The organism is Actinomadura sp. NAK00032, assembly GCF_013364275.1.
Lineage (GTDB): Bacteria > Actinomycetota > Actinomycetes > Streptosporangiales > Streptosporangiaceae > Spirillospora.
Genome location: NZ_CP054932.1, coordinates 1 through 57268, shown reverse-complemented (window position 1 = coordinate 57268; position 57268 = coordinate 1). Strand labels below are relative to the sequence as shown.

Annotated in this window: 51 protein-coding genes, 2 tRNA genes and 1 pseudogene; 28 read left to right on the top strand and 26 right to left on the bottom strand. The window is 70.6% G+C overall.

Annotation, left to right across the window (positions count from 1 at the left end; genetic code table 11):
• Positions 1-39: 39 nt before the first annotated feature.
• Genes HUT06_RS00260 through HUT06_RS00250 form a run of 3 tightly spaced genes read right to left on the bottom strand, consistent with a single transcriptional unit; the run spans position 40 to position 1740 of the window.
• Positions 40-246, bottom strand: a complete 207-nt coding sequence (locus tag HUT06_RS00260) for a hypothetical protein (protein WP_176193832.1) — start codon at positions 244-246, stop codon at positions 40-42.
• 8 nt (positions 247-254) lie between these two features.
• Positions 255-938 (bottom strand): class E sortase, encoded by a 684-nt coding sequence (locus tag HUT06_RS00255; RefSeq protein ID WP_254714892.1) that lies wholly within the window; start codon positions 936-938, stop codon positions 255-257.
• Between the two features lie 52 nt (positions 939-990).
• Entirely contained in the window at positions 991-1740 is a 750-nt protein-coding gene (locus HUT06_RS00250; protein WP_176193831.1) for a DUF881 domain-containing protein, read from the bottom strand.
• A 95-nt stretch (positions 1741-1835) separates the two neighbouring features.
• On the opposite strand from HUT06_RS00250, the gene HUT06_RS00245 reads away from it, so the two are divergent.
• Positions 1836-2093, top strand: a complete 258-nt coding sequence (locus HUT06_RS00245; RefSeq protein WP_176193830.1) for a cell division protein CrgA — start codon at positions 1836-1838, stop codon at positions 2091-2093.
• Between the two features lie 175 nt (positions 2094-2268).
• Here the strand turns inward: HUT06_RS00245 and HUT06_RS00240 are convergent, their stop codons facing one another.
• Complete coding sequence (locus HUT06_RS00240; RefSeq protein WP_176193829.1) at positions 2269-3165, bottom strand: rhomboid family intramembrane serine protease; 897 nt, start codon at positions 3163-3165, stop codon at positions 2269-2271.
• Between the two features lie 58 nt (positions 3166-3223).
• A complete protein-coding gene (locus HUT06_RS00235) occupies positions 3224-3748 on the bottom strand; it encodes a peptidylprolyl isomerase (protein WP_176193828.1) in 525 nt (174 codons plus the stop codon).
• Between the two features lie 144 nt (positions 3749-3892).
• Here HUT06_RS00235 and HUT06_RS00230 point away from each other — a divergent pair, with 144 nt between their 5' ends.
• Both HUT06_RS00230 and HUT06_RS00225 read left to right on the top strand, forming a co-directional pair.
• Complete coding sequence (locus HUT06_RS00230; protein WP_176193827.1) at positions 3893-4366, top strand: hypothetical protein; 474 nt, start codon at positions 3893-3895, stop codon at positions 4364-4366.
• Positions 4367-4474: 108 nt separating this feature from the next.
• Positions 4475-5299: an acyltransferase gene (locus tag HUT06_RS00225; protein WP_176193826.1), complete on the top strand. Its 825-nt coding sequence runs from the start codon at positions 4475-4477 to the stop codon at positions 5297-5299.
• 196 nt (positions 5300-5495) lie between these two features.
• On the opposite strand, the gene HUT06_RS00220 is transcribed toward HUT06_RS00225, so the two are convergent.
• Positions 5496-6941: a DEAD/DEAH box helicase gene (locus HUT06_RS00220; RefSeq protein ID WP_176193825.1), complete on the bottom strand. Its 1446-nt coding sequence runs from the start codon at positions 6939-6941 to the stop codon at positions 5496-5498.
• Between the two features lie 198 nt (positions 6942-7139).
• Positions 7140-7730, bottom strand: coding sequence for a rhodanese-like domain-containing protein (locus HUT06_RS00215; RefSeq protein WP_176193824.1), 591 nt, complete (start codon positions 7728-7730; stop codon positions 7140-7142).
• Positions 7731-7832: 102 nt separating this feature from the next.
• Between HUT06_RS00215 and HUT06_RS00210 the strand changes: the two genes are divergently transcribed.
• Complete coding sequence (locus tag HUT06_RS00210; protein WP_176193823.1) at positions 7833-8807, top strand: helix-turn-helix domain-containing protein; 975 nt, start codon at positions 7833-7835, stop codon at positions 8805-8807.
• 12 nt (positions 8808-8819) lie between these two features.
• Here HUT06_RS00210 and HUT06_RS00205 read toward each other — a convergent pair whose 3' ends face one another.
• Together HUT06_RS00205 and HUT06_RS00200 are read right to left on the bottom strand one after the other, a co-directional pair.
• Positions 8820-9344 carry a dual specificity protein phosphatase family protein gene (locus HUT06_RS00205; RefSeq protein ID WP_217711127.1) on the bottom strand — a complete coding sequence of 175 codons (525 nt, stop codon included), beginning with the start codon at positions 9342-9344 and terminating at the stop codon, positions 8820-8822.
• A gap of 161 nt (positions 9345-9505) precedes the next feature.
• On the bottom strand, positions 9506-9775 hold the full coding sequence (locus HUT06_RS00200) for a hypothetical protein (RefSeq protein WP_176193822.1): 270 nt from the start codon (positions 9773-9775) through the stop codon (positions 9506-9508).
• 257 nt (positions 9776-10032) lie between these two features.
• Between HUT06_RS00200 and HUT06_RS00195 the strand changes: the two genes are divergently transcribed.
• The 15 genes from HUT06_RS00195 (at position 10033) to HUT06_RS00130 (ending at position 29998) form a co-directional block, all read left to right on the top strand.
• Positions 10033-10881, top strand: a complete 849-nt coding sequence (locus HUT06_RS00195) for a serine protease (protein ID WP_176193821.1) — start codon at positions 10033-10035, stop codon at positions 10879-10881.
• A gap of 656 nt (positions 10882-11537) precedes the next feature.
• Positions 11538-12872, top strand: a complete 1335-nt coding sequence (locus HUT06_RS00190) for an iron-containing redox enzyme family protein (protein WP_176193820.1) — start codon at positions 11538-11540, stop codon at positions 12870-12872.
• Between the two features lie 149 nt (positions 12873-13021).
• Positions 13022-13426, top strand: coding sequence for a Rieske 2Fe-2S domain-containing protein (locus HUT06_RS00185; RefSeq protein WP_176193819.1), 405 nt, complete (start codon positions 13022-13024; stop codon positions 13424-13426).
• A 31-nt stretch (positions 13427-13457) separates the two neighbouring features.
• Positions 13458-14594 carry a 50S ribosomal protein L11 methyltransferase gene (locus HUT06_RS00180; protein WP_176193818.1) on the top strand — a complete coding sequence of 379 codons (1137 nt, stop codon included), beginning with the start codon at positions 13458-13460 and terminating at the stop codon, positions 14592-14594.
• Positions 14591-16003 (top strand): iron-containing redox enzyme family protein, encoded by a 1413-nt coding sequence (locus tag HUT06_RS00175; protein WP_176193817.1) that lies wholly within the window; start codon positions 14591-14593, stop codon positions 16001-16003. The genes HUT06_RS00180 and HUT06_RS00175 overlap by 4 nt, the downstream gene beginning before the upstream one ends.
• A complete protein-coding gene (locus HUT06_RS00170) occupies positions 15996-17108 on the top strand; it encodes an amidinotransferase (protein ID WP_176193816.1) in 1113 nt (370 codons plus the stop codon). The genes HUT06_RS00175 and HUT06_RS00170 overlap by 8 nt, the downstream gene beginning before the upstream one ends.
• Positions 17109-17140: 32 nt before the next feature.
• The gene (locus HUT06_RS00165) at positions 17141-18409 is read left to right on the top strand and encodes an ATP-grasp domain-containing protein (RefSeq protein ID WP_176193815.1); all 1269 of its coding nucleotides are present in this window, start codon (positions 17141-17143) and stop codon (positions 18407-18409) included.
• Positions 18406-19665, top strand: coding sequence for an MFS transporter (locus tag HUT06_RS00160; protein WP_176193814.1), 1260 nt, complete (start codon positions 18406-18408; stop codon positions 19663-19665). Before HUT06_RS00165 ends, HUT06_RS00160 begins: the two co-directional genes overlap by 4 nt.
• Positions 19666-19748: 83 nt before the next feature.
• Positions 19749-21017, top strand: a complete 1269-nt coding sequence (locus tag HUT06_RS00155; protein WP_176193813.1) for an ATP-grasp domain-containing protein — start codon at positions 19749-19751, stop codon at positions 21015-21017.
• Entirely contained in the window at positions 21014-22300 is a 1287-nt protein-coding gene (locus tag HUT06_RS00150; RefSeq protein WP_176193812.1) for a hypothetical protein, read from the top strand. Before HUT06_RS00155 ends, HUT06_RS00150 begins: the two co-directional genes overlap by 4 nt.
• 193 nt (positions 22301-22493) lie before the next feature.
• Positions 22494-23915 (top strand): cytochrome ubiquinol oxidase subunit I, encoded by a 1422-nt coding sequence (locus HUT06_RS00145; RefSeq protein ID WP_176193811.1) that lies wholly within the window; start codon positions 22494-22496, stop codon positions 23913-23915.
• 11 nt (positions 23916-23926) lie between these two features.
• The gene (cydB, locus tag HUT06_RS00140) at positions 23927-24946 is read left to right on the top strand and encodes a cytochrome d ubiquinol oxidase subunit II (protein WP_176193810.1); all 1020 of its coding nucleotides are present in this window, start codon (positions 23927-23929) and stop codon (positions 24944-24946) included.
• A complete protein-coding gene (gene cydD, locus HUT06_RS43625) occupies positions 24943-26592 on the top strand; it encodes a thiol reductant ABC exporter subunit CydD (RefSeq protein WP_217711126.1) in 1650 nt (549 codons plus the stop codon). The genes cydB and cydD overlap by 4 nt, the downstream gene beginning before the upstream one ends.
• A 103-nt stretch (positions 26593-26695) precedes the next feature.
• On the top strand, positions 26696-28438 hold the full coding sequence (gene cydC / locus HUT06_RS43620; protein WP_217711125.1) for a thiol reductant ABC exporter subunit CydC: 1743 nt from the start codon (positions 26696-26698) through the stop codon (positions 28436-28438).
• Positions 28439-28927: 489 nt separating this feature from the next.
• Complete coding sequence (locus HUT06_RS00130; RefSeq protein ID WP_176193809.1) at positions 28928-29998, top strand: hypothetical protein; 1071 nt, start codon at positions 28928-28930, stop codon at positions 29996-29998.
• Between the two features lie 135 nt (positions 29999-30133).
• On the opposite strand, the pseudogene HUT06_RS00125 reads toward HUT06_RS00130, so the two are convergent.
• Positions 30134-30469: pseudogene (locus tag HUT06_RS00125) on the bottom strand (recombinase family protein); the annotation flags it as partial.
• 35 nt (positions 30470-30504) lie between these two features.
• On the opposite strand from HUT06_RS00125, the gene HUT06_RS00120 reads away from it, so the two are divergent.
• The 4 genes from HUT06_RS00120 (at position 30505) to HUT06_RS00105 (ending at position 33520) form a co-directional block, all read left to right on the top strand.
• The gene (locus HUT06_RS00120) at positions 30505-31242 is read left to right on the top strand and encodes a VOC family protein (protein WP_176193808.1); all 738 of its coding nucleotides are present in this window, start codon (positions 30505-30507) and stop codon (positions 31240-31242) included.
• Positions 31243-32360: 1118 nt separating this feature from the next.
• Complete coding sequence (locus HUT06_RS00115; protein ID WP_217711123.1) at positions 32361-32795, top strand: SRPBCC domain-containing protein; 435 nt, start codon at positions 32361-32363, stop codon at positions 32793-32795.
• Positions 32782-33150, top strand: coding sequence for a helix-turn-helix transcriptional regulator (locus HUT06_RS00110; RefSeq protein WP_176193807.1), 369 nt, complete (start codon positions 32782-32784; stop codon positions 33148-33150). Before HUT06_RS00115 ends, HUT06_RS00110 begins: the two co-directional genes overlap by 14 nt.
• Positions 33137-33520 carry a VOC family protein gene (locus HUT06_RS00105; RefSeq protein ID WP_176193806.1) on the top strand — a complete coding sequence of 128 codons (384 nt, stop codon included), beginning with the start codon at positions 33137-33139 and terminating at the stop codon, positions 33518-33520. Before HUT06_RS00110 ends, HUT06_RS00105 begins: the two co-directional genes overlap by 14 nt.
• A 225-nt stretch (positions 33521-33745) precedes the next feature.
• On the opposite strand, the gene HUT06_RS00100 is transcribed toward HUT06_RS00105, so the two are convergent.
• The 3 genes from HUT06_RS00100 to HUT06_RS43615 all read right to left on the bottom strand — a co-directional run bounded on the left by HUT06_RS00100 (position 33746) and on the right by HUT06_RS43615 (position 34696).
• Positions 33746-33818 (bottom strand) — tRNA-Ala (locus HUT06_RS00100).
• Between the two features lie 18 nt (positions 33819-33836).
• A complete protein-coding gene (locus tag HUT06_RS45475) occupies positions 33837-34415 on the bottom strand; it encodes an HAD family hydrolase (RefSeq protein ID WP_368406939.1) in 579 nt (192 codons plus the stop codon).
• A 161-nt stretch (positions 34416-34576) separates the two neighbouring features.
• A complete protein-coding gene (locus tag HUT06_RS43615) occupies positions 34577-34696 on the bottom strand; it encodes a DLW-39 family protein (protein WP_217711122.1) in 120 nt (39 codons plus the stop codon).
• A 208-nt stretch (positions 34697-34904) separates the two neighbouring features.
• On the opposite strand from HUT06_RS43615, the gene HUT06_RS00090 reads away from it, so the two are divergent.
• From HUT06_RS00090 to HUT06_RS00080, 3 genes are all read left to right on the top strand, one after another.
• Entirely contained in the window at positions 34905-35114 is a 210-nt protein-coding gene (locus tag HUT06_RS00090) for a hypothetical protein (RefSeq protein WP_176193805.1), read from the top strand.
• Positions 35115-35131: 17 nt separating this feature from the next.
• The gene (locus tag HUT06_RS00085; protein WP_176193804.1) at positions 35132-35923 is read left to right on the top strand and encodes an SDR family oxidoreductase; all 792 of its coding nucleotides are present in this window, start codon (positions 35132-35134) and stop codon (positions 35921-35923) included.
• A 122-nt stretch (positions 35924-36045) separates the two neighbouring features.
• Complete coding sequence (locus HUT06_RS00080) at positions 36046-37836, top strand: M64 family metallopeptidase (protein ID WP_176193803.1); 1791 nt, start codon at positions 36046-36048, stop codon at positions 37834-37836.
• Between the two features lie 84 nt (positions 37837-37920).
• On the opposite strand, the gene HUT06_RS00075 is transcribed toward HUT06_RS00080, so the two are convergent.
• The 4 genes from HUT06_RS00075 to HUT06_RS00060 all read right to left on the bottom strand — a co-directional run bounded on the left by HUT06_RS00075 (position 37921) and on the right by HUT06_RS00060 (position 42104).
• Entirely contained in the window at positions 37921-38853 is a 933-nt protein-coding gene (locus tag HUT06_RS00075; RefSeq protein ID WP_176193802.1) for a DMT family transporter, read from the bottom strand.
• Positions 38854-39318: 465 nt separating this feature from the next.
• Positions 39319-40167: an AraC family transcriptional regulator gene (locus tag HUT06_RS00070; protein WP_302931875.1), complete on the bottom strand. Its 849-nt coding sequence runs from the start codon at positions 40165-40167 to the stop codon at positions 39319-39321.
• 274 nt (positions 40168-40441) lie between these two features.
• Positions 40442-40675, bottom strand: a complete 234-nt coding sequence (locus HUT06_RS00065; protein ID WP_176193800.1) for a hypothetical protein — start codon at positions 40673-40675, stop codon at positions 40442-40444.
• 721 nt (positions 40676-41396) lie between these two features.
• Positions 41397-42104, bottom strand: coding sequence for a VOC family protein (locus HUT06_RS00060; protein WP_176193799.1), 708 nt, complete (start codon positions 42102-42104; stop codon positions 41397-41399).
• A 455-nt stretch (positions 42105-42559) separates the two neighbouring features.
• On the opposite strand from HUT06_RS00060, the gene HUT06_RS00055 reads away from it, so the two are divergent.
• Both HUT06_RS00055 and HUT06_RS00050 read left to right on the top strand, forming a co-directional pair.
• On the top strand, positions 42560-42919 hold the full coding sequence (locus tag HUT06_RS00055; protein ID WP_176193798.1) for a hypothetical protein: 360 nt from the start codon (positions 42560-42562) through the stop codon (positions 42917-42919).
• Between the two features lie 260 nt (positions 42920-43179).
• Entirely contained in the window at positions 43180-43422 is a 243-nt protein-coding gene (locus HUT06_RS00050) for a hypothetical protein (protein WP_176193797.1), read from the top strand.
• 378 nt (positions 43423-43800) lie between these two features.
• On the opposite strand, the gene HUT06_RS00045 is transcribed toward HUT06_RS00050, so the two are convergent.
• The 9 genes from HUT06_RS00045 to dnaA form a co-directional block, all read right to left on the bottom strand.
• Positions 43801-43877, bottom strand: a tRNA-Ile gene (locus tag HUT06_RS00045).
• Between the two features lie 92 nt (positions 43878-43969).
• The gene (locus HUT06_RS44240) at positions 43970-44965 is read right to left on the bottom strand and encodes a DUF3566 domain-containing protein (protein WP_254714888.1); all 996 of its coding nucleotides are present in this window, start codon (positions 44963-44965) and stop codon (positions 43970-43972) included.
• A 42-nt stretch (positions 44966-45007) separates the two neighbouring features.
• A complete protein-coding gene (gene gyrA, locus HUT06_RS00035; RefSeq protein ID WP_176193796.1) occupies positions 45008-47521 on the bottom strand; it encodes a DNA gyrase subunit A in 2514 nt (837 codons plus the stop codon).
• Positions 47522-47652: 131 nt separating this feature from the next.
• Positions 47653-49590, bottom strand: a complete 1938-nt coding sequence (gyrB, locus tag HUT06_RS00030) for a DNA topoisomerase (ATP-hydrolyzing) subunit B (RefSeq protein WP_176193795.1) — start codon at positions 49588-49590, stop codon at positions 47653-47655.
• Positions 49591-50151: 561 nt separating this feature from the next.
• Complete coding sequence (locus HUT06_RS00025; RefSeq protein WP_254714887.1) at positions 50152-50688, bottom strand: DUF721 domain-containing protein; 537 nt, start codon at positions 50686-50688, stop codon at positions 50152-50154.
• 211 nt (positions 50689-50899) lie between these two features.
• On the bottom strand, positions 50900-52024 hold the full coding sequence (recF, locus tag HUT06_RS00020) for a DNA replication/repair protein RecF (protein ID WP_176193794.1): 1125 nt from the start codon (positions 52022-52024) through the stop codon (positions 50900-50902).
• Positions 52025-52216: 192 nt separating this feature from the next.
• Positions 52217-53287, bottom strand: a complete 1071-nt coding sequence (gnd, locus tag HUT06_RS00015) for a phosphogluconate dehydrogenase (NAD(+)-dependent, decarboxylating) (RefSeq protein ID WP_302931874.1) — start codon at positions 53285-53287, stop codon at positions 52217-52219.
• Between the two features lie 3 nt (positions 53288-53290).
• Entirely contained in the window at positions 53291-54433 is a 1143-nt protein-coding gene (dnaN, locus tag HUT06_RS00010; protein ID WP_176193792.1) for a DNA polymerase III subunit beta, read from the bottom strand.
• Positions 54434-55096: 663 nt separating this feature from the next.
• Positions 55097-57268: a chromosomal replication initiator protein DnaA gene (dnaA, locus tag HUT06_RS00005; RefSeq protein ID WP_176193791.1), complete on the bottom strand. Its 2172-nt coding sequence runs from the start codon at positions 57266-57268 to the stop codon at positions 55097-55099.

The window sequence follows — 57268 nt, the reverse complement described above, 5'->3', positions numbered from 1 at the left end:
GACCTCGCGGCATCTGCGCAGGTCAGGGCGGTGCGTCCGTCAGCCGGGGGTCGCGGAGCCGGACGGCGCCGGGTTCTGGACGACGCCCGAGTCCTGGACGACGCCGTGGTCGAACTGGAGCTTCGCCTCCACCTTGGGGAAGGCCACGTACCAGAGGACGGCGGCGACCGCGAGCACGATGCCGAGCGCGGTGGCGGTCTTGACGGGCCACTCGCCGGGGAGCCGGCGCCAGATCCAGGCGTACACGGGACCTCCTACCCGCCGGCGGGGGCGGCCGCGCCGGCCCCGCCGGTTCCGGTGCCGGCCGGCACGCGGGGCAGCGTCCGGGCCAGCTCACCAAAGATGATCATTCGTTCGGCGGCGGAGTACTTCGGATGGCAGGTGGTGAGCGTGAGGAGCCGCTCGGTCGGCCGCCGCTTCGGATGGAACGGGACGGGCGCGGTCACCTCCACCGCCGACGGCTTGACGATCTTCCGGTCGGTGACCGTGTAGACGTACTGCCGGTCGCGGGTGTCGATGAGGATCTCGTCGCCCCTGTCGAGCTCGCCGAGCCGGTTGAAGGGGGCGGAGTACGTCGTCCGGTGCCCGGAGACCACGAAGTTGCCGACCTGGCCCGGCAGCGCCGTGCCCGGGTAGTGGCCCGGCCCCTTGCGGAGGTCGGCGCGGGTGACGCCCTCCACCACGACGAAGCGGTAGTCGTCGCCGAAGCGCGGGATGCGGATCACGGCGAGGCCCTTGCCGAGCTTCACCTTCTCGGTGGTGACCTTGCCCGCCGCGGACGGGGCGGCGCGCCAGCTGTGCATCATCTCGTCCTGCAGCCGGTCTTGCTGGCCCTGGGTGTAGCGGCCGGTTCCCCACAGCTCGTAGGTGACGAACAGCATGACGATCAGGCCGGCGGTGATGCACAGCTCGCCCATGCCCCGGATGACCGTCCGCACCGCATGCCCTCCTCGTTCCGCCCGGCTCGTCAGCTCGGCTCGTCAGCTCGGCTCAGCCGCCCGGCTTCGCCGGAACCGTAGCGTGCTTCAAGGTCACGTTGCCGGTGAAGGGCGGCAGCGTGGCCCGTCCCACGGTCCGCACCGCGTAGCCGAGCCCGTACGCGCGGACGTACTTGCGGTAGACGGCGATCTCGGCGGACGCGCCGAGCGCCGCGCGGAGCCGGTCCGGGTCGCCGACGGCGGTGATCCGGAACGGCGGGGAGTACACGACGCCCTGGAGGATCAGCGTGTTGCCGACGCACCGGACGGCGCTCGTCGCGATGATCCGCTGGTCCATGATCTGCATGCCGCGGGCGCCGCCCGCCCAGAGCGCGTTGACGACGGCCTGGACGTCGGCCTGGTGGACGACGAGGTCGTCCGGGCCGACACCGTGCGGCAGGGCGCCCGACTCCGGCAGCGGCGCGTCGTCCAGCGTGACGCGGACGGCGGACCCGGTGAGCGGGGTGAACCCGGCTCCCGCCGCGCGCCGCTCGGCCTCCGCCCGGGCGTCGCGTACGCGGGCGTCGTGACGTCCGGCCTCCTGGGAGATACGGTCTACCTGGTCGCGCAGCCGCCGGTACTCGGCGCGCTCCGCGCGGCCGCGACGCTGTTCGGCGGTGATGAGCTCGGTGATCCGGGTGCGGCCCTGCTCGCGCAGGCTCGTACCGCGGGCCGTGCTCGCGCTCGCCGCGAACAAGGTGCCCGCGAGGAGCGTGAGAGCTGGGATGATGCTTCCCCACGCGGAACGCCGTACATTGCTCATCAGACAGTGGTCACCAGCGACTACGCTAACCGACAAAACACCCATGCGCGGTCCGGCGCTCCGGCCGCCGGACGCCCGAGGAGAACGATCCCACCGTGGCCAAGTCGAAAGTGCGTAAGAAGGCCGTCTACACCCCGCCCCAGAAGTCGAAGGCGCCCGAGGTCAGCCCCCGCTGGCTGGTGCCCACGATGGTCGGGCTGTGGCTCGTCGGCCTGATCTGGATCGCCGTCTTCTACGTGACGGCCAGCACCGGCACCGACGTGCCGTTCATGACCGACCTGCACAACTGGAACCTGGGCATCGGCTTCGCGGCGATCATCCTCGGCGTGGTCCTGTCGACCCGCTGGCGCTGACGGCGAGTTATCCACAGGTCGGGGATCTCCCACCCCGGCTTTCCCCAGGTTTTCCACAGAAACTTTCCACAGGCCCGGTCCTACGGTTCGGCTGCGCGGACGCCGCCGCGGGTGGACGGCGTCCGCGCCGCCAAGCCGGGTCTGCCGGTCGGCCGCATGGCGGGGTTCAGCCCGGCTACATGGCCGGGTTCAGCTCGGCCGTCCGCACCAGGACCAGTGCCGCGAGCAGCGCCAGCGCGAGCAGCGGCGCCCCGATGTGGAACAGCCTGCGCCGGGCGGCGGGAGCGTACGCGTAGGCCGCGGCGAGCGCCGCGCCCACGACGAGGCCGCCGACATGGCCCTGCCAGGAGATGCCCGGCACCGAGAACGTGATCACCAGGTTGATCACCAGCAGCACCACGATGGGCCCGACCGGCCCGCCCAGCCTGCGGCCGATCACGAAGTACGCCCCGAACAGCCCGAAGATCGCGCCGGACGCGCCGACCGCCGAGTCCTGCGGGGCACCGACCAGGTACAGCAGCACCGATCCGCCGAGGCCGGACAGCAGGTAGAGCGCCAGGTAGCGCCAGCGTCCGAGCACCTGCTCCAGCGCGGGGCCGACCGCGTACAGCGCCCACATGTTGAACAGGATGTGGGTGATGCCGAACGACCCGCCGCGCTGGTGCAGGAACATCGTGGTGAACAGCCGGTACCACTCGCCCTGCGCGACACCGCCGACATGGCCGTCCGGCAGGACGCCCTGGCCGAGCATCATGAACTCCCACACGACCCGCCACGACGCCAGCTCGGCCGCGTACGCCGCCACGCACGCGCCGATGAGCGTGTAGGTGACGACCGGCACCGCCGACGCGGGGGACCGTCCGCCGAGGACCGTCCGGGGCACCGCCCTGCGGACGCCCTGGTTGCCCTCGGCGACGCACTCCACGCACTGGTGCCCGACCGCCGCGTCCCGCATGCAGTCCGGGCAGATGTAGCGGTCGCACCTGGTACAGCGCACATACGTCTCCCGCCCCGGATGCCGGTAGCAGGTCGGCACCGAGGTCTCGGGGGCGGGACTGTGGTCTGTGCTCATCTGGGGCTCCGTGGCCGGTGCGGGTGTCCGCGTCGCGGGTCTCTACTCCTAGAGACGACTAACGACGCTCGATCGTCACCGATTCCAGGACGACGTCCTGCTTCGGACGGTCTCCCCGGGCGGTCTCCACCTTGCCGATCCGGTCGACGACGTCCGTGCCCTCGATGACCTTGCCGAAGATGGTGTGCTTGCCGGTCAGGTGCTGGGTGTGGGCGACGCTCAGCGTGATGAAGAACTGGGAGCCGTTGGTGCCGGGCCCGGCGTTCGCCATCGCCAGCAGGTACGGGCGGTTGAACTTCAGGTCCGGGTGGAACTCGTCCTTGAACTCGTAGCCGGGGCCGCCGGTGCCGGTGCCGAGCGGGTCACCGCCCTGGAGCATGAACTGGTCGATGACGCGGTGGAAGATCGTCCCATTGTAGAGCGGCTTGTCGGACTTCTGGCCGGTGCGCGGGTCCGTCCAGCTCCGGGTGCCCTCCGCCAGTTCGACGAAGTTCGCCACGGTCTCCGGCGCCTGCTCCGGGTAGAGCTGGATCACGATCTTGCCGAGCGACGTCGTGAGCGTCGCGAAGATCTCGTTGGCCACGATGGCCGCCTCCTCGTTGTGGATGACTGGTCCCGAATCGACTACCCGGCGTGAACCGTTGGTCACGCATTCAGGGTTTACCTCCCGATCGCTGGGAAGGCTGCACGACAGGACCTCGCAAACAGGGAGGTTAGCGTGTCCCTAATGATCAGTCTCCGCCGGAAGCCGCAGGAGGAAGTCCTCACGCGGTTCGGCCGTGTCCAGGAGGCGGCCCGGCAGGGCGCCGAGATGTGTCGGCAGAGTGCCTCCAGCACGGCGGAGCGGATCGCACCCGCCGCGCAGGAGCGTGTCATGCTCGTCCGCGGCTGGAGCGCACCGAGGCTCCGGCGGGCGGCCCGGTACGTGGAGTCCGGGCTCGCCCCGCGGGTGAGCACGTTTCTGAGCGATGTCGCCGGACGGGTGGAGCCGCCGCGGCGGTCCGGTCCCGGACGCGGCACGCTCATGGCGATGATGGGCGTCGTCGCCGTCGTCGGCGCGGCCGGTGCGGTCGCGACGCGGCGCGGCGTCATCCGCGACATGACCAAGGGTTCCGGAGAGCATGTGGAGGACGCCACGTCGGCCGACTCCATGACGGTCTCCGGCGCCGATGTCGACGGTCAGGTGCGTTCGCCGCACTAGCGCGCGCACCGGAGGGCCCGGCCGTACCGAACGGCCGGGCCCTCCGCCGTGCACGGGGCCGTCCACCGCCGTGCACAGGTGGTGCTACCACCCGGTACGGTAACGCCCATGTCGCCGAAGAACTCCGTCCGGCAGGCGCTGGCGGCCCGCGCGAGGCAGCGGGCGCGGCAGGGCGTGCACGTGGCCGTGCACCGCGCCTGGGAATGGGTCCAGCGGCACGGTGAGATCACCCCGCACACCCCCGGCCGGCGCAGGTTCGCCTACCTCGGCGAGGGCGCCTGCATCGGCTTCCCCGTCGGCTCGATCTACGGCGAGCCGTGGATCTCGATCGGCGACCACACCCTCGTCGGGACGCACGTCACGATCTCCGCCGGGTTCGTCCCCGGGCTGGACCTCGGCCCGGACGTCATCGTCCGGATCGGCGCGAGCTGCTCCCTCGGCCGCGGCACCCACATCGTCGGGCACCAGTCCATCGAGATCGGCGACGACGTCTTCACCGGCCCCAACGTCTACATCACCGACCAGAACCACACCTACGGCGACCTGCACACGCCGATCGGCCGGCAGTGGCCGGAGAACAACCCGGTCGTGATCGGCGACGGCTGCTGGATCGGCACCGGCGCGATCATCCTGCCGGGCACCCGCCTCGGCCGGAACGTCGCCGTCGCCGGCGGCGCCGTCGTCCGCGGCGAGTTCCCCGACCACTCGGTCATCGGCGGCGTCCCCGCGAAGGTCCTGCGCAGCCACGACAAGGAGAACGGCTGGCAGCCCCCGCTGCGCAACGACCCGCTGATGTCCCTGGACGAGCTGGCCGCCCTCTCCGTGGACGGCCTGGAGGGCCTGCAGATCCTCCAGGACAGGCTCCGCGAGGAGTCCGCCGTGCGCGAAGAGGCCCTCCAGGAGGACGACACCCTCCAGGAGGAGGCCGGCTGAGCCTGCCCGAACCACCGTGGCCGCACGGATTCCTCTGTGCATCGCTCCCGCGGTGTCCGCCGTCGGTGACGGCGACCGGGTTCGCTGAGCGCCGGACACGCCCGGTCGCGGCGTCTCGTGCGGGCGGACGCGAGAAGCCCCGCCCGGAAGGTGCCGGACGGGGCTTCTCGAAGGCGTCGCCCTGGAGGGGCGTCGATCAGTTGTAGCGGGCCGGGCGGCGGTCGGGGCCGCCGCGGCGGTTGCCGTGGGAGCCGCCGCCGGTGCGGGGGCCGCCGCCCCGGCGGTCGCCGCCGGAGTAGGTGCGGTGCTCGCCCCGGCCGGCCTCGCCCTCGCGCCGCCGTCCGCCGTCCTGGCGGTCGAAGGAGCGCGGGCCCCGGCGGCGCCCGCCGCCCTGCCGGCCGCGGCCGCCCTCGCGGCGCGGCCGCTCCGGAATGATCGGCTCCTCGATCGGGATGCCGGACGGCGTCCGGGCGCCGGTCAGCTTCACCAGCTCGGCGTCGCCGCTGGCCACCCGGACGCGGGGCGCGTTGATACCGGCCCGGCGCGTCATCGCCGACGTCGAGCGCACCTGGTGCGGCAGGACGAGCGTGACGACGGTGCCGCGCTCCCCGGCGCGCGCGGTGCGTCCGGCGCGGTGCATGTAGTCCTTGTGGTCGGCCGGCGGGTCGACGTGCATGACCAGCGACACGTCGTCGACGTGGATGCCGCGGGCGGCGACGTCGGTGGCGACCAGCACGCTGATGGAGCCCTCGCGGAACTCGGCGAGCGTGCGGGTGCGCAGCCCCTGGCTCTTGCCGCCGTGCAGGCCCGCCGCGCGGACGCCGACCTGGACGAGCTGCTTGGCGAGCCGGTCGACGCCGTGCTTGGTGCGGGCGAACAGGATCGTCCGGCCCTCGCGGTTGGCGATCTCGGCGGTGATGGCGCTCTTGTCCTTCGGCGCCACGAGCAGCAGGTGGTGGTCCATCGTGTCGACGGGCTCGTCCACCGGGCCGATCGCGTGCGTGACCGGGGCGTGCAGGTACCGCTTGACCAGGACGTCCACGTCCTTGTCGAGGGTGGCGGAGAAGAGCAGGCGCTGGCCGTCGCGCTTGGCGGCGTCCAGGATGTCGGTGACGTCGGGCAGGAAGCCCATGTCGGCCATGTGGTCGGCCTCGTCCAGCACGGCGATCTCGATGTCGGACAGGTCGCAGGCGCCCTGCCGCATCAGGTCCTTCAGCCGGCCGGGCGTGGCGACGAGGACCTCGACGCCGCGGCGCAGCGCGTCGATCTGCTTGAACATGGACGTCTGGCCGATGACGGTCTTGAAGCGCAGCCCGAGGCCGCGGCCGAGCGGCTCCAGGTTGTTCTGGACCTGCTGGGCCAGCTCGCGGGTCGGCACGAGGATCAGCGCCAGCGGGCGCTTGGGGGCGGCCTTGCGGCCGGACAGGCGGGACAGGAGCGGCAGGCCGAAGGCCAGGGTCTTGCCGGAGCCGGTCTTGCCGCGCCCGAGGACGTCGTGTCCGGCCATGATGTCGGGGATCGCGGCGGCCTGGATCGGGAAGGGCGCCTCGATGCCCTGGCGCTCCAGGGAGCTGACGAGCACCGGCGGGATGCCGAGCTCGGCGAAGGTGGGAACCCGCTCCTCGTCCGCGGTGGCGGGCATGGACGGGTTCTGTGCAGCGGCAGCTGTGGTCACGCATTACCTTCCGAGAGGGGGGCACGTCTCGGGAGGCACCACGATGTGCGCGGCCTGCAAGGACGAGCCTGACGCCGGGGGCGCCGAAGAGTGATTCGTAGAGTCTAACGTCGCCGAGGGACATCCTTATGCCCCGTCCCGGCGGGAACATGCGCCGACTCCGCCTCAGCAGTCGCAGACGGCGCCCGATGTGGGGGCCGTCAGCGGGTCGGGGGAACGGCGCGTCACGGCGCCGCCACGCTCGACGGGGAACCCCTCCCGCGCCCAGTACTCGAACCCGCCGATCATCTCCTTGACCGGACGGCCGAGCTTCGCGAACTCCAGCGCCGCCTTCTGCGCGCCGTTGCAGCCGGGCCCCCAGCAGTGGACGACGACGGTCACGCCCGAGGGGACCACGGCGTCGGCGCGCTCGGCGATCTCGGCGGTGGGCAGATGCACCGCACCCGGAATGTGGCCTTGCGCCCAGCTCTCGGCACTTCGGGTGTCAACGACGACGACCCCGCCCACCCCCGCCGCCAGATCGGCCGCGACATCCGACACATCAGTCTCGAAGGCCAACCGCGCGGCGAAATGCCGCCGCGCCTCCTCGGCACTCCCCGCCGGCACCGCCCCAACGGCGGAGACGGCGCCAGCGAAGTGCACCCCGTTGACCGCCTGCCCGATGCCGGCGGACTGCAGTGTTTCGGCGGACTGCAGTGTTTCGGCGGGCTGCGGGGTGTCGGCGGGCTGCGGGGCGTTGGTGGGGGTATTGGCCATTGAGGCTCCTTTGTCCCTTGTTCGGTGTGGTTGGTTCGATCTTCGGGGCGGCGGTGTCGGGGCGGGAGTGGCTGGAATGTCCTTCATCGCTAAGATCCGGCCATGCGCACCGCTCCCCCGGCGCGTCGGCACACCGTGTCGGTGCTGGTGTTCGACGGGATGGCGCCGTTCGAACTCGGCGCGGTCGTCGAGGTGTTCGGGCTGCCCCGGCCCGAGCTGGACGTGCCCTGGTACGACCTGCGGGTCTGCTCGCAGGCTCCGGGTCCGATGCGCGCGGTCGGCGGCTTCACGATGGCGGCCGAGTACGGGCTCGACGCGTTCGCGGCCGCGGACACCGTGATGGTCGTGGCCGTCCCCGACGTCCGGCGGGACCCGGCGCCCGAGGTGGTCGCGGCGCTGCGGGAGGCGCACGCGCGGGGCGCCCGCGTCGTGTCCATCTGCTCGGGCGCGTTCGCGCTCGCCGCCGCCGGCCTGCTGGACGGGCGCGAGGCGACCACCCACTGGCAGTACGCGGACCTGCTGCGCCGCCGCCACCCCGGCGTCCGCGTGACCCCGGACGTCCTCTACGTGGACGGCGACGACGTGCTCACCGGCGCGGGCAGCGCCGCCGGGCTCGACCTGTGCCTGCACCTCGTCCGCAAGGACCACGGCGCCCGGATCGCCAACATGGTCGCGCGGCGGCTGGTCGTCCCGCCGCACCGGGAGGGCGGGCAGGCGCAGTTCGTGGAGGCCGCCGTGCACCCGCCCGCGGAGGACGACCCGGTCGCGCGCGCGATGGCCTGGGCGCTGGCGCACCTGGCCGAGCCCGTCACGGTCGCGCGGATGGCGCGGGAGGCGTGCCTCGCGCCGCGCACGTTCGTCCGGCATTTCGGGAAGCGGACGGGGACGAGCCCGCTCCGGTGGGTGATCGGCCAGCGGGTCCTCGCCGCGCTGCCGCTGCTGGAGGAGGGCGCGGTGCCGATCGAGGAGATCGGCGCGGCCGTCGGGTTCGAGAGCCCGGCGACGTTCCGGCACCATTTCGTCCGGGCGATGAAGACGTCGCCGTCCGCCTACCGGCGCACGTTCCGCGGCCGCTGACCGCCGGCGCGGCTAGGTGAGGTCGCCGTCTTCGGTGAGGCTGCCGAGGCCGGTGAGGAGCCGCGCCACGTCCAGGCCGGTCGTCAGGTAGTCGACGAACGTCTGGTTGCCGAGTGCCCACTTCGACCTGCGGTACCGGACGAGAAAGATCGCGTCGTCCGCCGGGTACCCCATCTCGACGAGGGTCTGCGCGACGACGAGCCCGGACCGGTTGTAGCCGGAATGGCACCGGACGAGCACCCGCCGGCCGCGCCGCACCGCCCGCACCGCCACGTCGGCGAGGCGGGACACCGCTTCGAGCTGCGCGGCGGTCAGCGGCCTGTCCGGCATCGCCTCGTAGTGGTGCTCGACGTGCGCGGGCGGGCCGTGGCCGTCCTTGCGGTACAGGCTGATGACGACGTCGAACTCGTCCGTCACGACCGCGGGGGCCTGCTCACCGGAGGTCTCGGTGTAGTAGTGCCCGCCCATCCACAGCCCGGGGACGATCTCGTTCCACGGCTGTCCCGCGTCCGGTGCTCCGCCGCCCTTGATGCGCACTGTCCCGCCTCAGGCCGAAGTACGCGTCCTCCGGCCGAAGGTACGCGTCGCGCCCGCAAGGGAGTCTAGGCGCGGCGCGGGGCGCCGTCAGCGGTTTCGGGGGCCGTCGACGCGTCCGGGCGCGGCCAGGCGCGGCCAGCGCGGCCAGCGGTTTCGGGGCGTCAGCGCGTCCGGGCGGGGACCGGGGCCTGGCGGTCGATCTCCCGGCCCAGGACCAGGACCATCTCGTTGAAGGCGGCGACGCCGTAGCGGGTGCGCAGGGCCGGGTAGACGTTCTTGCGGGCGGCCTCCTTGAGCATCCAGCCGAGCTCCGTGTGCTGCACCCTGTCGCCGCGGGCCAGCCGGTCGTGCGCCTCCCGGGTCACCCGGAGCAGCTCCGGATGCGCGGCCGACTCGGACAGGATCATGCGTGTGGCGTCGCTGAGGTCCATGCCGCGCAGTCTAGGCCGCGCCGGCCTGCACGTGGGGGGCCGCCAGGGGGCATTTCGGACGTCCGGCGGAGTGACCGCTTTTGCAATGCCTGCCTGATTCTCCGGGTTCCCGCAGGTCGGCCGGATCCGGGCCTTCCCGGGCGAGAACGGCCTGGTTAGCATCGCGCTGCGCGTCCGGTGCCGAGTGCCGTGTGCTCCCAGGTGCTCGCAGGCGCCGGCGCGGCTCCCGCCCTGCCCCGCCGAGAGGACCCCCCGCCATGCAAAGACGCATTCTGGGCGTGCTCGTCGCCGCCCTCCTCGGGACCGGAACGCTGTCCGCCGCCGCGTCCGCCGCGTCCGCCGCTCCCCAGGCGCCCGCGCCGGCCCGCGCCGCCGTCGACTTCACCGGGATCGTCGCGCTCAGCAACTGCTCCGGCTCGCTGGTGCGCACCCCGAACTCCGCCGACACCGACCCGGCGCTCGTACTCACCAACGGCCACTGCTACGAGGGCGGCATGCCGTCGGCCGGGCAGGTCATCACGAACCGGTCGTCCAGCCGTACGTTCACGTTGCTGAACTCCAGCGGGCAGGGCTCGCTCGGCACCCTGCGCGCGTCGGCGATGCTGTACGCGACCATGACGGACACGGACGTCGCCCTGTACCGGCTCAACCGGAGCTACGCCAGCATCAGGCAGACCTACGGCACGCCCGCTCTGGAAATGTCGCTCCAGCACCCGACCGCCGGCACCGACCTGCGCGTGGTGTCCGGCTACTGGCGGCGCATGTACTCGTGCAACCTCGACGGGTTCGCCTACCGGCTCCGCGAGGGGCAGTGGACGTGGAAGGACTCGGTCCGCTACACGTCCGAGTGCGATGTGATCGGCGGGACGTCGGGGTCGCCGGTCATCGACGCGGCGTCCGACGACGTCATCGCGGTGAACAACACCATCAACGAGGACGGCGGCCGCTGCACGCTCAACAACCCGTGCGAGGTGGACGAGTCCGGCAACGTCACGGTGCGTCCGAACATCGGGTACGCGCAGCAGACCTACATCCTGGCCGCCTGCATCGCCCCCGGCAGCGTGATCGACTACAACCGGCCGGGGTGCCTGGTCCCGCGCGGCTGAGTCCGGCGCCGGCCTGACCCCCCCGTTTCCGCCCGCTCGGCGAGCCCGCGGCCGTACACCGGCCGCGGGCTCGCGGCGTCCTCCCCGTCGCTGAACGGGGGCGGCCGGTTACGGACATCGATCCGGGGACCCTCTCCGGCTAGCCGCTGACTCGGCACCTTTACCGGGAGTCGGATCGATGTGGGCTCCGCCACCCTCGACTCCGGCGCGTCCGCGGCGGACCCCCGAGACCCTGACAAGTCCGAGGTCAGGGCACGGATGCGGGCGCCGCACCGGCGCCCGAGCGGTCGGACGGCGGGCGTCCCCAGGCCATGTTTTCGGATATGACCGATATGTTCCGCGCCGCCGCGCCCCTGGTCATCGCCCACGCAAACTTCTTTTCGATCATTGATCATCCCGGTGACCTTTGTTAACGTGCCCACCGCGCACGGCGAACACCACTCTCACTTGGCGTGAGAATGTGTTTTCACTGCGTTATCCCGCCACTCCACCGACCACTCGCCAACGCACCAACCACCGTTCCTCATGGTTCGGACCGACACAATCGGGCCGGCACCCCCTCCTACACCACGACATCAACGTAGTCAGGTGAACGGTCTAACTAAATGACAGTCCAGTCTCAGTCACATCCTGCCAAAGAGCTCTCCGGCGGCACGTTGGGCGAGCGGGTCCGCGCCATCGCGGGCCACCCGCTCTTCAGCGGCGGCGCCGAAGTGCTGCACGGTCCCAACCCCTACCGCCGGATGCTCTTCCCCGCCGCGCTGGCCGAGGCGGACTTCGAGCGCCCGCCCGGCCCCGCCGAGTGGACGGCGCACCGCTCCCTCGCCGCGCACCGGCTGCTCGGCACCTGCTACGAGGCCGAGACGGTGCTGCTCCCCGAGCAGGGCCTGGCCGGCCTGCACGACGACTTCGACCTGTTCTACGGCCGTGAGCTGCGCGAACTCCGGGAAGGCACGCTCTCGGAGCTGGAACGGTTCGCGTTCGGCTGCCTGGACGAGGCGGTGGACGTCAGCGGCGCCGCGACTCCCGAGGTGCTGGAGACCTACTTCCGCCACGTGGTCGACGAGGCCGCCGCCGGGCCGTCGCCGGCGCTCACCGCCATCGCGGGCGCCCGGGACCGGGAGAGCGCCGCGGACCTGTACCTGGTACAGCTCGCCCTCGACGGGCTCACCGAGGCGTCCGCGATGTCGCGGAACCTGGCCGGCGCCTACGGCCCCGAGCAGTCCGCCCTGTTCAAGATCTTCATCGATGAATTCGGCTACGGCGTCTACGACGCCAAGCACACCACGATCTTCGCCAAAATGCTGCGCAGCCGGTCGATGGCGACGCACGTCCACGCCTACTGGAACTTCTATCTGACCGGCCCGCTGGCGACGAACAACTACTATTACTACCTGTCCCGCGATCATGCCAAGTTTTTCCGCTATGCGGGTGCGGTCACTTACGCGGAAGCGGTCTTCGCGCCCGCTTTCGTGGAAATGGTGAAGGTCTTCCGCGGCATATTCGGCGACGCCGTCGACCTGCATTACTGCGACGAGCACGCGCATATCGACGAGCACCATGGGCGGATCACCCGGGACCAGGTGCTGCTGGCCCTGGCCGGCCGGCACGGCCCGCGCGTCGTCCCCGAACTGATGCGCGGCATCGCCGAGGCGCGGCTGATCGGCGGCTGGTTCGAGGACGACACCGCGGCGCAGATCCGGTGGGCCGACGACCTCCCCCGCCACCGCGACCTCGCGGGCGACGCCGAACCGACCGCGACGCGCCGCGTCGTCTCCGGGCCCGGCGCGCCGTTCGGCACGCGCGGCCACGACGCCGACACGGTCCTGGAGATCGAGCGCGGCGAGGCCGACCTGATCACCACGCCGACCGGGCCTCCGGAGCGGCTGGAACGCGGTGCCGCCGTCCTGATCCCGGCCGGCCGGCTCTACGGCGTGAAACCCGTCGCGGCCGAGACCTCCTGGCTGCTGCACACCACCGCTTCCGGCTGACCCGTCCGCTCGCACGCATGGCGAGGGCGGCCCGCGGCCCCGCCATGCCCCCATGCTCCCCCTGTCACTCGTTCCCGCACCCATGCCCCCCGCCTGCATGCCCGCGCACGCCCCGTCCCCCCGCGGCGGCCGACCTACACGAGGAGCCCATGGGCCGCGTCATCGTCATGGATCTGAGCCGACACAACACCCTGCTCGTCGGCCACGACCGCTACTTCGTCCTCCGGTCGGACGGCCGGCAGCTACTCGTCCACGACTACTGCCCGCACCGGGGCGGGCCGCTGAGCCTGGCCCGGCTCACCCCGGACGGGCGGCGGCTGGACTGCCCCTGGCACGGCACCAAGGTCGGCGTCGCCGCCGTGCGGCGCACCTGCCTGCCGATGGTGCGCAGCGGGGACGAGGCCGTGATCGTGCTCCCCGACGACGGCGACGGCGCGCCGGTCTCGGCCATCCACCGGGAGATCCTCGCGAACCTGCCGCCGGACCCGTCCGCCGCCGGAACCGCGCCCTGCGCCGCCGACCCCGCGCAGCCCGCCCTGGACGCGGGCCGATGAACACACCTGTGACAACCGAGGAGGCACCGTCGTGACGAGGACGCACGATTCGGACCCGGCCGTTCGCGGCCCGCAGGAGCGCACCGGGCTGGAGCTCGGCGCGTTCCTCGACTGGGGCCGCGACCTGCACCACCAGGGGCGCTACGAGGACGCCGTCCGGGCGTTCGAGCTGATCCTCGGCGTGGACGGCGGCAACGAGGAGGCCCTCATCGGCCGGAACCGGGCGGTGCGCCGCGCCGTCCCCCGCTGGCACTGGGAGATGCTGCACGACGAGGAGCGCGCCGAACTGTACGACCGGGCCATCCGGCAGGCGGTGGCGGCCGACCCGGACGCGCTGGTGCTGGACATCGGCGCCGGGTCGGGGCTGCTGGCCATGATGGCGGCGCGGGCCGGCGCCCGCGAGGTCGTGGCGTGCGAGGGGCAGCCCGCCGTCGCCGCGACCACGACGCGGGTGGTCCGCGCGGCCGGGTACGACGACGCCGTCACCGTCGTCTCGAAGATGTCGACCCGGATGAGCGTGCCGGCGGACCTGCCCCGGCGCGCCGGCGTGCTCGTCACCGAGATCGTCGACTGCGGGCTGCTCGGCGAGGGCATCCTCGGCACGATCGCGCACGCCCGCGAGCACCTGCTCACCCCGGACGCGACGATCATGCCCTCGCGGGGGCGGATCGTCGCGCAACTGGTCGAGAGCGACGCGCTGCACCGCAAGAACCACGTGGGCAAGCTGTACGGGTTCGACCTGGCGCCGTTCAACCGGCTGTCGACGCTGGAGTACTTCGACTCGCGGCTGCACCGGCACGAGCACCGCGTCCTGTCCGAGCCGGTGACGGTGTTCGACTTCGACTTCCACACCGCCGACGCCCGCCCGCGGCGCACCGGGCTGCGGATCCACCCGACGGCGCCGGGGACGGTGCACGCGGTCGTGTTCTGGTTCGAGATGGAGCTGCTGCCGGGGATCACGGTGGGCAACGCGCCCGACCGCGGCTCGCACTGGAAGCAGGCGGTCCAGTGCCTGCAAGCCCCGCCGCGCGTCCGGCCGGGCGAGCCCGTGGCGGTGGACGCGGCGCACGACGGCGAGTACGTGCGCTTCGAGGTCACCGCCGGGGCGCCCGCCGAGGAGCCGGCCGACCGCCCGGCCGCCCCCGCGGAGTTCGAGGTGGCGTCATGACCGCCGCCACGGTGGACACCCTCGCGGCGTACTGCGCGCAGCGCATCTTCCGGCCCGGACCGGAGGTCTACATCGAGGGCAACCCGTACCGGCGGCCGGTGGGCCCGCCGGACGCCGCCGGCCTCGACTTCTCCGTCCCCGCGACCGAGGCCGGGTTCCTCGGCCGCGGCCAGCTCATCGCGGGGCGGCTGCTGTGCAACGCCTACGAGAGCGACATGATCCTGCTGCCCGCCGCCGGGCTGGCCTCCGCCAAGGACGACTTCGACCTCTTCTACGGCGACGAGGTGCGGCGGCTGCGCGACAGCGTCCGCCCGGGGCTGGAGCGGTACGCGTTCTCCTTCCTGGACGACGCCGTGGAGGTGCCCCGCGTCCGGACGCTCGACGAGCTCCAGGAGTACTTCCTCGCCGAGGTCGGCGGAGCCGGCGCGCCCGCCGACGCGTCCGGGGTCAACCCGGCGGTGGACGCCTGCGCGCCGGTGACCGGCACCATGCGCGCCATCACCGAGTGCCGGCACCCCGAGGAGGCGGCGGCGCTGCACCTGATCCAGCTCGCGCTGGACGCGCTGACCGAGGCGTCCGCGATGGCACGGAACCTGGGCGGCTCCTACGGCGTCGAGCAGTCCGAGCTCTTCAAGATCTTCAACGACGAGTTCGGGTACGGCCTCTACGGCGCGAAGCACAGCACGATCTTCAAGGAGATGCTGGCCAGCGTCGGGCTGCGCACCGACCTGCACGCCTACTGGAACTTCTACCTCACGAGTTCGCTGGTCGGGGTCAACTACTTCAACTGGCTCACCGAGGACCACCGCGGGCTGTTCCGCTACATGGCCGCCGTGACGTACCTGGAGTGGCTGTTCGCGCAGGGGTTCGCCGACACCGGCAGGATGCTCCGCGCCGTCTACGGCGACCGGGTGGACGCCAAGTACTGCGACGAGCACGCCCACATCGACGTCCACCACGGGCGGATGACCTACGAGAACCTGCTGCTCGGACTGGCCCGCACCCACGGCGAGCTGGTGATCCCCGAGCTGGTGCGCGGCATCGAGGACACCAAGCTCCTGCTGCGGCTCGGCGACGCCGACTTCCGCGCCCAGATCGCCTGGGCCGACGCCCTGGACGAGCACGCCGAGGCCGGTGCGGCGCTCGCGTCCGGCGCGCTGGACGACGCCGTGACCACCACCTTGCGCCCGGACACCCCGTTCTGCACCGACGTGTACGAGTCCGACCGCCTCGTCGAGATCACGAGCGGCGACGTGGACGTGTACGCGTGGGCCACCGACCGCCCCCACCGGCTCGGGGCGGGCGACGTCCTGCTGGTGCCGCGGAGCCGGCTGCACGGCCTGAAGGCCGCCTCCACCGAGGCGCGCGTGACCGTACGGACCATCGAAAGGACCTCCCGCGATGACTGACAGCGCCACGCCCCCCGCGAGCCCGGTCGGCTCCTACAACGAGTGGGATCCGCTCGAAGAGGTGATCGTCGGCGTCATCGACGGCGCCGCCGTCCCGCCGTGGCACCCCGCGATCGAGGCGACCGTCCCGCCCGAGGCGTGGGACTTCTACCGGCGCAACGGCGGCGGCGGGTTCCCGCCCGACCAGGTCGAGGCGGCCCGCGAGGAGCTGGACGGGTTCGTCGCCGTCCTGGAGGCCGAGGGGGTGACGGTCCGGCGGCCCGACCCGGTCGACCAGTCCCGCTCGTTCGGCACGGCCGACTGGTCGTCCACCGGCGGGTCGTCGCACACCTTCCCCCGCGACATCGCGCTCGTCGCCGGCGACCAGATCGTCGAGGCGACGATGGGCTGGCGCTCGTACTACTTCGCGACCCACCCGTTCCGGACCATCTTCAAGGACTACTTCCGGCGCGGCGCGCGCTGGGTCGCCGCCCCGAAACCGCAGCTCACCGACGCGTCCTACAACCCCGGCTACGCGGCGGCCAAGCCGGAGAGCCCGTCGCCCGACGACCCGTTCCCGGACGCGACGTCCGTCATCACCGAGTTCGAGCCGATCGTGGACGCGGGCGACTTCATGCGGTTCGGCCGCGACATCCTCGTCCAGCGCAGCCACGTCACCAACCGGTTCGGCATCGAGTGGACGCGCCGGCTGCTCGGCGACCAGTTCCGGGTGCACGAGGTCGCGTTCATCGACGACCACCCGATGCACCTCAACGCGACGTTCGTCCCGCTGCGGCCGGGCCGGGTGCTGATCAACCCGGAGCGGGTGCGGGAGCTGCCGGAGATGTTCGCCGGCTGGGACACGGTCGTCTGCCCCGAGCCGGCCATCCCCGCCGACCAGACCATGTACTTCTGCAGCCGCTGGATCGCGATGAACACGCTGATGCTCGACCAGGAGCGGATCTTCGTCGAGGCGGGCGAGACCGAGCTGCTGCGGCTGCTGGAGAAGGAGGGTTTCACGCCCATCCCCGTCCCGTTCCGCACGGTCAACACCTTCGGCGGCGGCTTCCACTGCGCCACCCTCGACATCCGCCGCCGCGGCGCGCTCGAGGACTACTTCTCCTGATCCCGCCCCCGACGCCCCAGAACGAGGTCCCCATGCCGCACAAACCGCCGGCGGGCGACGACCGCCCGCTCCTCCTGCTGGTCGCGAGCAGCTACTGGGTCTACCGGAAGTACATCCTGGAGTCGGTGTCGGCGCGGTACCGGCTCTGGCTGCTGAACCCGACCCCCGCCACCTGGGAGGACCCCTACATCGTCGGCCACACCGTCGTCGACTGCCTGGACCTGGAGAAGCTGACGGCGGCGGCCCGCGAGGTCGCCCGCGACCACGACGTCGCCGGGGTCTTCTGCTACGACGAGGTCTACATCGAGACGTCCGCGCACCTCAGCGCCGCGCTCGGGTTCCCCGCCCTGGACCCGGCGGCGGTGGCGCGGTGCCGCGACAAGTCCGCCGCCCGCGCCGCGCTGCGGGACGCGGGGCTGCCGCAGCCCGCGTCGCGCGCCGTGTCGTCCCTGGAGCAGGCCCGCGCGTTCGCCGCCGAGGTCGGCTACCCGCTGATCGTCAAACCGCGGAACCTGGGCGGCAGCCTCGGCCTCAGCAAGGCCGCGGGGCCGGACGAGCTGGACGCGGCGTTCGCGCTCGCCGACGGGACGCGGATGGGCGGCATCCGCCAGTTCGACGACTACGTGATCGTGGAGGAGTTCCTCGACGGTCCGGAGGTCTCCGTCGAGTGCGTCCTGTTCCGGGGCGAGTGCACGCCGCTGATCGTGGCGCGCAAGGTGCTCGGCGGCAGCGGCGACCTGGCGTTCGAGGAGATCGGCCACGACGTCGACGCGAACGACCCGCTGCTGTCGGATCCGGAGTTCCGCGACACGCTGTCGCGCGCCCACGCCGCCGCCGGGTTCACCGACGGGTTCACCCACATCGAGTTCAAGCTGACCCCGGACGGCGCCCGGCACGTCATCGAGATCAACGCCCGGCTGGGCGGCGGGATGATCCCCCATCTGGGGCGGCTGACGTCCGGCGTGGACGCCCCGCTCGCGGCGGCGGACGTGGTGGCCGGGCGCGCCCCGGCCATCGCGTTCCCGGAGCCGCGGCGCGCGGCCTCGATCAGGTTCGCCTACCCGCCCCACGACATGGAGGTCACCTCGGCCACCGCGCACCGCGAGCTGATGCGCCCGCCGCTGGTGGAGCTGGCCGTCGGGGTGGAGCCGGGCACCCGGGTCCGGCGCCCGCCGCACGGGCTGGCCCGCATCGGCTACGTGATCGCGGTCGGCGCGACGCTCGCGGAGACCACCGCCGCCGTGGGCGACGCCGGCCGGTACTTCACGTTCGAGGGGACCAGGCTGGAGCCCGTGCCGTGAGCGACGCCGAGCACCCGACCGTCCTGTCCACGTTGCGGGAGATGAACGGGACCGTCCGGATCCTGGTCCTGGGCAACCTGATCAGCAACCTGGCGACGTTCCTGAACGCGTTCCTGGTGCTGTTCCTCACCGACAAGGGGTTCAGCGCGTGGGAGAGCGGTGTCGTGCTGACCGCGCTGATGGTCGGCCGCATCTCGGGCTCCGCGGTCGGCGGGGCCGTCGCCGACCGGGTCGGCTACCGCGCGGTGATCGTCGGCTCGATGGCCGGCACGGCCGTCCTGACGGCCGCCCTCGTGCACGTCCCGGAGGTGTGGACGGCCTCCGCGGTGGCGGCCGGGGCCGGGCTGACGGCGCAGGCGTACCGTCCCGCCGCGATGGCGTGGGTCGTGGAGCTGACGCCGAAGAACCGTCAGGTGATGGTCTTCTCGGTGCTGCGGCTGACGTTCAACGTCGGTTCGACGGTCGGCCCGATGGGCGCCGCGCTGCTGCTCACGTACGCCTCCTACGGCGCCCTGTTCTACGTGGACGCGGCGACGTCGCTGGCCTTCGGCGTCGTCGCCTACGCGGCGCTGCGGTCCAACGCCGAACCGGAGGCCGCCGACCAGGCGTCCGACGACGGGCGCGCCGGGTACGGGCGGGTGCTGGCCGACCGGCGGTTCATGCTCGTCGTCCTCGGCCTGTTCTTCACGGCGGTGGCCTACATCCAGGCGTCGGCCGCGCTGCCGCTGTTCGTCACGGGCTCGGGTCACGACGAGCGGGTGTACGCGACGCTGCTGACGATCAACGGCTTCATCGTCATCGCGTTCGAGGTGCTGCTGTCCAAGTGGCTCCAGCGGCTGCCGATCGGGCTGCCGATGACCATCGGCATGGCCGTCCTCGGCACCGGCCACCTGCTCTACGCCGGGCCGACGCCGCTCGCGCTGCTCCTGCTGGCGACCGTCGTGTGGACGTTCGGCGAGGTCATCGCGGCGCCGTCGATGATGGCCTACCCCGGACTCGTCGCGCCGCCGGAGCTGCGCGCCCACTACATCGCCGCGGCCACGATCCCGCAGCAGGTCGGCTACGCCGTCGGTCCCATGATCGGGATCGCCGCGTGGCACGCCTGGGGCTCGGGGGTGTGGGCGCTGACGGGGACGTTCGGGCTCCTCGCCGCCGCGCTCGTCGCGGCCGGCGCGGGGGTGGCACGGCGGCGTCCGCAGGAGGGGCCGGACGAACCGGAACTGGCGACCGCCGGCACGGCGGAGGGCGGTGACTGACGGACGTCCAGCGACCGACCGTACCGGGCGTCCAGCGGCCGACCACACAGCTCAACGGATCAACCAGAGACAAGGTGAACATCATGGACAGACCAGTCGTGGCGGTAGTGCGGCCCTTCACCTCGGCGGCGATGGTCGCTCCCGCGCTGCGCGAGGCGGGGTTCAGCCCGGTGGCCGTGATGGACTACACGGGCCCCTCGCTGGCGCCGCTGCACTCCTCGCACAACCCGGGCGACTACGACGCCATCATCAACCACCACGGCGACATGGCGGAGACCGTCGCGCGGCTCGGCGCGCTGAAGCCGATCGCGGTCATCCCCGGCGTCGAGGCGGCGCTGCGGCTGGCGCAGGAGTGCTCGGACGCGCTCGCGCCCGCGTTCTCCAACGATCCCGAGCTCGTCGACGCCCGGCGCCACAAGTACCGGATGCACCAGGAGCTCGCGAAGGCGGGGCTGCCGATCCCGCGCCAGGTGTCCACGGCCGACCCGGAGGAGGTCGCCGCCTGGATCGAGCGGGAGGGGCTCGCCGGCAGGGACCTCGTCGTCAAGCCGCCGACCAGCGCCGGCACCGTCGGGGTCAGCCGCGCGCCCGGCGGGGAGGGCTGGCGCGAGCTGTTCACCGCGATGCTCGGCACGCGGGACAAGCTGGACGTGCTGGCCGAGGAGGTGCTCGTCCAGGAGATGATGACGGGCACCGAGTTCGCCATCGACACCGTCAGCCACGACGGCCGGCACTCGATCACCGACATGATCAAGTACAAGCGGGTGCCGTTCGGCGAGGGCATCGCGGTCTACGACAGCGTCGAGTGGCTGCCCTACGACACCGGCGTCTACGGCGAGCTGATCGACTACGGGCTCGCCGCCCTGGACGCGGTGGGGCTGCGCAACTGGGCGGCGCACACCGAGATCATGATGACCCCGGACGGGCCCCGGCTGCTGGAGGTCAACGCGCGGCTGGCCGGCGCCGGGAACCCGGCGGTGACCGAGATCGCGACGGGGGAGAGCCAGGTCACCCGGATCGTGGACGTCTGCCGCGGGCTCGGCCCGAAGCTGCCGCCCGGCTACACGCTGCGGCGCAACGTGATGGCGGTCTTCCTGATGTCGCACTCCACGGGGATCGTCCGCAACGCCGAGATCTACGACCGGGCCCGCGACCTGCCGAGCTACCACTCGCCGGTGCACGTCGTCGCCACCGGCGACCACGTGGACGCCAGCACCGACCTGTTCGCCAGCATGACGATGGGCTACATCATCCTCGCGCACGAGGACTCCGAGCAGATCTACGCCGACCGGGAGGCCATCCGCAAGATCGAGCGCGAGCTCGTCGTCGACCCGGTGGAGCGCGCCTCGTGATGGTGACCCGCGCCTACCTGGACGCCTGCGAGGACGGCCCCCTCCGCGACGCCGTCTCCAGGGCCGAACTGCCGCCGCTGTTCGGCGAGGCATGGCGGAAGTACCTGGGGACCCGCCCCCTCTTCGCCCCCGAGGACCGGACGCGCCAGGCCGCGGACGACCTCGCCGGACTGTTCCGGCTGATGGCGTCCCTGCCGGAGCGCCTGTTCGACGGCGACCGCCGCCGGTTCTGCGCGGCGATCGGCGCGGACGCGCGCCGTACCGCCCTGCTCACCCAGTTCGACGGGGAGCCGGTCCTGTACGGGCGGGCCGACCTGTACGACGACGGGTCCCGGTTCCGGCTGCTGGAGTTCAACCTCGGCAGCGAGCTGGGCGGTGTCGACATCAGCGAGGTCAACCGCGCCCTGCTCGCCGACGAGCGGTTCGCGGAGTTCGCCGGCGAGCACGGGCTCGGCACCGTCGACACCCCGGCCGCCATCGCGCGCCAGTTCGTCCGGGCGACGGGGAAGGAGGCGCCCGTCGTCGCGACGCTGGAGGCCGTCGGCGGCATGGCGGCGTACGAGTCCCTGCACCGGTCCTTCCAGGAGACCATGAAGCGGTACGGCGTCGAACTGCTTCTGGGCGAGCTGGGCCAGGTGGAGGTCAGGGACGGACGGCTCTACCTTCAGGGCCGCAAGCTCGACCTCGTCCTGCGCTACTTCTCCGCCCACCAGATCGCCCGGGATCCCCGCAACGACGAGCCCGCCGAGGCCGTCATGCGCGCCCACTCGGACGGCCACGTCGTCCTGTGGACCCCGTTGACGGCGTCCATGTTCTCCTACAAGAGCTGCATGGCCATGGTGTCCGATCCCGAGGCGCGCGCCGAGTTCACCGCGGACGAGAACGCCCTGATCGACCGGATCCTGCCGTGGACGCGGACCCTCACCCCGGAGCTGGCCGACCAGGTCCGGGCCGAACGGGAGCAGTTGATCCTCAAGCCTTTCGCGGGGCTGTCGGGCCAGGGCATCCGCGCGGGCTGGGAGGAGACCGACCGGGAATGGGCCGAGACGGTCGCCGCGTGCCTGAAGGGGGACTACATCGTCCAGCGCCGCGTCGTCCCGGTGCCGGAGCGGATGCTGAACGCGGAGACCGGCGCGGTCGAGGACTGGCTGAGCGTCTGGGGGCTGTTCGTCTTCCCGGACGGCTACGGGGGCGCGTTCTGCCGGGCCGTCCCGTCCGGTGCGGGATCCGTCGTCAACCTGGGCGCGCCCGGCGCGAGGGTGACCTCGGCCTTCCACTACTGACGCGGCGGGCCCGCGTGCCCGGCCGATGACGTGCGGTGGGGCCGTCCGGGGCGACGCTCCGGACGGGCCTCACGGGCCGTCCCTCCCGTGTGAGGGACGTTACGACATGCCGTAGTACTACAGCCCGTAGTATGTCTGACGGGAAGTAGTACTACGGCTTGTAGTAGAAGAGCCCGGAGAGGCATCACGCGCCATGGACTCGGTCGACATCGCACGGTGGCAGTTCGGGATCACCACCGTCTACCACTTCTTCTTCGTCCCGCTGACGATCGGGCTGTCCGCGCTCGTCGCCATCCTGGAGACGGCCTGGCTGCGCACGGGCAAGACGAAGTACCTGCGCGCCACCAAGTTCTGGGGCAAGCTCTTCCTGATCAACTTCGCGATGGGCATCGTCACCGGCATCGTGCAGGAGTTCCAGTTCGGGATGAACTGGAGTGACTACTCCCGCTTCGTCGGGGACATCTTCGGGGCGCCGCTCGCCATCGAGGGGCTGCTCGCCTTCTTCGTCGAGTCGACCTTCCTCGGCCTGTGGATCTTCGGCTGGGACCGGCTGAACGCCAAGCTCCACAACGCCTGCATCTGGATCGTCCACATCGGGACGCTGCTGTCGGCGTACTTCATCCTCTCCGCGAACTCGTGGATGCAGCACCCCGTCGGCTACCGGATCGACGAGGAGTCCGGACGGGCCGTCCTCACCGACTTCTGGGCCGTGCTGACCAACTCGACGCAGCTCGTCGCGTTCCCGCACACGATCACGGCGGCGTTCGTCACCGGCGGCATGTTCATGGCCGGCGTCAGCGCCTGGCACCTCGCCCGCCGCAAGAACACCGAGGTCTTCCGGCCGTCGCTGAAGCTCGCCCTCGCCGTCACGGCGATCGCCTCGATCGGCGTCGCCATCACCGGCGACTTCCAGGGCAAGGTCATGACCGAGCAGCAGCCGATGAAGATGGCCGCCGCCGAGGCCCTCTACGAGACCGAGCAGCCCGCGTCCTTCTCCGTCGTCACCATCGGGACGCTCGACGGCGACGAGGAGATCTTCGGGATCAAGGTCCCGCGCGTCCTGTCGTTCCTCGCCACCGGCACCTTCGACGGCGAGGTCAAGGGCATCAACGACGTCCAGGCGGCCGAGGAGGCCCGCTACGGGCCCGGCGACTACCGGCCGAACATCCCGATCGCCTACTGGAACTTCCGGATCATGGTCGGGGTCGGCATGCTCACCGCGCTGGTCTCGCTGGCCGGGCTGTGGCTGCTGCGGCGCGGGCGGCTGCCGTCCAACCCCTGGGTGTACCGGATCGGCGTGCTGTCGCTGGCGCTCCCCTTCATCGGCAACTCCGCCGGCTGGATCTTCACCGAGATGGGCCGGCAGCCCTGGTCGGTGTTCGGGGTGCTGAAGACGACCTCGAGCGTCTCGCCCGGCGTGTCGCCGACCTCGATGCTCATCTCCGTCGTCTCGCTGACCGCGCTGTACGCCGTCCTCATGGTCATCGAGGCCGGGCTGATGCTCAAGTACGCCAAGGCCGGGCCGCCGTCGGAGGACGAGGTGCTGCCCCCGCCGCCGTCCGATGACGACGACTCCGACCCCGACGCCGAGCGCTCGCTCGCGTTCGCTTACTGAGGGAGCCGGCCATGGAACTCACCACCGTCTGGTTCATCATCATCGCCTTCCTGTGGACGAGCTACTTCTTCCTGGAGGGGTTCGACTTCGGCGTCGGGATGCTGCTGCCCGCCCTCGGCCGCGACGACACCGAGCGCCGCGTCGTCATCAACACCATCGGGCCCGTCTGGGACGGCAACGAGGTGTGGTTCATCGTCGCCGGCGCCGCCATGTTCGCCGCGTTCCCCGAGTGGTACGCCACCCTGTTCAGCGGCTTCTACCTGCCGCTGCTGCTGATCCTGCTGGCGCTGATCATCCGCGGCGTCGCGTTCGAGTACCGCGGCAAGAAGGACGACGCGCGATGGCGGGCCCGCTGGGACAAGGCGATCTTCTGGGGCAGCCTCGTGCCCGCGTTCCTGTGGGGCGTCGCGTTCGCGAACATCGTCCGCGGCGTGCCGCTGGACGCCGACCACGAGTTCGTGGGGACGCTCGCCGACCTGCTGAACCCGTACGCGCTGCTCGGCGGGCTCACCACGACGATCCTGTTCGTCCTGCACGGGGCGGTGTTCCTGGCGCTGAAGACGTCCGGGAGCATCCGCTACCGGGCGCGGCGCATCGCCGAACTCGCGGTCGTCGCCGCCATCGTCGCCGGCGGGAGCTTCCTGCTGATCACGCAGCTGCAGCACGGCAAGCCGGTGACCTGGCTGACCGCCGCGGGCGCCGCCGCCGGGCTGGTGCTCGCCGCCGTCGCCAACCGGAGCGGGCGCGAGGGCTGGGCGTTCATCGGCACCGGCGCCGCGATCGTGCTCGCCGTCGCGACCCTGTTCACCGCGCTGTTCCCGGACGTCATGCCGTCCACCCTGGAATCCGGGACCCTCACCACGGAGAACGCCGCGTCGACCGGCTACACGCTCAAGATCATGACCTGGGTCGCGGCCGTGTTCACCCCGATCGTGATGATCTACCAGGGGTGGACGTACTGGGTGTTCCGCAAGCGGATCGGCACGTCCCACATCCCGGCCGCGCGCCCGAAGCCGGAGGCCGTGCGGTGAAACCCCTCGACCCCCGGCTGCTGAAGTACGCCCGGACGACGCGGGTCTTCCTGCTGTCGTCCGTGGCGCTCGGCACCGCGACCGCCGTGCTGATCATCGCGCAGGCGACGCTGCTCGCCGACATGCTCACCCGCGCGTTCCTGCACGGCGCGGCCCTGGCCGACCTGCGCACGCCGCTGCTGCTCCTGCTGGCCGTCGTCCTCGGCCGGACGCTCGTCTCCTGGCTGCAGGAGGTCGCCGCGCACCGCTCGTCCGCCGCGGTCAAGTCGCAGCTGCGCGGGCGGCTGCTCGCCCGCGCGGTGGGCCTCGGCCCGCGCTGGCTGTCCGGGGAGCGCAGCGGCGAACTCGCCACCCTCGCCACCCGCGGGATCGACGCGCTCGACGACTACTTCTCCCGCTACCTGCCGCAACTCGTGCTCGCGGTGCTCGTCCCGGCCGCCGTCGGGTTCCGGATCCTGCTCGGCGACTGGCTGTCGGCCGTCACGATCGCGGCGACGCTGCCGCTCATCCCCGTCTTCGCGATCCTCGTCGGGCTCACCACCCAGAAGAAGATGGACCGGCAGTGGCGGACGCTGTCCGTCCTCGCCGCCCACTTCCTGGACGTCGTCGCCGGGCTGCCCACGCTGAAGATCTTCGGCCGGGCGAAGGCCCAGGCGGACCGGATCCGCGAGGTCACCGACCGGCACCGGCGCGCCACCATGTCGACGCTGCGGATCGCGTTCCTGTCGGCGCTCGTCCTGGAGCTGCTGTCGACGCTGTCGGTCGCGCTCGTCGCCGTCTCGATCGGGCTGCGGCTCGTCGAGGGCGGGCTCGGGCTGGAGACCGCGCTGCTCGTGCTGATCCTCGCGCCGGAGGCGTACCTCCCGCTGCGGCAGGTCGGCGCGCAGTACCACGCGAGCGTCGAGGGCCTCACCGCCGCCGCCCGCGTCTTCGAGGTGCTGGAGACGCCGCTGCCCGCCGCCGGCGACCGGACGGACGTCCCCGACCTCTCCCGCGCGACGCTCCGGCTGGAGGGCGTCACGGTCGCCTACGACCGGGGGCCCGCGCTCGCGGACTTCTCGCTGACCGTCCACCCCGGGGAGACCGTCGCCCTCGTCGGGCCGAGCGGCGCCGGGAAGTCGACCGCGCTGTCGGTGCTTCTCGGGTTCGTCCAGCCGGACTCCGGGCGCGTCCTGGCCGACTGGGACGACCTCGCCGAGTTCTCGCCGGACGCCTGGCGCGCCCAGATCGCCTGGGTTCCGCAGCGTCCGCACCTGTTCGCCGGGACGGTCGCGGAGAACATCCGGCTGGGCCGCCCGTCGGCGTCTATGGCGTCCGTGCGGGCCGCCGCCGAGGCCGCGAACGCGCTGGAGTTCATCGAGGCGCTCCCCGCGGGCTTCGACACCCCGCTCGGCGAACGGGGCGCCGGGCTGTCCGCGGGCCAGCGGCAGCGCCTCGCCCTGGCCCGCGCCTTCCTCCGCGACGCACCGCTCCTGCTGCTGGACGAGCCGACCTCGAACCTGGACGTGGAGAGCGAGGCCGCGGTCATCGACGCCGTCGAACGGCTGAAGGCCGGCCGGACCGTCGTCCTCGTCGCCCACCGCCCGGCGCTGACCACCCTGGCCGACCGCGTGATCACCCTCACCCCGGCGGCGGTGCCGGCATGACTCGCGCGGCGCATGATTCACGTGAAACGTCGCGGCGCTCCTGGGGCACGGCCCGATCCACCGATGTTCGTCCCGTTTCCTCCCTCGACTGCGAGGTGGCGGCATGATTCTGCGGCTCATCAAGATGGCGCGGCCCGCCCGGGGACGGCTCCTCCTCGCTGTCCTGTTCGGCGCCCTCGCACTCGGCAGCGGGGTCGCCCTGATGGCGACCTCCGCGTGGCTCATCTCCCGTGCGGCGCAGCACCCGCCCGTCCTGATGCTGATGGTCGCGATCGTGGCCGTCCGTGCGTTCGGTCTGGGGCGCGGTGTGTTCCGCTACCTCGAACGTCTCGTCGGGCATGACGCGACGTTCCGCATCCTGGCCGATCTGCGCGCGCGCGTGTACGAACGGCTGGAGCGGCTCGCGCCCGGCGGGCTGCCAGCGTTCCGTAGCGGCGACCTCCTGAACCGGCTCGTCGCGGACGTCGACGCCGTCCAGGACCTGTTCCTCCGCGTCCTGCTGCCGTGCACGGTCGCCGCCGTCGTCGGCGGTGCCTCGGTGGGGGTCGCCTGGGCGCTGCTGCCGTCCGCTGGGCTGATCCTCCTGGTCGCCTTGCTGGCCGCCGGTGTCGTCGCGCCGTGGCTGTCGTCCGTCATGGCGCGCCGGGCCGAGCGCCGGACGACCGACCTGCGCGGCGAGCTGACCTCCCACATCGTCGACACCCTCCAGGGCGCCCCCGAACTCATCGCCTACGGCGCGGCGCCCGCGCAACTCGCCGAGGCGGCCCGGCTCGACCGCGACTTCACCCGCACCACCGCCCGCTCCGCCGCCACCGCCGGCCTCGGCGCGGCCATCTCCGCGCTCGCCGCCGGGCTCGCGGTCTGGGCCACCCTCACCGCCGGCGTCCCGGCCGTCCGCTCGGGCGCGCTCGACGGGGTGCTGCTCGCGGTGATCGTCCTGCTTCCGCTGGCCGCGTTCGAGGTCGTCGCGGGCCTGCCGATGGCGGCCCAGTACCTGGAGCGGGTCCGCCGCTCCGCCGCGCGGATCTTCGCCGTGCTGGACGCCGAGCCGCCCGTCCAGGATCCGGCCGACCCGGCCCCGCTCCCGGCGTCCCCCTACACACTCAACGTCGAGAACCTCCGGGCCCGGTGGACACCGACCGCCCCCTACGCCCTCGACGGCGTCTCCCTGGACCTGACACCAGGCCGCCGTTGCGCAATCGTGGGGCCGTCCGGCTCGGGCAAGACGACCCTTACCTCTGTGCTCCTGCGCTTCCTGGAACCCGCTTCAGGCAAGGCGTCCTTGAACGGCGTCGACCTAGGCACGCTCAACACCGACGACGTCCGAACGGTCATCGGCCTATGCGCGCAGGACGCCCACCTGTTCGACTCCACCATCGGAGCCAACATCCGCCTGGCCCGCCCGGGCGCCACCGAAGCTGAACTACGCGACGCCCTACGCCGCGCCCGGATCCTCGACTGGGTCGACTCCCTCCCGAACGGGCTCGACACCCACGTCGGTGAGCACGGCGCCCAAGTCTCCGGTGGCCAGCGCCAGCGCATCGCCCTGGCCCGCGCGCTCCTCGCCGACTTCCCGATCCTCCTGCTCGACGAGCCCGCCGAACACCTGGACATCGCGACCGCCGACGAACTCACCGCCGACCTCCTGACCGCCACCGAAGGCCGGACGACCCTCCTCGTCACCCACCGCCTCACCGGCCTGGACGCCGTCGACGAGATCATCGTCCTCGACGAGGGCCGCGTCGCCGACCGCGGAACCCACGACGACCTCATCTCCCGCCCGGGCCTCTACCGCTCCCTCTGGAACCGCGAGCGCACCCCGACCAAGGCGGCGCCAAGGGCCTGAAAGGGGGTGATCACTTGCCGCGACGACGGCGGGACTCGTCCGTCCAGGACAGATCCCCTCCACCGTGCCCTTGCGAGCCCCTGTCCCAAGCCCGCATGTCGCGACGGTTCTCACGCATCTCCCGTGTCAACGCCGCACCGCCTTGAAACCGTCGCCCTCGCCGACGGAGTCGGTAATCGAAGACCAACGCGAACCCGAACAGCACGGCGAAGAACCCAAGCACAAACCACCACATGCACCCACCTTCGCCCACCCAGCCGGGCCTAACAATGGAGCCTTACACAAACCCCGAGCAGGGTTCCTGCCCTAGCCTCCCGACGGCCCCGCCGGTCGGATCCTCCTCGCGGGCCGACGCGGAGCGGGTTGGCGGATCGAGCCGGTACGCCTGGCTCGAAGACCCGCCCTCTGGCCATCGTCCTCAGCGAAGGGCCGGGCAGCGCGCGCTTGCAGGCCGGATGCACCGTCCGGCAGGTGTGAAAGCATGCGGCCGTGTCACCCAACGCCACCCGTGAGGGAGCCGCCCGTCTCCTGGCCACGGCCGCCGCTCCGCTCGACCCCGCCTCGGCGGACGGCCCACGGGTACTGCACTGGCCGGGGCGCAGGCTGCTGGTGCAGCGCGGGGACACCGAACTGGCCGTCCGCGACCTGGAGGGGGCGGGGGCGGAGACCCGCTTTCCCGCGCCGTGGCCTCGCCGGTACGGCTCAGTGGCGGTTTCTCCCGCCGGTGATGTCGCCGTGTTCGCCGGCGTGCACGCCTTGCGTGCCGTGGATGCGACCGGCGCCGTGCTGTGGGAGATCCGCCACGGTTGCTGGTCCGCCGCCGTGTGCACGACGGCCCATGCTTCGTTCTCCGAGTACGCCGACGATTACCACCACGGCCACGCCGACAGCGGCTCGGCCGCCTTCTCCTCCGACGGCAAGGTCCTGTGGGCTCACGTCCGCAGCCACACAGGGCACGACATCGAGGAGGAATGGCTGGTCCTCGACGCCGCCGACGGCTCGCTGCTGGCCCGGGTCGCGACGACGACCGTGGGTTCCGGCTCCTTCCACTTTCCTCACCCCGATCCGGCGTACATGGGGCTGTCCATCGCGGAGGGCGAGGAAAGTTCGCCCGTGCTGTGGGGACGCTGGGATGGTACGCAGCTCACCGTCGAGCGATTCGTCGAGGAGGTCTTTCTCGCGGTGAGTCCGTCCGGGGAGCACTTCCTGACGACGGATACGGGGCAGTGGGCCCTCTATCTCCACCAGGCGGAAGACGGCACGGAACTGCGCCGACTGAACGCCGGGGATGCCGTACCCCCTCCTCCGGGAGACGACCGTGTTCGCTGGGACTTCGAAGCGGCGTTCCCGTACGACGACATCGCCGTGGTCGGCACCGAGTACTACGCGGAGGTCCCCCGCCACTGGCTCGTCGACCCACGCACAATGGCCCTGCGAGGATCAGTCGTCTACCCCTTCCCCGTCTCGGGGTTTCCCCTGTCGGCAGGAAAAGACGCCTGGTACACGGTCTCCAAGGATCAGACCACTCTCCACCTGTGGGACCTCCCGCACCAGGACTGAGCCAACGGGCCCGGCGCTAAAAGCTGCTCGTCCCCCCGTGCGTCGCGCCAGGACGATTCTCCTCAACACCGCCGAGCCCCTTCCCCGTGCTCGGGCTGCGTCCTGGCCCTAGCGGCTGCCTTTCACGATGAGTTAGCGGACGAATCCGGCCAGGGCGGCGAAGACGTGGAAGGCCAGGCGGCCGCCGGGCGTGGTGGTGTCGATCGCCTCGTACAGGCTGCGAAATCCGATGCCACGCTGGCGGAGCCCGGCGACAATCAAGATCAGGTCCTGCAGGGAGCGGCCGAGGCAGTCCAGCAACGGCACCACGAGCGTTGTCACCGGCCCAGGCGCACCCGTCCGCCTCCAGCGCGGCGGTCTGCCGGTCGACACCCAGGCATAGCCGATCAGGCTTCCGCCCTCGAGTGCCGCCGGTTCGGGGCAGGGGGGCCGAGCGAGCCGTCCGGCGGGGAGTTCGACGTGCTTGACCATGGGGTTCCCTCCATGACGGCCTTATGATCGGCGGCATGGCACTGCGACTCGTACAGGTGAACTTCAAGGCTGGGGACGACTCGGCCCTCGGCCAGTTCTGGGCGGAGGCGCTCGGCTGGGACGTCTCCAGCGAGGGTCCCGGTGTCACCAACCTTGAGCCCAAGGGCTTCAAGTGGCCAGACCCCGCCGCCTTCTACATAGATTTCGTCGCCGTCCCGGACCCCGAAACGGTGAAGTACCGCGTGCACCTCGACCTCGCCACCACCTCCGAGGCCCACCAGGCGGAGATGGTCGCGCACCTGACGGAACTCGGCGCGACCCCCGCCGACGTAGGCCAGGGCGACGTCCCTTGGAAGGTACTGGCCGACCCAGAGGGCAACGTCTTCTGCGTGCTGGAGCCCCGCGAATCCACCCGGGACACCGGACCGATCGCCGCCGTAGTAGTCGACTGTGCGGACCCGCGCGCCATGGCCCAGTTCTGGGACGAGGCACTGAACTGGACGCTGCTCGAGGTCACCGACAAACACGCGGTACTGCGCTCAGCCGAAGGCACCGGCCCCTACCTGGAGTTCCTGCGCAAGCCCGACGAGAGGGCATGGTGGAACCGCATCCACGTCGACCTCTTCCCGGAACCCATGGACGCCAAGGAGGCCGAGGTAGCCCGACTCCGCACGCTCGGCGCCACCGACATCGACCTGGGCCAGGGCAAAGTCCCGTGGATGGTCATGGCCGACACAGAAGGCAACGAATTCTGCGTCCTGGGCCGCCACTGACCCGAACCCTCCTTCGTCACCATGGACGTCATCGTCCCGCCTCGCGTGCCGCGTGACGTCTGGCTTGGTTAGAGCTGGTCAACCTTCCGTTGCAGGCCGTGTTCTGGTTCGGCGTTATCGGCCTGCTGATGACGGCAACGAATCTGACGGGCTTCACAATGTTCGCGACCATGCTCGTCGTAGGAGCCGGGTACTGGTCGGCCAAGCTCCGGCAGCCCTCGGCCCCTGGCAGGACTCTGCCCGGCGCGCGTCTCTTCGCGACGGCTACTTCCACGTCCAACTCATGTCACGACACCGCCGAGGATCTCCGCTACCTACGCTCACACGGCCTACGACGCGCCCACATGGCCCGCGACCTCCACCTCGCCCGCAAATCACACCAAGCCCAAACCAGGCACACAACCGGCACGATCCGTCAGATTTAGCGATGCCGCCGGTAATCACCCGTCTGAGGTACCTGGATCGACGGCGTACACACGTAGAGGGTCCAGATGCAGTTCATAGGGCCCGTAGCAGTCGGCGGCAAGCGTTGCGACTGGTGCTCCGCACGTACAGGCGCGATTGAGGCCGGAGTTTCCCGCCGGGCCACAACAGCCAATACCGTTCTCCCCCTTGGGCAATGGCTGAAGACTGGCAGCGTCCAAAGGATGGATCACGATGTTGTTCCGCTGGCCGGCGGACACCACGAGCACCCCGTTGTCGCTCGTCATGAGGCCCCGCGGTTGCGCTATTACATCCGACTCCTGATCCGGATGCGGCACGTATGGGGCTCCCCACGGCTCGTGTTCGATCGCATAGTGTCCGCGCGGCACCGTTGACGGCGCTCGTCGCGTCTCCGGGTCACGCCCCTCGTAGTCGCGCGAAGCTTCTGGAACGGCGGGCAACTCCACCAGGTCGGGTGTGAGCCGGACACGGCACCGGGCGCAGGAGAAGGCGGTCATACGAACCGTTCTAGTCTCCGCGTTGACCTCGACGCCCTCGAATATCGGCCCTGCCTTCTCCGCGCCCCATGTCGTGGATTGATCGCGCGTTGCGGCGGCGCGAGTTTGCACGAAACCCTTCGCAACCGTTAGGTTGCCATCATGATGGCAACTCATGGGTTGCGAAGGAGCGCGGATGTGATTCCGGACAGGATCGAACGCGAGACGGTGCTGCGGCACCCCGTCGAGCGGGTGTGGGCCGCGCTGACCACCGCCGAAGGGCTGTCGCAATGGTTCGGCTCGGTAGCTGAGATCGATCTGCGGCCCGGCGGGCGAGCGTACTTCCGCTGGGATGACCTCGACCAAGAATCCGTCGCCACGATCACGATCGTGGATCCACCGCACCGTTTGGCGTTCACGTGGCCGATCGAGGGTTGGCGGGGGGATGAAGCGCCCCGGACGCTCGTGACCTTCACTCTGGAGCCCATAGCGGAGGGCACCCGGCTGCGTCTGGTGGAGAGCGGGTTCATCCAGGCCGCCGACCAGGTTGCCCGGACCGCCCACGAGTCCAACAGCCACGGATGGGCCGCAGAACTCGCCGACCTGGAGACCTACCTCGATGCGGCCGCCTGATTCGCAGGAGCAGGCCGTCGCGGTATTCGCTGCGCTCACCGATCCGACCCGGCGGGCGCTGCTGGACGAACTCGCCCGCGCCGGACCCGCGACCGTCACCGATCTGGCGCGCCGGCTGCCGATCAGCCGGCAGGCAGTGGCCAAGCACCTCGATCAGCTCGCCGAAGCGGGCCTGATCAGCTCCGGTGAACCGGTCGGCCGCCGCCACCCCTACCGGTTGGAACCAGCGCCCATCCGCGCGGCCCAGATATGGCTGGCCGCGCTCGCCAACAGATGGGATGACCGGCTGACCGCGCTGGAACGCGCACTGGACACCCACTCGACCAAGGAGCCACCTGACAATGAGCCAGCCTGAATTCACCGCCGGCCTGAACATCGCCATGAAGATCCCCAAGGCGCAGTACGAGGCCACCGTGGACTTCTACCGCGACACCCTGGGCTTCGAGGTCGAAGAGGAGGACGTTTCCTACGCCCCGACCGTCTCGAGAACTCATTCGGTGCGGTTCGGTCCCAACACGCTGTGGCTGGACTGCGTCGACAACTACAGCCAGCCCGACCTGTGGTTGCAGCTCCACACCGATGACCTGGACGCGGCGACGGCCGCACTGGCCCGCACCGGCATCCGCCCGTGTGACGAGGTAGAACCACTGCACAACCTGGAGTCCAGAACCCACTGGATCAAGAACCCGGCCGGCGTCGTCCACCTGCTCGCAGAATCCGGCTGAGCCACCCGCCCCAGGACATTCACGTTGCCCGAGCAGCCGTGACACCCGTGGGGCACTGTCAACAACGCCCTCAGCTCACGCTCCGGCGACCGTCACGGACACGACGAGTCTTCCCGGAGTCGGAGCCCCGCTGGGGACGGCAGCATGCCTAGTCGGCTGTTCCGGGCCGCACCTAATTGCACGAACGCCCTCATCCGTGATCGAGATGAGGGCGTCTTAGGTTTGTGGAGCCTAGGGGATTCGAACCCCTGACACCCGGCTTGCAAAGCCGGTGCTCTACCAACTGAGCTAAGGCCCCGGGTTGGCGGGTCAAAGCTTACCCGTGGTCGGGGGTGGGCGTGGCATCGGCCGGGGTGCGGAGGATGAGGGCGGGCAGGTCGGCGATGGTGGGGAGGACGTGGGTCGCGCCGGCGGTGCGGAGGCGGTCGCGGGAGTGGGGGCCGGTGAGGACGCCCGCGGCTACGGACGCGCCAGAGCGGCGGGCGGAGATGATGGCCGGGGCCGTTGCGGCGCACACGGCGATGTTGCGGACGTCGTCCACGCCCAGGCGGAGGGCGGCGGTCAGGATGAGGTCCGGCCACGGGCGGTCGCGGGGGACGTCCTCAGGGGACAGCGTCAAGTCGGCGCGGTCCCACCAGCCGAGGGCGTCGATGATGCGGGCCTGCGTGGTGCGGCCGGAGCCGGTGAGCAGGCAGACGCGGACGCCGGAGGAGCGGAGGCGGCGCAGGGCGTCGCCCAGCTCCAGGCACGGGAACCAGGCCGCGCCGGTCGATGAGCTGGCCGTAGGACCGCTCGAACGCCAGGTGCGCGGCCTGGGCGCGGGGCTCGTCGAAGAGCGAGCGGAAAACGCCGATCTCCGATTCGCCGCGCGTGTCGTGGAAGCGGGCGGCGGCACGCTCGAACGCCGCCGTGCCGGAGACGATCCCCAGGGTGGCGATCGCCTCGGCGAAGGCGGTTTCGGCGGTGTCGCCGTCCGCGACGGTGGTCCCGGCGAGATCGATGCAGGCGACGGTGATCGGCGCCGCCTCGGTCACGCCGGGGCCTGTCGTCGGCGTGTCAGCTGTCGGACGACGTGGCCTCGGTCCACAGGTCCAGCTCGGCGCGGTCCTGCTGCATCCGGCGCCAGACGGCGAAGCCGCCGAGTGCGACAACGGCGAGAATGAGCAGCTTCTTCACGGTGGGACCCCTTCACCTCGACTATGAAGTCAAAACCCGGGGATCACGGATCAGTGCCTGCTTCCCCCAGGTTCTTGGAAGCCTAGCAACCGTTGCCGGGCGGTCCGCACCCCGCTCACCGTTATCGGACGGGTCGTCTGATGTGCCGTCCCTCGCCGGGACGTCCGGAGCGCCGCATAATCCGAGGGGACGACCTTCTGGAGTGCCAATGGCAGAGGACGACTTCCGGAGCTGGGAACGCGAGTTCGAGCGCGACGCGCCGGAGGAGGGGCGGTCCGGGAGCCGGGGGCTGGTGCTGGTCGCGGGGATCATCGCCCTCGCCTGCGCCGCGCTGATCGCGATGGGGGACGTACCGCTCGGCACGGCCGGCCTGGTGCTGTCGTCGATCGTCCTGCTGCTATGGCGCATCGGGTTGTGATCCGCCATCATCTCGGGATGGAACTGCGCGGAGCGACCGTCCTGGTGACCGGGGCGACCGGCGGGATCGGGCAGGCGCTGGCGAGCGCGCTTGCCGACCGGGGCGGCCGGGTCGTCCTGACGGGTCGGCGGACGGACGTCCTGGAACCGCTGGCCGACCGGCTCGGCGGCCGCGCCATCGCCGCCGACCTGGCCGAGCGCGGTGCCGCGGAGAAGCTGCTCGACGAGGCCGGGCGGGTGGACGTGCTCGTCGCGAACGCGGCGCTGCCGGCGTCCGGGCTGCTGAGCGACTACTCGATCACCGAGATCGACCGGACGCTGGACGTCAACCTGCGCGCCCCGATCGTGATGGCAAAGCTCGCCGCCGCGCAGATGGCCGATCGTGGCCGCGGGCATCTGGTGTTCGTGTCGTCGCTGTCCGGGAAGACGGCGTCCGGGCACGCGTCCCTCTACAACGCGACGAAGTTCGGTATGCGGGGGTTCGCCCTGGCCCTGCGCGAGGATCTGCGGCCGCACGGCGTCGGCGTGTCGACCGTTTTCCCCGGGTTCATCCGGGACGCGGGGATGTTCGCGGACGCCGGTGTGACGCTGCCGAAGGGCGTCGGGACCCGGTCTCCGCGGGACGTGGCGCGCGCGACGATCCGGGCCGTCGAGCGCAACATCGCCGAGGTCGACGTCGCGCCGCTCGGGCTGCGGCTCGGCGCCCGGTTCGGCGGGGTCGCGCCGGCCCTGTCCGCGGCCGTGCAGCGGCGTGCGGGCGGGCAGCGCATCGCGGAGGGGCTCGCGGACGGGCAGCGCGGCAAGCGGTAGCGACAAATTCGGATACTCCGGCGATAATCCGGGCGTGTCCCGCTTGATCAGTGGGACGGGCCTGGCGCAGCGTCCGGCCGTACCGCGGCTGCCGCGTGCGCCCCTCCCGAGGAGGTCTGCGCATGTGGACGGGCAAGAAGATCGTGATCAGCGCGGCAGCGGTGACGGTTCTGCCGTTGGTGGTCGCCGCGCCCGCGCGGGCGGCGGCCCCTGCGGACGCAACGGTGGTGCCGATCCAGGTCACCGGTGATCCTGCCAAGCGCTTCAACCTGATCGTGCTGGGCGACGGCTACGCGCCGGCGGACATGCCGACGTTCCGCACGCACCTCGCCAAGCACCTGAACGACCTGTGGACGATCGAGCCGTTCAAGTCGTATCGCAGCTACATCAACGTGTACGCGGTGGAGATCCCGTCAGCTGAGTCAGGGGTGAGCTGCGACCCGGACCTGTCGTCGGGGCGTCGTAATACACCGCTGCACATGGCGTTCTGGAGCGGGTGCCGAGACGACGGCATTCAGCGCCTTCTCGTCATGGACTCTGTGGCGGCCAAGACGTACGCGGATCTCGTCCAAGGGGCGACGGCAGGAAACCGGCAGATCCTCGCGCTGGCCAACAGCGACACCTACGGCGGTGCAGGCGGGACGTATGCGACGGCATCCGGTGGCAACGCGATGTCCGCTCTCATAGCCCCGCACGAGCTCGGGCATTCGCTAGGCGGGCTGAACGACGAGTACGACTACTACCAGCGTGGCGTGCCTGGTGGGACGTACAGCGGTCCTGAGCCTGCGTCCGTCCATCACACGCTGCTTACCGAGCAGGAGATGAAGGCGCAGAAGAGGAAGTGGTGGCGCTGGCTGGGTGAGCGTAGCGAGGCCGGAGGCACCATCGGACGCTACGAGGGCGGCCTCTACTCCAGTAAGGGCGTATGGAGGCCGAGCCGGCACTCGATGATGAAAACGCTCGGCTACTACTACGACCAAGTCGCGCGGGAGCAGATGACCGAGCGGATATCGGGCAAAGTCAGCCTCGTCCAAGCGCACACCCCCACGGACACTCCGGTGGGCGACGACCGCGTCCTGTGGGTGGAGACGATGCATCCGGCCGGGCACCAGTTGTCCGTTGCATGGGCGGTCGACGGCAGAACCGTGCGGAAGGGCTCCAACCTCGACCTGTCCAGGCTGCGCCTCAAGAAGGGCACGCACACGGTCACGGTGACCGTCACGGACCCCACCAGCTTCGTCCGGGACCCGGCCATACGGTCGTCGGCCGCGCTCACACAGACCCGCTCATGGACGGTGGACACCGGCCTGAGGACACCGCCGGCAACCATCACCGTCGACTTCACCTCGTCGACGCCGACCAACCAGCCCGTGAATGCCGAGTCGGTCGTGTTCGCGGAAACGACCCATCCGCTTCGCGTCATCCCCAAGGTGCGCTGGGAACTCGACGGCCGCCGCGTACCGGGCGGCGACCGGGACATCGACCTCAGCCGGTTCCGGCTGCGCGCAGGCACGCACACGCTCGTCGCCAGGGTCGGCTCCAAGAGGCGGGTGTGGACGATCGACGCGGAACGTCCAGCGGTGGCATACGAGCTGTCCAAGGCGGCGCGGGTCGTGCAAGGGCACACGCCCGAATACGTCTTCGACGGCCCGTTCACCATGCGCCTGACCGGTCGGGACGACCGGTCAGGCGTGGTCGTCCCGGAGTTCCGCGTGGACGGCGACGGCTGGTTCAACTACTTCGGCTGGCCGACGGACTCGTCCGCCCCCTGGCTGTTCACCGCGAACGGCACCGTCATCGACGGCCTCACCTACGGCAAGCTCGGCAAGGGACGCCACACCATCGAGTACCGCGCGACCGACCCGTCCGGCAACACCAGCCGCCCGCACCGCTTCACCGTCACCCTCCGCTGAGTCGGCAACGCGAGTCGGGGGGCGGGCCCTGGCAATGTGCCCGCGTGTAAGGCGCCGCCCCGGACACGTCAACCGCGATCGCTCTCATCCTGAGGCGGGCTCTGGGGCGGATCTCGCTTCCTTGCGCATCACCTCCTCGGTCGCCGGCTCGGCGGCCGAGGGTGCGGTGCGACGGGCGGTCGCGAGGACGGAGCCGCCCAGGATGAGCAGGAACGAGGCGATGATCGTGCCCGTCAGGGGCTCGCTGAGGAAGACGACTCCGGCGGCGACCGCGACGGCCGGGTTCACGTAGGTGAACACCATCCCGCGGGACGTGCCGACCTCCCGGATCAGTTCGAAGAACACGATGAACGCCAGCGCCGTGCAGATCAAGCCGAGCGCGATGAGCGCGGCGAGCACACGTCCGCTCGGCATCGTTTCCGGCCAGGTGGCGATCGCGGGGCCGGTGTAGACGAGCGCGGCGATGGCCAGGGCGAACGCGGCCATGTGCAGGCTGGGCAGGTCCTGCAGCTTGCGCATGGTGATGATCGGGGCGATCGAGTACCCGAGGACGACGAGCATGACCTCGCCGATCGCCCACGCGCTGCCGCCGCTGAGATGCGGGGCCGCGAGAACGCCCACGCCGGCCAGGCCGACCAGCAGCCCCAGCCAGCGCACCGGGCCGAGCCGCTCGGCGTCGCCGGTGAGCCTCGCCAGCACGACCCCGACGATGGGGACGGCGGCGATCAGCAGGCCGGTCATGGAGCTGGTCAGCCGGTTCTCGGCGTCCGACAGCAGCGCCCACGGGCCGAGGATCTCCACTGCGGTGAACGCCAGCAGCGGACGCCAATGCCGGCGGACCACGTCCAACTGCCCGGACCGGAGCACCAGCGGCAGCAGGACGAGGGCGCCGAGCGCGGTCCGGGTGAAGACCACCATGGGCACCGAGACGCTCTCGACCGCCACTTTGATCAACAGATAGGGGATGCCCCAGAGCACGCCCATCAGCGCGAACAGCATCCAGCCACGACGACTCAACACGACCTCCGTTCGATCCGTCCGCCCCAGCGCACCGTCGCCACTGGACACCAACCCCGCGTGACGGGCCCCGACAATGACCTTGCGTCGCGGCCCCGACCTCCGGGCCGCGCTCCCTGCGCCGTCGCCTCTCCACGGCACGCCCAGGACGGACATCACCCAGGGTGCAAGACGCCGGCCCACCCGGTCTTGAACGCTGTTGCGGCGGACGCCCACCTGCCGCGTCCCCTGCGTAGCCATGCGTGGCTGCCTTTGACCGCTGCCCTGATCGCGTTGGACGAGACCTCCCGGCTGTCGGCTGGCTCCCCCTCGGCGGGCGGCCGGTCGGCGGGCGGCCGGTCGGCGGGCGGCCGGTCGCAGGGCGCGAGCGTGTCGTCTTCGGTCTTCAGTTGGAGGTCGAGTGCGATCTCTCGTTACACCGGGAGCGGTCAGCCGCGACGAGCGCCCGGGAGGTCCGGCCGGACATCACCAGGGGGGAGGGCGGCGCACCGCGCTCTCCTGAACGCTGGTGCGGAATGCGCCCGGGGTGATGCCGAGCACGCGGCGGAACCACCGGGTGAGGTGCGCCTGATCGGCGAACCCCACGAGCGTCGCCGCTTCGGCCGGGCGATGCCCGACCTCCAGGAGTGCACGGGCTCGCGTCACCCGGTGTTGGGCGAGCCACGCGTACGGCGGCATGTCCATCGCGTCGCGGAAGGCGCGCAGCAACTGGTAGCGGGAGAGTTCGAGGTCAGCCGCCATCTCGGCGAGCGTGGGCGGGGCGGTGAGCTCGTCCGACAGACGGGTCGCGACCTGACGGGCGATCCGCCCGGCATCGGCTCGGCCGCGTGGCGGCATCGCAGCCGGCCTGTGCACCGCGTGCCGCCGGATGAGCGCGCCGAGCACTCCGAGCAGGCGGGACTCGCCTTCCAGCGGGTCTTCACCGAGGCGAAGGGCACGGTGGGCCTGCCGCAGCGCCTCACCCAGCCGAGGGTCGTCGATGATCGGCTCACGGAAGTGCGGTTCCCCCGCCATCGCCCCGGGCTCCGCCGCCGTCGCCGCGCCCAGCAGTTCGGCGCCCGGGTAGAGACACAGGTAGGCGAACCCGTCCGGACGCGCCGGACCGCCGGTGTGCGCCTCCCCCGGCTCCACCACGACGACGCTTCCGGCCGCCGAATAGATCTTCTCGCCCCGGTAGCGCATCGTCTCCAGGCCGTCGACCGTCACTCCGATGGCGTACTCGTCGTGGGTGTGCGGCGCATAGTGCCGACGGCCGATCCTGGCGGTCAGCAGGTCGAGCGGCGCACCCTGGATTCCTCCGACGCGCGTCCACAGGGTCTGGTCAACGCCCTTCTCGGCACCGGCATCAGTGGTCGGGTCGCCCGCATCTAGCAGCCGAGCCGCTCCGGCGCCTGCACCTCCACGCGCATCGCGCTCTCTGGCACCAGTGGCAGTTCCTGTGGGTTCCGGCGGGGGCCCAGGCGCAGACTTGGTCGAGCCTGGCTTGCTGCGGCCGGGGGCAGGGGTGGTCCCGGCGTCCGGGGTGGTTGGTGGGGGCGTCTGCGGCTCCATGGCGTCGGAGCCGCTCGCAGCGGGGGCGGGCGGGGTGTCAGGCGGAGAAGATGTGCCGGAGGCGCCAGCTGTTCTGGTCACGGCCGAGCTCCGCCACCGCCACGCCTTCGGCGCCGGTGACCCGTACCCGGTAGACCCGGCCCTCGTGGGCCGTGCCGTAGGTCTTCAGCACTCTGTCCACCGCGTAGCGCGCTCCCCGCCACTCGTACGCGGTGAGCCGTCCCGCCGGGTCGTGCTCCGTCCGGACCGGCTCGTTCAGCAAGTGCCCCATGCCGGGAGAGTAGCACGCGTTCGAACTGATGTTCGCAGGTCGGACGGGTCTTCACGGCACCGCCCCCAGGCCGGCGCAGGGAGTTGAAGCCCTGTCCCGCCGGGTGTGGCGCGGGGGTCGACTGAAGTCTGGTGCCGGTACGGAATCTACGGCGTGCGTGCGCCATGTGAACGGCAACACGCCCTCGGGCCGATCTCGTCCTGCGGTGTGGATCATCCGGGGCCGGACGAACTCGTTCCGAGGCCCGCGCGCGGGCGGCGGACAGGGTTTGAAGGCCGTCATCCACAGGCTGTGGGAAAACTCTACGCACATCTTCTCCCCCCTGGCAGCAGGCTGTCCGGAGGCCGCGTCCACAGGCGGATCCCCAGAACAGCCGGGCTTTCCACGGTCTGCACGGCGCGACTCACGCCGTCCCATCCATCGTCCACAGGATCAAGCCGCCGTGCACAGAATCCACAACCTGTGGATAACTTCCGTGCACAACCTGGGTACAACCGGCCGACTCCGCGTCCACCATTCTTCCCCAGGTCGCCCCCAACCGGTACGACCAGTTGTCCACGTCGTGGAAAACCCGCTGACCTGCGAGAAGGGCCGCCACGGGCCACCTTTGCCCACACCCCGTTCACAGCCTGTGGGTGAACTTCCTCCACAACCCCGGCGCATCGGTGGACAACGCTGCCCACCGGAAATCCCCAGCTGCGTCCCCAGCCGAGCGAGCCCCTCAGGCAGAGAGGGCGTCCTCCAGGTCGGCGAGCCGCCGTAGATCATCTACCTGGACGGACGGGTCCTCGACGGGGACGCCGCGGGCGTCGGCAAGGAGCGTGCGGGCGCGGCCCCAGTCCTCCATCTGGACGGCGGCGTCGGCTCGCAGGACCAAGGCTCTGAGGCGTTCGGACGGGGTCAGGGGCTCACCCGAGTCCAGCAGGCGATCGAGAAGCCGGGCTGCGGCCCGATGGTCCCCCTTCGAGTCGCCGCCGAGGAGAGCGGCCATGTGGAGCGCCTTGGCCACCGGCTCGGTCGGTATCGGCGCGTGCTCCAGGTTGTCCGAGATGGGTTGGCCGATGCGGAGCTGGAGCCCGTCCGGGTCGCTGAGAAGGAACTGCCGGACCCCGTATGACATGTCCCGCACCGCGCTGATCCGGGGAAGTCCTCGCGTGGGAACCCGGCCGAGCGACTTCTTGAGCCCGCCTCGGAATGCCTCGTGCAGCTCGTCCACGGCCGCGGTGACCACGTAGCACATGTTCATGGACGTCGCCGGATCGTGTTTCCGCCACCCGAAGAAGTGCAGCTCGAGGTCGCCTCGCCGGACTCCGAGATACGGGTTGGGACGCGTCTGCCAGGAGGTCTGCTCGAAGCCGAGGGCCCGATAGAACTCCCAGGTCGCCTCGATCGAACGGCACGGAAAAATCGGGATCGCCTTCTCGCTCATCCCCGGAGCGTAGGTCGAGTCGCAGGCGTTAGTCAAACTTGATTACTCCAATCTACAGAGCACCACGACCGGAGCCGATCCAAGATCAGTGACGCGTCGCCCGCACACTCGAAGGCGCAGGAGAGGATGATGACGATGCCGCGTCATCGCGGGCCAAGGCGAGAGCCGCAACCTCACCGGCCGCCCCGAAGGCGAATGAACCCCGAGAGTTTTCCACAGACTGTGGACAATGAAGGCTGGGATGCGTCCTGGACTTCAACCAGCACACCGCAACGGAAGCCGCCAGAACAGTTTCCAACGAGACCCCGCCCGCGCCTCCAGAGCCCTCAACGCCCATGGGAGCGCCGCTGCCGGGACTCGGCGGTCGATGTGCGGCAGTACGACGAGAAAGGCTTCTAGGACGTCCAGCAGCCCGGCTCACGGAACCGGCATGGCCGCACCGGCAGAATGTGCGGATGCCCACCATGACCCTCTGGCGCCCGGTCGGCCCCGCCGAGTTGGAGCTGCTGCGCGCCGCGGAGTGGCGTGCCTGGCCTCCGCGCCTCCCCGACCAGCCGATCTTCTATCCGGTTCTCAACGAGGAGTACGCGATCAAGATCGCCCGCGATTGGAACGTCCCCGCGCACGGCTCGGGCTTCGTGACGAAGTTCCAGGTGGACGCGGCCTTCGCCGAGCGCTACCCCGTGCGCCAGGCCGGCGGACGGACCATCCTGGAACTCTGGGTCCCGGCAGCGGAACTGGAGGAGTTCAACGAGCACATCGTCGGCCGCATCGAAGTCGTCCACGAGTTCCACGCGACGGAACCCGCCACCTGAAGCCACTTATCCACAACCTGTGGAGAAACACTCCCGCACTCTGGATAAAGCCCTGACCCACAAGGCCCGCCCGCGCCGGACGCGTGCTGCCGTGCTGACCTTCTCCCCAACGCTGATCAGGTTCGGCGGGGTTCGCTACTGTTGCAGTCACTGCCGCCGTCACTGCCGTCCACCCCCTTGCGACTGTGCCGAGTGGCCTGACGCTGGCTGCGCCAGTTCTGCCCTGCTCTGCCCTGACGGCTGGCTCTACAGTGCGGTGCATGAGCGAAGGGAAGCCGGCTTCCGACTGGCGCTATCAGGAGTTGCAGCGCCTTGGCGAGCAAGAGCGTCTGATGGCGAGAGAGCTGCACGACGTTCGGGAGGCGATCGCACGTATCGTCAAGGAACTTCTGCCACACCACGCCCCCAAGGACCGAATAAACGACGTGGTCGAGGCGAGCGGCTACAGCCGAACCCTGATTGAGGCGCTCCGCGGCGGCAAGGACATTTGGACGTACTCCTGAGCCTGATCTCAGCTCATCGACGGTCACCGCGCAACGCGCTCCGAATGAGCCCCCGTCCGCCGTCACTTGCGCTTTGCACTAGCAGCCCAGACGGAGGGGCCAAGGTGAAGCGCCCGACTGGACGAACGACCTTGGCCTCCTGGCCTGGTAGACCTCCGACCATCACTGCCAACTCCGAAGTGGGCCTGGCGGAGCAGCCTAGCGGCAAGGCCACCGTTACGACGGCGTCGGCTCGTCCAGTTCGGCTGCGTGACCCCGAGTGGAGCGGGCCGGCGACCGATACGCGTGGCCACGCAGCGATGCGCGGCCCGGCGCCGCCGTCCGGTGACCGGCACCCGTCAAAAAACCCCCGCCGGTACCCGGCGGGGGTCTTTGAACTGGTGGGCCTAGGTGGACTTGAACCACCGGCCTCATCCTTATCAGGGATGCGCTCTAACCGACTGAGCTATAGGCCCGGAGTGTGCCGCCGCCCCTGGCGGCGCAACGAGAGGTTACCCCATCTGGGCGGACAACCGGAAATCGATTGCCGGGCGGCGGCGGTGTGGGGCTACTCGGCCTCCTTGAGGGTGACCTCGACGCCCCCCACCAGGTCGGCGGCGAGGTTGTAGATCACGGAGCCGACCGTGGAGAGGGCGGTGATGAGCATGACGTTCAGGGCGCCCACGAGGACCGTGTAGCCGAAGACGCGGAAGAAGGAGAACCAACTGCCGGCGTCGACGCTGCCGGTGGTCTCGCCCTGCTCCTTGGTGAGGCTGTTGATCGTGTCGCTGATGGCGTCGAACACGCCGAGGCCGGACAGGATCGTGTAGAGGACGATCACGGCGACGAGCAGGACGACGAAGCAGACCAGCGACATGACGAAGCTGAACTTCATCACCGACCACGGCTCGAGCCGGGCGAGCTGGAGCTGGGCCTTGCGGGCCGGCTTGCCGTTGGCGGGCTTGGCCGAGTTCGCCGGCGCGACGGAGGTCGACGCGGCCGCTGAGGTGGCGGGACGGTCTTTCAGGACGGTCCCCGCGAAACCGCCCCGGCCCGAGCCGCTCGAGGCGGAGGCGGCGGGTGCGGCAGCGGCGGCCGGGCCGGAGGAGTTGAACGGCTTGCCGGCCGGTTCCGTACGTCCTGCCGAGACCGAACCGGGCGGCTCGGCGGGCTTGGCCCAGCCCGCCGGGCCGGAGGAGGACGACGAGGGCGAGGAGGACGCCGACTTCGGCGGCGACTTCGGCGCCGACGACGCGGACTTCGGCGCCGGGTCGGGCGTGTCGTCCGCGGTGTCCTTGACCGGGGCGATCTCGGGAGTGTCGGCGTCCTTCGCCTCGATCTTCGCGAGGTCGGTCCTGGTCGTGTCCGCGCCCGAGCCGCTCGTGGACGCCTCGCGGTCGATGTCGACGGTCGTCTCGTCCCGCCCGGACTTGGCGGCCGCGGCGACGGTCTTGGCCGGCTTCTTCCCGGACTTGCCCGACCCGGATCCGGTAGCCGGTTTCTTACCGGCGCCGTCCGCTTCCGGGCCTGACCCGCCCTTGTTCTTGCCGGGCTCGGTGCTCACGTGTCCTCCTGGCCTAGCGGCTCGGTGACGATGCAGGATACGTCACTCACCGTCGCCCCCTTCGGCGTCGTCGGCGTCCTCGGTGTCCACGATGGACTCCACGTTCCTCGCGATCGCCACGACGCTGTTGCCGTCCGCGAGGTTCATCAGGCGGACGCCCATGGTCTGCCTGCCGGACTGCTTGATCTCGGCGGCGGTGGTACGGATCACGCCGCCGTTGGACGTCATCGCGAACACCTCGTCGTCGGGGCCGACCATAAGCGCCCCTACCAACATGCCCCGCGCTTCCACGATCTTAGCGGTGAGGACGCCCTTACCCCCACGTCCCTGAAGCGGGTATTGGTCGACCGGAGTCCGCTTGGCGTAGCCGCCCTCGGTGGCGACCAGGACGTCGTCGGAGCCGTTCTTGACGACGAGCATGTTGAGGACCTCCTGGTCCTCCTCGAACCGCATGCCGATGACGCCGGAGGTGGCGCGTCCCATCGGGCGGAGCGACTCGTCGTCGGCGCGGAACCGGATCGCCTGCGCGCCGGTCGAGACCATCAGCAGGTTGTCGTCGGAGGACACCAGCCGCGCGGCGATCACCTCGTCGTCCTCGACGAGGTTGATGGCGATGATGCCGCCGGTGCGGGGCGAGTCGAAGTCGCGCAGGGCGGTCTTCTTGACGCGGCCCTTCTTCGTGCCGATCACCAGGTACGGGGCGACGTCGTAGTCGCGCAGGTCCATGACCTGGGCGATGTGCTCGTCCGGCTGGAAGGCCAGCAGGTTCGCGACGTGCTGGCCGCGCGAGTCGCGGCCCGAGTCGGGCAGTTCGTAGGCCTTGGCGCGGTAGACGCGGCCCTTGTTCGTGAAGAACAGGATCCAGTTGTGCGTCGAGGTGACGAAGAACTGGTCGACGATGTCGTCCTGCTTCAGCTGCGCGCCGCGGACGCCCTTGCCGCCGCGCCGCTGCGCGCGGTACTGGTCGGTGCGGGTGCGCTTGGCGTAGCCGCCGCGGGTGATCGTGACGACGACGTCCTCTTCGGCGATGAGGTCCTCGTAGGACACGTCCCCGTCGAACGGGATGATCTCGGTGCGCCGCTCGTCGCCGAACTTCTCCACGATCGGGGCGAGCTCGTCGCCGACGATCTGCCGCTGCCGCTCGGGCGAGGCCAGGATGTCGTTGTAGTCGGCGATCTCCGCCATGAGCTTGTCGTACTCGTCGGTGATCTGCTGGCGCTCCAGGGCGGCCAGCTTGCGCAGCTGCATGTCGAGGATGGCCTGCGCCTGGATCTCGTCGATCTCCAGCAGGTTCATCAGGCCCTGCTGCGCCTCCGAGGCCGACGGCGAGCGGCGGATGAGGGCGATGACCTCGTCGATCCGGTCGAGGGCCTTCAGCAGGGCGCGCAGGATGTGGGCGCGCTCCTCGGCCTTGCGGAGCAGGAACCGGGTGCGGCGGACGATGACGTCGATCTGGTGCGCGACCCAGTGCCGGACGAACTGGTCGATGCGCAGGGTGCGCGGCACGCCGTCCACCAGCGCGAGCATGTTCGCGCCGAACGTCTCCTGCAGCTGGGTGTGCTTGTAGAGGTTGTTCAGGACGACCTTGGCGACGGCGTCCCGCTTGAGGACGATGACGAGCCGCTGCCCGGTGCGGCCGGACGTCTCGTCGCGGACGTCGGCGATGCCGTCCAGCTTGCCGTCCTTCACCAGGTCGGCGATCTTCAGCGCGAGGTTGTCCGGGTTGACCTGGTAGGGGAGCTCGGTGACGACGAGGCAGTTGCGGCCCTGGATCTCCTCGACCTCGACGACGGCCCGCATCGTGATGGAGCCGCGGCCGGTGCGGTACGCCTCCTCGATGCCCTTGCGGCCGACGATGAGGCCGGCGGTGGGGAAGTCGGGGCCCTTGACCCGCTCGATCAGCGCCTCGAGCAGCTCGTCGTCGGACGCGCCGTAGTTCTCCAGGTACCAGCGGACGCCGTCGGCGACCTCGCGCAGGTTGTGCGGCGGGATGTTGGTCGCCATCCCCACCGCGATGCCGGCGGACCCGTTGACCAGCAGGTTCGGGTACCGGGACGGCAGGACGTCCGGCTCCTGCGAGCGGCCGTCGTAGTTGGGGGAGAAGTCGACGGTCTCCTTGTCGATGTCGCGCAGCAGCTCCATCGCCAGGGGCGCCATGCGGCACTCGGTGTACCGCATGGCCGCGGCGGGGTCGTTGCCGCGCGAGCCGAAGTTGCCGTTGCCGTCGACCAGCGGGTACCGCATCGACCAGGGCTGCGCCAGCCGGACGAGCGCGTCGTAGATGGCGGAGTCGCCGTGCGGGTGGTAGTTCCCCATGACGTCGCCGACGACGCGGGCGCACTTGAAGTAGCCGCGGTCGGGCCGGTAGCCGCCGTCGTACATCGCGTACAGGACGCGGCGGTGGACGGGCTTGAGGCCGTCCCGTACCTCGGGCAGCGCGCGCGCGACGATGACCGACATCGCGTAGTCGAGGTAGCTCTTCTGCATCTCGACCTGGATGTCGACCGGCTCGATCCGTTCGCCGGGGTAGCCGCTCTCTGTGGTCACGTCCGTCACTCTGAAGACCTCTTCTGCTCGATGGGAAGGAAGTACGTCCGCCTGCGGGATCCGGGCCGGTGGGAGTCGCGGGAGCCGCAAGAGCCGCGGTCAGGGGCGGCCGGACGCGGGGCCCGGCGCGGGCGGGTACCTCAGATGTCGAGGAAGCGCACGTCCTTGGCGTTGCGCTGGATGAACTCCCGGCGGGGCTCGACCTCCTCGCCCATGAGCACGCTGAACAGTTCGTCCGCCTGGGCGGCGTCGTCCAGCTGGACCTGCAGCAGGACCCGGTTGTCGGGGTCCATGGTGGTGTCCCACAGCTCGTTGGCGTTCATCTCGCCGAGGCCCTTGAAGCGCTGCACCTGGTCGCGGGGGCGCGGGTCGCGCTTGCCGGCGGCGATCCCCGCCTCGATGACCGCGTCGCGCTCGGCGTCGGAGAAGGCGTAGTCGGCGTCGCTGCCGCGCGCGTCCCACTTGATCTTGTACAGCGGCGGCTGCGACAGGTAGACGTGGCCGGCCTCGATCAGCGGCTTCATGAACCGGAACAGCAGCGTCATCAGCAGCGTGTTGATGTGGTGGCCGTCCACGTCGGCGTCCGACATCAGGATGATCTTGTGGTAGCGGAGCTTGCTGATGTCGAACTCGTCATGGACGCCGGTGCCGAGCGCCGTGATGATCGCCTGCACCTCGTTGTTCTTCAGGATCTTGTCGATCCTGGCCTTCTCCACGTTCAGGATCTTGCCGCGGATCGGCAGGATGGCCTGGAAGTGCGGGTTGCGGCCGCCCTTGGCGGAGCCGCCCGCCGAGTCGCCCTCGACGATGTACAGCTCGGACTTGGCCGGGTCGGTGGACTGGCAGTCCGACAGCTTGCCGGGGAGCGACGTCGTCTCCAGCAGGCTCTTGCGGCGGGTCAGGTCGCGCGCCTGCCGCGCCGCGACCCGCGCGCGCGCCGCCTGCGACGCCTTGTTGATGATCTCCTTGGCCTCGCCCGGGTTCTCCTCGAACCAGTCGCGCAGGTGCTCGTTGCACGCCCGCTGGACGAAGGACTTGGCCTCGGTGTTGCCGAGCTTGGTCTTGGTCTGCCCCTCGAACTGCGGGTCGGCCAGCTTGATCGAGATGATCGCGGTGAGGCCCTCGCGGACGTCCTCGCCGGTCAGGTTGTCGTCCTTCTCGCGCAGCAGGCCCTTGTCGCGGGCGTACCGGTTGACGATCGTGGTGAGCGCCGCCCGGAAGCCCTCCTCGTGGGTGCCGCCCTCCGCCGTGTTGATGGTGTTCGCGAAGGTGTGCACCGACTCGGCGTAGGACGAGTTCCACTGCATGGCGATCTCGACCGACATGCCCTCGGTCTCGTCGCTGAAGTAGACGACCGACTCGTGGGCGGACTCCTTGCGCGCGTTGATGTAGCGGACGAAGTCCTCGACGCCGCCCTCGTAGTGGTACCGGACGACGTGCGGCTCGCCGTTGGAGTGGTCGGGCCGCTCGTCCCGCAGCGTGATGGCCAGGCCGCGGTTGAGGAACGCCATCTCCTGCATGCGGCGGGAGAGGGTCTCGAAGTTCCACTCGGTGGTCTCGAAGATCTCCGGGTCCGGCCAGAAGGTGATGAGGGTGCCGGTCTTGTCGGTCTCCTCGCCCTTCTGGAGCTCGGCCTCGGGCCCGCGCCAGGAGTACGCCTGCCGCCAGACGTGGCCGTTGCGCCGGACCTCGGCCTCCAGCCGGGTGGACAGCGCGTTGACCACGGACGAGCCGACACCGTGCAGACCGCCCGAGACGGCATAGGACTTGCCGTCGAACTTGCCGCCCGCGTGCAGCGTGGTGAACACCAGCTCGATCGCCGGACGTTTCTCCACCGGGTGCTCGCCGACGGGGATGCCGCGGCCGTTGTCGTCGACGCTCACGCCGCCGTCGGCCCGCAGCGTCACCACGATGTCGTCGGCATAGCCGGCGAGGGCCTCGTCGACCCCGTTGTCCACGATCTCGTAGACGAGGTGGTGCAGGCCGCGCTCACCGGTCGAGCCGATGTACATGCCCGGGCGCTTGCGAACCGCCTCAAGCCCTTCAAGGACAGTGATCGAACTAGCGTCGTACGCCAAAGGAGATCCTCCTGCCGGGGATGTCTGCCGCTCCGCGCCCGAGGGAGGCGCGGGTGTGCCCCGTAACACACATGAGGGCACCCGGACGTGCTCTGTTCGTGTTGGTCAGAGCCCCGGGCGGCCCATGGCGGCGCAGCATCCTGAACCGAATACATTCTACCGGCTGGCGCGGTAAAAAGTGGCACTCACGAGCGCTGTGTGCGCGTGTGGCGGTCGCTCGGCCCTGGAGCTACATCCCCCCATAGGCCCCGGGGGGTTCTCTGGTCTACGTGGCGCTGGCCGCTGAACTGGACGCCTCGCATCCCGAACAGATGTTCCCACCCGCCACCGACACTCCGCAGCCACCTCCCCAACGCCCCCGGGCCTCCACAAAGACCCGCCGCCGTAACCGCAAGTCACCGAACCGTAACCACCGGCACCCCCACGCAAGCCCCGCCCCGCGCCGCCCCTCCCTCCGAGCCCACTCCCTCCGATAGCGCTTCAGAGGAGAGCGCTCCAGACGAGAGCGCCTCAAACGAGAGCGCCTCAAACGAGAGCGCCTCAAACGAGAGTGGGCGGGCGTCAGCGGACCCGCCAGGCGCCTGTGCGGCGCGGGCCCGAGGACGGGCCGACGACCTTCACCCGGCGGACGGTGCCGTGCCCCAGTTCCTCGTTCAGCCGCCGGACGAGCGTCGAGGAGAGCAGGCGCAGCTGGGTCGCCCACGTCGTCGAGTCGGCGGCGACGGTCAGCACGCCGTCCTCGAAGTGCTCGGGGCGGGTGTGCTCGGCGAGTTCGGCGCCGACGATGCCCGCCCAGTTGCCGAACACGCCGCCGACGGCCGCGCGCTGCTCCCAGCCGCGGGACGCCATCAGATCGCGGATGGCGGCGCCGAACAGCTTGGGGTCGCCTCCGCGCCCGGGGTCTCTGGCGCGGATGACGCGTCCGCCGCCTTTGCGCTTGCCGTTCTGGTGGCCGGGGAGCGTGCCGCGCTTCAGCGCGTCCGCCTTCGCCTGGGCGAGGGCCTCCCGCGCCAGCTCGATCCCCGACTTGGCCGGGGCGGCCTCGTCCGCGGCCCCGCCCTCGGGGGACTTGTCCACATCCTGTGGATCATCACTCACGCGCTCGCCCCTTCCCACCTCGTTCCAAGGGCGCCCCCCGCAGGACGCATCCGGCAGGACGCATCCCCCTTCGGGCCGTCAACCGCCTTCGCGTACTGCCGATCGCCCTGCGTGGCCTCGCCGCTTGGTGTCGCCCGACCAAGGGTCTGTCCGTGCAGACCGGTGCGGGGTGGCCGCTGGCGGCGTGGTCTGTTCGGAGGGCGCGGCATCGTCAGTCCCGGACGACCTGGCCGTCGGAGACGGTATACGAGCCCCCTGTCAGTTCGGCCGGGACGTCCGCGGGGACAGCGGCCGTGATCAGGACCTGCTCGGCCGGGGCGACCATCTCCGCGAGGCGGCTGCGGCGGCCCGAGTCCAGTTCGGCGAAGACATCGTCCAGGATGAGGACGGGGTCGTCGCCGTCCTCGCGCAGCAGGTCGAAGGCGGCGAGCCGCAGGCCCAAGGCGAACGACCACGACTCGCCGTGGCTGGCGTAGCCGCGCGCCGGCAGCTCACCCAGGCGCAGGACGAGTTCGTCCCGGTGCGGGCCGACGAGGCTCACGCCCCGCTCCAGCTCCTGCTTGCGCGACTCGGCCACCGCCTTCATGAGCTGCTCGGCGAGTTGTCCACGGTCTGTGGACAACTCCACATCGCCCAGCGAGCTCTTGTAGATGAGATCGGCCGCGCCGCTGTGCGGGGCAAGGGCCGCGTAGGCGCGCGCCACGAGCGGGCGCAAGGCGTCCACAAGGTGCAGCCGGGCGGCCAGCAGCTCGGCACCGGTGCGGGCGAGGTGCGAATCCCAGACGTCGAGGGTCGCGAGCACCTCGGGGCCGGGGGAGCGCCGATGCGCGGCCGCCGATTTCAGCAGGGCGTTGCGCTGCTTGAGGACGCGGTCATAGTCGGACCTCACCCCGGCGAAGCGCGGGGCCCGCGCGGTGAGCAGTTCGTCCATGAACCGGCGCCGCTCCCCCGGGTCGCCCTTGACGAGCGAGAGGTCTTCGGGCGCGAACAGCACCGTCCGCAGCATCCCCAGGATCTCGCGCGGCCTGGGGACGGGGGACCGGTTCAGCCGCGCCCGGTTCGCCTTGCCCGGGTTGATCTCAAGCTCGATCAGCGCCTTGCGGTCGTCCTTCACCACCCCGGCCCGGACGATCGCGCGCGGCGCCCCGTGCCGGACGAGCGGAGCGTCCGTCGCGGCCCGGTGGCTGGTGTGCGCGGCGACGTACCCGATGGCCTCGACCAGGTTCGTCTTGCCCTGCCCATTCGGGCCCACGAACGCCGTGACTCCCGGCTCGAGCGCGACCTCGGCGGTCGGGTACGAGCGGAAGTCCTGCAGCGAAAGGTGGGCGACGTGCACGAGACACGAGAGTAGAGCCTTCAGCACCCTGCCCATGTCCCCCGCACCCATGTCCGCCGCACCCCCGCCCGCGAGTCCCCGCACAGGCCCCGCCGGCGGCGGGGCTCCGTGACATCACCCGTCATCCTCCGGGCACAGCGGGGGCGCCGTCCCGGAAACCACATCCTGTGGATAACTTCGCGGGCGGGGCCGTCACACCTTCGGCGGGGCGACGTCGGCGCCGGGGGAGTCGGCGCCCTTCGCGGTCTCCACGGCGTGGCCGCCGAACTGGTTGCGGAGGGCGGCGACGACGCGCATCGCGGGGGAGTCGTCCTGGCGGGAGGCGAACCGGGCGAACAGCGAGGCGCTGATGGCGGGCAGCGGCACGGCGTGCTCGACCGCGGCCTGCACCGTCCAGCGGCCCTCGCCCGAGTCGTTGGCGTAGCCGCGCAGGTCGTCCAGCTCGGGGTCCTCGGCGAGCGCGCGGTTCAGCAGGTCCAGCAGCCAGGAGCGGATGACCGTGCCCTCCTGCCAGCTGAGGAACGTCTCCGGCACCCGGGTGACGATGGGGCTCGCCTCGATCAGCTCGTAGCCCTCGCCGAACGCCTGCATCATCGCGTACTCGACGCCGTTGTGGACCATCTTCACGTAGTGGCCCGCACCGATCTCACCGGAGTGGACGAAGCCGTACTCCCCCTCCGGCTTCAGGGTCTCGAAGACGGGCATCAGCCGCTTCACGTTGTCCTCGTCGCCGCCGACCATGAGCGCGTAGCCGTTCTCCAGGCCCCACACGCCGCCGCTCACTCCGCAGTCGACGAAGCCGATGCCCTTGGCGGCGAGTTCCTCACCGTGCTTCTGGTCGTCCACATAGTGTGAATTACCGCCGTCGACAACGAGGTCACCGGGCTGCAGGACTTCCCCCAGGCTGTGGATGGTCTCCTCGGTGGGCTTCCCGGCGGGCACCATCACCCACACCGCGCGCGGCGGGGACAGCCGGTCGACCAGCTCCTGCAGCGAGCCGACGTCGCTCACCTGCGGGTCACGGTCATAACCGATGACCGTGTGGCCGCCGCGGCGCAGCCGCTCGGCCATGTTGCCGCCCATCTTGCCCAGGCCGATGATCCCAAGCTCCATGAAGCTCACTCTCCTGTGCGTAACCCTGTGCGTAACTGCCTGTTCATTACCGCGCGCACGCGTGCGCCAAAGCGCGCGTGCGCGACCGCCTGGGCGGCTTCCCGCGAGTCGTCGTCCCCGGCGTGCCCCGGGGCATGCCCCAGGGCACAGTCCTTATCCGGACAGCCGGACCGGCATGATCAGGTAACGGTAGTTCGGGTTCTCCCCGTCCTGCGGGGGCTTCCCGGTGAGGACGGCCGGCTTGGTCGGCGTCGTGAACGACAGCCGCGCCACGTCCGAGCCGATCGCTGAGAGCCCGTCCAGCAGGAACGCGGGGTTGAAGGCGATGTCGATGTCCTCGCCCTCCAGAGACGCCTCAAGGGCCTCCACGGCCTGCGCCTCGTCCCCCGTCCCCGCCTCCAGGACGACCTCGCCCTGGCTGAAGGAGAGCCGGACGGGCGTGTTGCGCTCGGCCACCAGGGAGACGCGCTTGACGGCCTCGATGAACGACGCGGTCTGGATCTCGGCGAGCCCCGCGTACTCGCTCGGCAGCAGCGACCGGTACTTGACGAAGTCGCCGTCCAGCAGGCGGGACGTGGTCCGGCGGCCGCCGCCCGCGAAACCGATCATGCCCTCGCCGGTGCCGCCCGTCCCGCCGAGCGCGATCGACACCTCGGCGCCGGCGGTCAGCGACTTGGCGGTGTCGGCGAGCGTCCGCGCCGGGACGAGCGCGACGGCGGAGAAGTCGGGGCGCTCCGGCTTCCAGTGCAGCTCGCGGACGGCCAGCCGGTACCGGTCGGTGGACGCCAGCGTGACCGTCTCGCCCTCGATCTCCACCCGGACGCCGGTCAGCATCGGGATCGTGTCGTCCTTGCCGGCGGCGATCGCGACCTGGGAGACGGCGGCGGCGAACTCGTCGCTGCCCACCGAGCCCGCGGCGGGCGGCATCTCCGGCAGCGTGGGGTAGTCCTCCACAGGCATGGTGAGGAGTGTGAACTTCGCGCTGCCGCAGCGGAGCATCACCTTCGCGCCGTCCGTCGTCACCTCCACAGGGTGGGGAGGAAGGCTGCGCGAGATCTCCGCGAGCAGGCGGCCCGACACCAGGGCCGTCCCCGCCTCCTCCACATCGATCTCCGTGGACACCTGGGCGGAGACCTCGTAGTCGAACGCCGACAGCGTCAGCCGGTCGTCGTTGCCCTCACCCCCGGCGACGAGGTGCATGCCCGCGAGGACGGGCACCGGGGGCCGGACGGGCAGGGTGCGCGCTGTCCAGGCGACGGCGTCGGCGAGGGCATCTCTGTCGATGCGGAACTTCAACGGGACCAGCCTCCTGCGGGTGTCGGACAAGGGTGCGGTGATCTCGGCCGGGCCGGAGCGCTCGGGGCAGGTTGTCCCCAGGCCCTGACTTGAGATGGATCTTTCCTTGGATAGAGAAGTAGGGCAGTACTAGTAATAGGGGCGGTGGATAGTGTGGACAACCCGAGTTTCTGCAGGTCAGACCGCGTTTCTCTGTCCACTGGGGCTGTGTGTGGCCGGTGGACGGCGCGGCACGGCCTGGGGACGGCGAAATCATCCCCACACGTCATCCCCAAGTCATCCCCCGGTTTTCCACGAGTTCTCCACGGGTAGGAGTGCCGTTTCGGCGGCCTGTGTACAGCGACCGCGTGATCGCGGGATCCGCCCACAGCCTCGTCCCCAGGCCGTCCCCAGGTCGTCCACCGGTTTTCCCCAGGGCGGTGGCGCGGGCGTGCGGCGAATCCACATCCGTCCACTCCTCATCCTCAGCTTTTCCAGTGGTCGTCCACCGGGTTATCCACGAAAATCCCCAGGGTTTTCCACAACCTGTGAGTAGCCGCTTCGGTTCTCTGGGGAAGCGCGCATTTTGTCGGTTCTTTGCCTTCACCAGGCTGTGGACAGCCGGGAGGCGACTCGTCCACAGGGCCGGCGAGGGTCTGTCCACAGTGTGTACGAAGGCGCGCGTCAGCGCTTGCGGGCCTGGTGCTTGATACGCCCGGTCAGCTCGGTGACCTGGTTGTATATGGCACGGCGCTCGGCCATCAGCGAGCGGATCTTGCGTTCCGCGTGCATGACCGTGGTGTGGTCGCGGCCGCCGAACTGCTGCCCGATCTTGGGAAGGGACAGATCGGTCAGCTCCCGGCACAGGTACATCGCGATCTGCCGGGCGGTGACGAGCATCCGGGAGCGGGACGGGCCGCACAGGTCCTCGATCGTGGTGCCGAAGTACTCGACCGTCTGCGCCATGATCATCGCCGCGGTGATCTCCGGGCCCGAGTCGTTGGGGATCAGGTCCTTCAGCACGATCTCGGCGAGCTTCATGTCCACCGACTGGCGGTTCAGGCTCGCGAACGCGGTCACCCGGATCAGCGCGCCCTCCAGCTCGCGGATGTTCGTCGCGATCTGCGAGGCGATGAACTCCAGCACGTCCGGCGGCGCGGCGAGGCCCTCCTGGCGGGCCTTCTTCTGCAGGATCGCGATCCGCGTCTCCAGCTCGGGCGGCTGGACGTCGGTCGTCAGGCCCCACTCGAACCGGTTGCGCAGCCGGTCCTCCAGCGTCACCAGCTCCTTGGGCGGACGGTCGCTGGAGATCACGATCTGCTTGCTGGCGTTGTGGAGGGTGTTGAAGGTGTGGAAGAACTCCTCCTGCGTCTGCTCCTTGCCCTCAAGGAACTGGATGTCGTCGACGAGGAGGATGTCCACATCCCGGTAGCGGCGGCGGAACCCGTCGGCCTTGCCGTCGCGGATCGAGTTGATGAAGTCGTTGGTGAACTCCTCGGAGCTCACGTAGCGCACACGTGCCCCATTGAAAAGGCTCTGCGCGTAGTGCCCGATCGCGTGCAGGAGGTGCGTCTTGCCGAGGCCCGAGTCGCCGTACACGAACAGCGGGTTGTACGCCTTGGCCGGCTGCTCGGCGACCGCTACCGCCGCCGCGTGGGCGAACCGGTTGGACGAGCCGATGACGAACGTCTCGAACGTGTACTTCGGGTTCAGGCGTGCGTGCTCGGACGTCCCCGGACCAGCTGAGGCGCCGGCCCCGGCGCCGCCACCCGCCGCGCCCTGCGGCGGAGTGGGGCCCCTGGGGTCGGAGGCCTCTTCATCACGGAAGCCGCTCTCACCCCGGTAAGGGGCCTCACCGCGGTAGGGCTCCTCGCCCCGGTACTGCTTTTCACCACCGGTGAACGACGATTCGCCGCCGTTGAAGTCGTCCGCATGGCCCAGCGGTGCCTCGGCCCCACCGTGCTTAGGCTCGTGCCCCTGCTGTTCTGGGCGGCGCTGCTCTGGACGGAGCTGCTCCGGAAGGCGCTGTTCTGACCGTCCCCGCAGCGGACCGAGCGTGCGGTCGTTCAGATGGGAGCGCGGCGGACGTCCAGACGACTCACCGCCGCCGAAACCCTCCTGCCCGCCATAGCCGGGGAAACTGCGCCCTTCATAAGGGTCGCGCCCGCTGGGACCCTGCCCGCCTGGGCCAGGCCCGCCTGGGCCGGCCCCATAGGACGGTGGACGTGAGGCGGGTGGATAAGTACCGCGGTCGTCATCCGCAGCCTGTGGATAACCTCCGGGCGGACCGAGGCTGTGGGTAACTCCCGACTGCGGCCGGTATCCCTGGTCGTTGTAGGGCTGCTCTGGATAAGGACGGTCGGAGCGCTCCCCATAATCGGAGCGCTCTCCGTAGGACGAGTCACCGTAGGACTGGTCGTCGTTGTAAGGACGATCCCGGTCACAGTCGTCGTGCTGCCGTTCACCGTACGGCTCGCCATAAGAAGAAGGTGGCTCGGGCATGCCGAGCCCCGGGCCAGGCCCAGGGACGGGTGCGGAAAGCGGTTCCCCAGAACGGCCACCCGGCCCCGCCGCGGGCCCTGTGGAAGACCCTCCCGGCGGCTCCGGCTGGACGGTCACCGCGACCCGGATCTCCCTGCCCAGCTCACGGGAAAGCGCCTGCGTGATGAGGTTTCTGAGGCGCGTCTCCAGCGCGTCCTTGGCGAACTCGTTCGGTGCGGCGAGAAGCGCCGTCCCCTCGACGAGCGCTAGTGGGCGGACCATCGGCAGCCATGCGCGATAGCTCGGAGACAGATCGCTCTCGGACAGTGCGGTGAGGGTGCGGGCCCAGACCGATCCGAGATCCTGACCGTCCAT

Excerpts from the sequence above, each read along its gene's own strand:
- HUT06_RS00250 (WP_176193831.1), bottom strand. The coding sequence starts at position 1,740 with ATGAGCAATGTACGGCGTTCCGCGTGGGGAAGCATCATCCCAGCTCTC.
- HUT06_RS00240 (WP_176193829.1), bottom strand. The coding sequence starts at position 3,165 with ATGAGCACAGACCACAGTCCCGCCCCCGAGACCTCGGTGCCGACCTGC.
- HUT06_RS00230 (WP_176193827.1), top strand. The coding sequence starts at position 3,893 with ATGATCAGTCTCCGCCGGAAGCCGCAGGAGGAAGTCCTCACGCGGTTC.
- HUT06_RS00225 (WP_176193826.1), top strand. The coding sequence starts at position 4,475 with ATGTCGCCGAAGAACTCCGTCCGGCAGGCGCTGGCGGCCCGCGCGAGG.
- HUT06_RS00220 (WP_176193825.1), bottom strand. The coding sequence starts at position 6,941 with ATGCCCGCCACCGCGGACGAGGAGCGGGTTCCCACCTTCGCCGAGCTC.
- HUT06_RS00215 (WP_176193824.1), bottom strand. The coding sequence starts at position 7,730 with ATGGCCAATACCCCCACCAACGCCCCGCAGCCCGCCGACACCCCGCAG.
- HUT06_RS00210 (WP_176193823.1), top strand. The coding sequence starts at position 7,833 with ATGCGCACCGCTCCCCCGGCGCGTCGGCACACCGTGTCGGTGCTGGTG.
- HUT06_RS00200 (WP_176193822.1), bottom strand. The coding sequence starts at position 9,775 with ATGGACCTCAGCGACGCCACACGCATGATCCTGTCCGAGTCGGCCGCG.
- HUT06_RS00195 (WP_176193821.1), top strand. The coding sequence starts at position 10,033 with ATGCAAAGACGCATTCTGGGCGTGCTCGTCGCCGCCCTCCTCGGGACC.
- HUT06_RS00185 (WP_176193819.1), top strand. The coding sequence starts at position 13,022 with ATGGGCCGCGTCATCGTCATGGATCTGAGCCGACACAACACCCTGCTC.
- HUT06_RS00175 (WP_176193817.1), top strand. The coding sequence starts at position 14,591 with ATGACCGCCGCCACGGTGGACACCCTCGCGGCGTACTGCGCGCAGCGC.
- HUT06_RS00170 (WP_176193816.1), top strand. The coding sequence starts at position 15,996 with ATGACTGACAGCGCCACGCCCCCCGCGAGCCCGGTCGGCTCCTACAAC.
- HUT06_RS00165 (WP_176193815.1), top strand. The coding sequence starts at position 17,141 with ATGCCGCACAAACCGCCGGCGGGCGACGACCGCCCGCTCCTCCTGCTG.
- HUT06_RS00155 (WP_176193813.1), top strand. The coding sequence starts at position 19,749 with ATGGACAGACCAGTCGTGGCGGTAGTGCGGCCCTTCACCTCGGCGGCG.
- HUT06_RS00145 (WP_176193811.1), top strand. The coding sequence starts at position 22,494 with ATGGACTCGGTCGACATCGCACGGTGGCAGTTCGGGATCACCACCGTC.
- cydB (WP_176193810.1), top strand. The coding sequence starts at position 23,927 with ATGGAACTCACCACCGTCTGGTTCATCATCATCGCCTTCCTGTGGACG.
- cydC (WP_217711125.1), top strand. The coding sequence starts at position 26,696 with ATGATTCTGCGGCTCATCAAGATGGCGCGGCCCGCCCGGGGACGGCTC.
- HUT06_RS00120 (WP_176193808.1), top strand. The coding sequence starts at position 30,505 with ATGGCACTGCGACTCGTACAGGTGAACTTCAAGGCTGGGGACGACTCG.
- HUT06_RS00110 (WP_176193807.1), top strand. The coding sequence starts at position 32,782 with ATGCGGCCGCCTGATTCGCAGGAGCAGGCCGTCGCGGTATTCGCTGCG.
- HUT06_RS00105 (WP_176193806.1), top strand. The coding sequence starts at position 33,137 with ATGAGCCAGCCTGAATTCACCGCCGGCCTGAACATCGCCATGAAGATC.
- HUT06_RS00090 (WP_176193805.1), top strand. The coding sequence starts at position 34,905 with ATGGCAGAGGACGACTTCCGGAGCTGGGAACGCGAGTTCGAGCGCGAC.
- HUT06_RS00085 (WP_176193804.1), top strand. The coding sequence starts at position 35,132 with ATGGAACTGCGCGGAGCGACCGTCCTGGTGACCGGGGCGACCGGCGGG.
- HUT06_RS00080 (WP_176193803.1), top strand. The coding sequence starts at position 36,046 with ATGTGGACGGGCAAGAAGATCGTGATCAGCGCGGCAGCGGTGACGGTT.
- HUT06_RS00065 (WP_176193800.1), bottom strand. The coding sequence starts at position 40,675 with ATGGGGCACTTGCTGAACGAGCCGGTCCGGACGGAGCACGACCCGGCG.
- HUT06_RS00060 (WP_176193799.1), bottom strand. The coding sequence starts at position 42,104 with ATGAGCGAGAAGGCGATCCCGATTTTTCCGTGCCGTTCGATCGAGGCG.
- HUT06_RS00055 (WP_176193798.1), top strand. The coding sequence starts at position 42,560 with ATGCCCACCATGACCCTCTGGCGCCCGGTCGGCCCCGCCGAGTTGGAG.
- HUT06_RS00050 (WP_176193797.1), top strand. The coding sequence starts at position 43,180 with ATGAGCGAAGGGAAGCCGGCTTCCGACTGGCGCTATCAGGAGTTGCAG.
- dnaA (WP_176193791.1), bottom strand. The coding sequence starts at position 57,268 with ATGGACGGTCAGGATCTCGGATCGGTCTGGGCCCGCACCCTCACCGCA.